The 57,528-nt window shown below is 73.1% G+C and carries 48 protein-coding genes (2 of these 48 running past the window's edge); 28 read left to right on the top strand and 20 right to left on the bottom strand.

The window, feature by feature from the left end; genetic code table 11:
• The 3 genes from ABD284_RS17030 to ABD284_RS17020 all read left to right on the top strand — a co-directional run.
• A protein-coding gene (locus ABD284_RS17030) for an iron-containing alcohol dehydrogenase family protein (protein ID WP_344144635.1) crosses the window boundary here: on the top strand, positions 1 to 821 show its 3' portion. The gene continues 229 nt to the left of window position 1, outside the view; 821 of the gene's 1,050 nt are visible here — the last part of the coding sequence; its start codon lies off the left edge, out of view; its stop codon occupies positions 819 to 821.
• A complete protein-coding gene (locus ABD284_RS17025) occupies positions 799 to 1,569 on the top strand; it encodes a CDP-alcohol phosphatidyltransferase family protein (protein ID WP_344144525.1) in 771 nt (256 codons plus the stop codon). The genes ABD284_RS17030 and ABD284_RS17025 overlap by 23 nt, the downstream gene beginning before the upstream one ends.
• A gap of 467 nt (positions 1,570 to 2,036) precedes the next feature.
• A complete protein-coding gene (locus ABD284_RS17020) occupies positions 2,037 to 2,867 on the top strand; it encodes a glycosyltransferase family 2 protein (protein ID WP_344144634.1) in 831 nt (276 codons plus the stop codon).
• A gap of 79 nt (positions 2,868 to 2,946) precedes the next feature.
• Here ABD284_RS17020 and ABD284_RS17015 read toward each other — a convergent pair whose 3' ends face one another.
• The 3 genes from ABD284_RS17015 to ABD284_RS17005 form a co-directional block, all read right to left on the bottom strand.
• Positions 2,947 to 4,176, bottom strand: a complete 1,230-nt coding sequence (locus ABD284_RS17015) for a glycosyltransferase family 4 protein (protein WP_344144523.1) — start codon at positions 4,174 to 4,176, stop codon at positions 2,947 to 2,949.
• 220 nt (positions 4,177 to 4,396) lie between these two features.
• Positions 4,397 to 5,722, bottom strand: a complete 1,326-nt coding sequence (locus ABD284_RS17010) for a nucleotide sugar dehydrogenase (protein WP_344144521.1) — start codon at positions 5,720 to 5,722, stop codon at positions 4,397 to 4,399.
• Between the two features lie 477 nt (positions 5,723 to 6,199).
• Positions 6,200 to 7,903, bottom strand: coding sequence for a glycosyltransferase family 4 protein (locus ABD284_RS17005; protein ID WP_344144519.1), 1,704 nt, complete (start codon positions 7,901 to 7,903; stop codon positions 6,200 to 6,202).
• Between the two features lie 215 nt (positions 7,904 to 8,118).
• Between ABD284_RS17005 and wecB the strand changes: the two genes are divergently transcribed.
• From wecB to ABD284_RS16990, 3 genes are all read left to right on the top strand, one after another.
• Complete coding sequence (wecB, locus tag ABD284_RS17000) at positions 8,119 to 9,222, top strand: non-hydrolyzing UDP-N-acetylglucosamine 2-epimerase (RefSeq protein WP_344144632.1); 1,104 nt, start codon at positions 8,119 to 8,121, stop codon at positions 9,220 to 9,222.
• Positions 9,223 to 9,276: 54 nt separating this feature from the next.
• Positions 9,277 to 11,040 (top strand): hypothetical protein, encoded by a 1,764-nt coding sequence (locus tag ABD284_RS16995; RefSeq protein WP_344144517.1) that lies wholly within the window; start codon positions 9,277 to 9,279, stop codon positions 11,038 to 11,040.
• A 319-nt stretch (positions 11,041 to 11,359) separates the two neighbouring features.
• Complete coding sequence (locus tag ABD284_RS16990) at positions 11,360 to 13,486, top strand: glycosyltransferase (RefSeq protein WP_344144630.1); 2,127 nt, start codon at positions 11,360 to 11,362, stop codon at positions 13,484 to 13,486.
• 154 nt (positions 13,487 to 13,640) lie between these two features.
• On the opposite strand, the gene ABD284_RS16985 is transcribed toward ABD284_RS16990, so the two are convergent.
• Positions 13,641 to 15,086 (bottom strand): LCP family protein, encoded by a 1,446-nt coding sequence (locus ABD284_RS16985; protein ID WP_344144515.1) that lies wholly within the window; start codon positions 15,084 to 15,086, stop codon positions 13,641 to 13,643.
• Between the two features lie 24 nt (positions 15,087 to 15,110).
• Positions 15,111 to 15,959: a TIGR03089 family protein gene (locus ABD284_RS16980; RefSeq protein WP_344144514.1), complete on the bottom strand. Its 849-nt coding sequence runs from the start codon at positions 15,957 to 15,959 to the stop codon at positions 15,111 to 15,113.
• Positions 15,960 to 16,184: 225 nt separating this feature from the next.
• Here ABD284_RS16980 and ABD284_RS16975 point away from each other — a divergent pair, with 225 nt between their 5' ends.
• The 4 genes from ABD284_RS16975 to ABD284_RS16960 all read left to right on the top strand — a co-directional run bounded on the left by ABD284_RS16975 (position 16,185) and on the right by ABD284_RS16960 (position 21,613).
• Positions 16,185 to 18,230 carry a hypothetical protein gene (locus ABD284_RS16975; protein WP_344144513.1) on the top strand — a complete coding sequence of 682 codons (2,046 nt, stop codon included), beginning with the start codon at positions 16,185 to 16,187 and terminating at the stop codon, positions 18,228 to 18,230.
• Between the two features lie 115 nt (positions 18,231 to 18,345).
• Positions 18,346 to 19,269: a glycosyltransferase family 2 protein gene (locus tag ABD284_RS16970; RefSeq protein ID WP_344144511.1), complete on the top strand. Its 924-nt coding sequence runs from the start codon at positions 18,346 to 18,348 to the stop codon at positions 19,267 to 19,269.
• A gap of 7 nt (positions 19,270 to 19,276) precedes the next feature.
• Positions 19,277 to 20,368 carry a glycosyltransferase family 4 protein gene (locus ABD284_RS16965; RefSeq protein WP_344144509.1) on the top strand — a complete coding sequence of 364 codons (1,092 nt, stop codon included), beginning with the start codon at positions 19,277 to 19,279 and terminating at the stop codon, positions 20,366 to 20,368.
• A gap of 99 nt (positions 20,369 to 20,467) precedes the next feature.
• Positions 20,468 to 21,613, top strand: a complete 1,146-nt coding sequence (locus tag ABD284_RS16960; RefSeq protein ID WP_344144507.1) for a cystathionine gamma-synthase — start codon at positions 20,468 to 20,470, stop codon at positions 21,611 to 21,613.
• A 90-nt stretch (positions 21,614 to 21,703) separates the two neighbouring features.
• Here the strand turns inward: ABD284_RS16960 and ABD284_RS16955 are convergent, their stop codons facing one another.
• Together ABD284_RS16955 and ABD284_RS16950 are read right to left on the bottom strand one after the other, a co-directional pair.
• Positions 21,704 to 22,144: a DUF6292 family protein gene (locus ABD284_RS16955; protein ID WP_344144505.1), complete on the bottom strand. Its 441-nt coding sequence runs from the start codon at positions 22,142 to 22,144 to the stop codon at positions 21,704 to 21,706.
• A 344-nt stretch (positions 22,145 to 22,488) separates the two neighbouring features.
• A complete protein-coding gene (locus tag ABD284_RS16950) occupies positions 22,489 to 22,785 on the bottom strand; it encodes a hypothetical protein (RefSeq protein ID WP_344144503.1) in 297 nt (98 codons plus the stop codon).
• Positions 22,786 to 23,026: 241 nt separating this feature from the next.
• On the opposite strand from ABD284_RS16950, the gene ABD284_RS16945 reads away from it, so the two are divergent.
• Both ABD284_RS16945 and ABD284_RS16940 read left to right on the top strand, forming a co-directional pair.
• Complete coding sequence (locus ABD284_RS16945) at positions 23,027 to 23,824, top strand: GntR family transcriptional regulator (protein WP_344144501.1); 798 nt, start codon at positions 23,027 to 23,029, stop codon at positions 23,822 to 23,824.
• A gap of 276 nt (positions 23,825 to 24,100) precedes the next feature.
• Positions 24,101 to 24,658, top strand: a complete 558-nt coding sequence (locus ABD284_RS16940; RefSeq protein WP_344144499.1) for a UTRA domain-containing protein — start codon at positions 24,101 to 24,103, stop codon at positions 24,656 to 24,658.
• A gap of 59 nt (positions 24,659 to 24,717) precedes the next feature.
• Here the strand turns inward: ABD284_RS16940 and ABD284_RS16935 are convergent, their stop codons facing one another.
• Positions 24,718 to 26,673, bottom strand: a complete 1,956-nt coding sequence (locus ABD284_RS16935) for a vWA domain-containing protein (RefSeq protein WP_344144497.1) — start codon at positions 26,671 to 26,673, stop codon at positions 24,718 to 24,720.
• Between the two features lie 34 nt (positions 26,674 to 26,707).
• Positions 26,708 to 28,147: a sigma 54-interacting transcriptional regulator gene (locus tag ABD284_RS16930; protein WP_386698980.1), complete on the bottom strand. Its 1,440-nt coding sequence runs from the start codon at positions 28,145 to 28,147 to the stop codon at positions 26,708 to 26,710.
• 216 nt (positions 28,148 to 28,363) lie between these two features.
• Between ABD284_RS16930 and ABD284_RS16925 the strand changes: the two genes are divergently transcribed.
• Positions 28,364 to 29,524: an FIST signal transduction protein gene (locus ABD284_RS16925; RefSeq protein ID WP_344144495.1), complete on the top strand. Its 1,161-nt coding sequence runs from the start codon at positions 28,364 to 28,366 to the stop codon at positions 29,522 to 29,524.
• 321 nt (positions 29,525 to 29,845) lie between these two features.
• On the opposite strand, the gene ABD284_RS16920 is transcribed toward ABD284_RS16925, so the two are convergent.
• The 3 genes from ABD284_RS16920 to ABD284_RS16910 all read right to left on the bottom strand — a co-directional run bounded on the left by ABD284_RS16920 (position 29,846) and on the right by ABD284_RS16910 (position 31,720).
• Positions 29,846 to 30,394, bottom strand: a complete 549-nt coding sequence (locus ABD284_RS16920; RefSeq protein WP_344144493.1) for an RDD family protein — start codon at positions 30,392 to 30,394, stop codon at positions 29,846 to 29,848.
• A 221-nt stretch (positions 30,395 to 30,615) separates the two neighbouring features.
• A complete protein-coding gene (gene greA, locus ABD284_RS16915) occupies positions 30,616 to 31,122 on the bottom strand; it encodes a transcription elongation factor GreA (RefSeq protein ID WP_344144491.1) in 507 nt (168 codons plus the stop codon).
• Positions 31,123 to 31,300: 178 nt separating this feature from the next.
• Positions 31,301 to 31,720 carry a DUF4307 domain-containing protein gene (locus tag ABD284_RS16910; RefSeq protein WP_344144489.1) on the bottom strand — a complete coding sequence of 140 codons (420 nt, stop codon included), beginning with the start codon at positions 31,718 to 31,720 and terminating at the stop codon, positions 31,301 to 31,303.
• 177 nt (positions 31,721 to 31,897) lie between these two features.
• On the opposite strand from ABD284_RS16910, the gene mca reads away from it, so the two are divergent.
• From mca to ABD284_RS16895, 3 genes are all read left to right on the top strand, one after another.
• Complete coding sequence (mca, locus tag ABD284_RS16905; protein ID WP_344144487.1) at positions 31,898 to 32,776, top strand: mycothiol conjugate amidase Mca; 879 nt, start codon at positions 31,898 to 31,900, stop codon at positions 32,774 to 32,776.
• 5 nt (positions 32,777 to 32,781) lie between these two features.
• Complete coding sequence (locus ABD284_RS16900; RefSeq protein WP_344144486.1) at positions 32,782 to 33,048, top strand: hypothetical protein; 267 nt, start codon at positions 32,782 to 32,784, stop codon at positions 33,046 to 33,048.
• Between the two features lie 186 nt (positions 33,049 to 33,234).
• Positions 33,235 to 35,229, top strand: a complete 1,995-nt coding sequence (locus tag ABD284_RS16895; RefSeq protein WP_344144484.1) for a thioredoxin domain-containing protein — start codon at positions 33,235 to 33,237, stop codon at positions 35,227 to 35,229.
• Positions 35,230 to 35,361: 132 nt separating this feature from the next.
• Here ABD284_RS16895 and ABD284_RS16890 read toward each other — a convergent pair whose 3' ends face one another.
• Entirely contained in the window at positions 35,362 to 36,735 is a 1,374-nt protein-coding gene (locus ABD284_RS16890) for a serine/threonine-protein kinase (protein ID WP_344144482.1), read from the bottom strand.
• Between the two features lie 181 nt (positions 36,736 to 36,916).
• Between ABD284_RS16890 and ABD284_RS16885 the strand changes: the two genes are divergently transcribed.
• The 6 genes from ABD284_RS16885 to ABD284_RS16860 all read left to right on the top strand — a co-directional run bounded on the left by ABD284_RS16885 (position 36,917) and on the right by ABD284_RS16860 (position 43,319).
• The gene (locus tag ABD284_RS16885) at positions 36,917 to 37,504 is read left to right on the top strand and encodes an RNA polymerase sigma factor (protein ID WP_344144480.1); all 588 of its coding nucleotides are present in this window, start codon (positions 36,917 to 36,919) and stop codon (positions 37,502 to 37,504) included.
• Between the two features lie 128 nt (positions 37,505 to 37,632).
• The gene (locus ABD284_RS16880) at positions 37,633 to 38,394 is read left to right on the top strand and encodes an isoprenyl transferase (protein ID WP_344144478.1); all 762 of its coding nucleotides are present in this window, start codon (positions 37,633 to 37,635) and stop codon (positions 38,392 to 38,394) included.
• Positions 38,395 to 38,769: 375 nt separating this feature from the next.
• Positions 38,770 to 40,038, top strand: a complete 1,269-nt coding sequence (phoH2, locus tag ABD284_RS16875; protein ID WP_344144626.1) for an RNA 5'-3' helicase PhoH2 — start codon at positions 38,770 to 38,772, stop codon at positions 40,036 to 40,038.
• 232 nt (positions 40,039 to 40,270) lie between these two features.
• Positions 40,271 to 41,839, top strand: a complete 1,569-nt coding sequence (locus ABD284_RS16870) for an alkaline phosphatase D family protein (protein WP_344144476.1) — start codon at positions 40,271 to 40,273, stop codon at positions 41,837 to 41,839.
• Between the two features lie 160 nt (positions 41,840 to 41,999).
• On the top strand, positions 42,000 to 42,215 hold the full coding sequence (locus tag ABD284_RS16865) for a hypothetical protein (RefSeq protein WP_344144474.1): 216 nt from the start codon (positions 42,000 to 42,002) through the stop codon (positions 42,213 to 42,215).
• Positions 42,216 to 42,662: 447 nt separating this feature from the next.
• On the top strand, positions 42,663 to 43,319 hold the full coding sequence (locus tag ABD284_RS16860; protein WP_344144624.1) for an aggregation-promoting factor C-terminal-like domain-containing protein: 657 nt from the start codon (positions 42,663 to 42,665) through the stop codon (positions 43,317 to 43,319).
• A gap of 178 nt (positions 43,320 to 43,497) precedes the next feature.
• Here ABD284_RS16860 and ABD284_RS16855 read toward each other — a convergent pair whose 3' ends face one another.
• A complete protein-coding gene (locus ABD284_RS16855) occupies positions 43,498 to 44,886 on the bottom strand; it encodes a class II fumarate hydratase (RefSeq protein WP_344144472.1) in 1,389 nt (462 codons plus the stop codon).
• 198 nt (positions 44,887 to 45,084) lie between these two features.
• Between ABD284_RS16855 and ABD284_RS16850 the strand changes: the two genes are divergently transcribed.
• Together ABD284_RS16850 and ABD284_RS16845 are read left to right on the top strand one after the other, a co-directional pair.
• On the top strand, positions 45,085 to 46,152 hold the full coding sequence (locus ABD284_RS16850) for an ABC transporter ATP-binding protein (RefSeq protein WP_344144470.1): 1,068 nt from the start codon (positions 45,085 to 45,087) through the stop codon (positions 46,150 to 46,152).
• Positions 46,149 to 46,973: an ABC transporter permease gene (locus ABD284_RS16845; RefSeq protein WP_344144468.1), complete on the top strand. Its 825-nt coding sequence runs from the start codon at positions 46,149 to 46,151 to the stop codon at positions 46,971 to 46,973. Before ABD284_RS16850 ends, ABD284_RS16845 begins: the two co-directional genes overlap by 4 nt.
• A 319-nt stretch (positions 46,974 to 47,292) precedes the next feature.
• Here the strand turns inward: ABD284_RS16845 and ABD284_RS16840 are convergent, their stop codons facing one another.
• The gene (locus ABD284_RS16840) at positions 47,293 to 48,786 is read right to left on the bottom strand and encodes a hypothetical protein (protein ID WP_344144465.1); all 1,494 of its coding nucleotides are present in this window, start codon (positions 48,784 to 48,786) and stop codon (positions 47,293 to 47,295) included.
• Positions 48,787 to 48,992: 206 nt separating this feature from the next.
• Positions 48,993 to 50,024 (bottom strand): class II fructose-bisphosphatase, encoded by a 1,032-nt coding sequence (gene glpX / locus ABD284_RS16835; RefSeq protein ID WP_344144463.1) that lies wholly within the window; start codon positions 50,022 to 50,024, stop codon positions 48,993 to 48,995.
• A 137-nt stretch (positions 50,025 to 50,161) separates the two neighbouring features.
• Between glpX and ABD284_RS16830 the strand changes: the two genes are divergently transcribed.
• A complete protein-coding gene (locus ABD284_RS16830; protein WP_386698985.1) occupies positions 50,162 to 50,788 on the top strand; it encodes a TetR/AcrR family transcriptional regulator in 627 nt (208 codons plus the stop codon).
• A gap of 70 nt (positions 50,789 to 50,858) precedes the next feature.
• Here ABD284_RS16830 and ABD284_RS16825 read toward each other — a convergent pair whose 3' ends face one another.
• Positions 50,859 to 51,827 (bottom strand): 4-hydroxy-3-methylbut-2-enyl diphosphate reductase, encoded by a 969-nt coding sequence (locus ABD284_RS16825; RefSeq protein WP_344144461.1) that lies wholly within the window; start codon positions 51,825 to 51,827, stop codon positions 50,859 to 50,861.
• Between the two features lie 397 nt (positions 51,828 to 52,224).
• On the opposite strand from ABD284_RS16825, the gene ABD284_RS16820 reads away from it, so the two are divergent.
• The 3 genes from ABD284_RS16820 (at position 52,225) to ABD284_RS16810 (ending at position 55,075) form a co-directional block, all read left to right on the top strand.
• A complete protein-coding gene (locus tag ABD284_RS16820; protein WP_344144459.1) occupies positions 52,225 to 52,827 on the top strand; it encodes a DUF8129 domain-containing protein in 603 nt (200 codons plus the stop codon).
• Positions 52,828 to 53,406: 579 nt separating this feature from the next.
• Positions 53,407 to 54,660, top strand: a complete 1,254-nt coding sequence (xseA, locus tag ABD284_RS16815; protein ID WP_344144457.1) for an exodeoxyribonuclease VII large subunit — start codon at positions 53,407 to 53,409, stop codon at positions 54,658 to 54,660.
• A 199-nt stretch (positions 54,661 to 54,859) separates the two neighbouring features.
• A complete protein-coding gene (locus tag ABD284_RS16810) occupies positions 54,860 to 55,075 on the top strand; it encodes an exodeoxyribonuclease VII small subunit (RefSeq protein WP_344144620.1) in 216 nt (71 codons plus the stop codon).
• Positions 55,076 to 55,238: 163 nt separating this feature from the next.
• Here ABD284_RS16810 and ABD284_RS16805 read toward each other — a convergent pair whose 3' ends face one another.
• The 3 genes from ABD284_RS16805 to ABD284_RS16795 all read right to left on the bottom strand — a co-directional run.
• Positions 55,239 to 55,838 carry a DUF6542 domain-containing protein gene (locus ABD284_RS16805; protein WP_344144455.1) on the bottom strand — a complete coding sequence of 200 codons (600 nt, stop codon included), beginning with the start codon at positions 55,836 to 55,838 and terminating at the stop codon, positions 55,239 to 55,241.
• Positions 55,839 to 55,843: 5 nt separating this feature from the next.
• The gene (locus ABD284_RS16800) at positions 55,844 to 57,280 is read right to left on the bottom strand and encodes a DNA recombination protein RmuC (RefSeq protein ID WP_344144453.1); all 1,437 of its coding nucleotides are present in this window, start codon (positions 57,278 to 57,280) and stop codon (positions 55,844 to 55,846) included.
• Between the two features lie 149 nt (positions 57,281 to 57,429).
• Positions 57,430 to 57,528: the 3' end of an FkbM family methyltransferase gene (locus ABD284_RS16795; protein WP_344144451.1), read on the bottom strand. 846 nt of this gene lie beyond the right edge of the window; only the last 99 of its 945 coding nucleotides appear in the window; its start codon lies off the right edge, out of view; the stop codon is at positions 57,430 to 57,432.

Raw genomic sequence — 57,528 nt, 5'->3', positions numbered from 1 at the left:
GCGCCTACGAGGCGGTCGCCGGCATCGGCGGCGGCAAGACGATCGACGTCACCAAGTTCGCCGCCTCCATGGCCGGCATCCCCATGGTCGCCGTGGCCACCAACCTCTCCCACGACGGCATCGCCTCGCCGGTCAGCTCCCTGGAGCACGAGAGCGGCAAGGGCTCCTACGGCGTCACGATGCCCGTCGCGGTCGTGGTCGACGTCGACTACGTGCGGGCCGCACCGCAGCGCCTGGTGCGCTCGGGGATCGGCGACGTCGTCAGCAACCTGTCGGCGATCGCGGACTGGGAGCTGGCGGGCCGCGAGCAGGGCGAGCCCGTCGACGGCATGGCCGTGACGTTCGCCCGCACCGCCGCTGAGGCCATCGTCAACCGGCGCGACACCGTCGACTCGCAGGACTTTCTGACCGCCCTGGCCGAGGCGCTGGTGCTCTCCGGCATGGCGATGTCGGTCGCGGGCTCCAGCCGCCCCGCCAGCGGCGCCTGCCACGAGGTGCTGCACGCGATCGACCAGCTCTACCCGGGCACGAGCAACCACGGCGAGCTGGCCGGCATCGGCGCCCTCTACGCCTACTTCCTGCGCAGCCGGTACCAGGGGTTCGGCGAGGAGCGGATGAAGGACATCCGGGCCTGCCTCGACCGCCACGGCCTGCCCGCCCTGCCCGGCGACGTCGGCCTGGACGAGGAGCAGTTCGCGCGCGCGGTGGCCCACGCCCCCGCCACCCGGCCGGGGCGGTACACGGTCCTGGAGCACCTGGCCCTTTCGGACGACGACATCAGGCGGAGCGTGGCGGAATATGTCAAAGCCATCGATCGATGAGGTGCGTTCGGGCGGCCAGCCTGAGGGGATCAAGGAGCGGCTGAACGAGGAGCACTGGGCGGGCCGCCTCTACATGCGCGACCTGTCGCCCTACTTCAGCGTCGTCTTCATCCGCCTGGGCGTTCCCCCCAACCCCATCACCTACCTGATGATGGCCACCGGGGTGCTCGGCGGCGCCGTCCTCGCGCTGGGCGGGTTCTGGTCGGCGGTGGCGGCGGTCGTGCTGATCCAGCTCTACCTGCTGCTGGACTGCTCCGACGGCGAGGTCGCGCGCTACACCGGCCGCACCAGCGTCGCGGGGATCTTCCTGGACCGCATCGGCCACTACCTCGCCGAGGTCGCCCTGCTCATCGGCCTCGGGGTCCGCGCCCAGGGCGGGCTCGACGCCGGCGGCTGGGTGATCGGCGGCATGGCCGCGGCCCTCGGCGCCGCCCTGATCAAGGCCGAGACCGACAACGTGGTCGTGGCCCGGGCGAAGGCCGGGCTGCCGGAGAAGGTCTCCGACGCGGCGCTCCAGCCCCGTTCGCCGCGACTGGGCATGGCCCGCAAGGCGGCGGCCGCGCTGCGGTTCCACCGGGTCATCCAGGCCGTCGAGCTCTCGCTGCTGGCACTGGGAACCGCCGTGATCGACCTGGTGCGCGGCGACCTGATGGCCACCCGGGTGCTGGTGGTCGTCTGCGTCGCGGTGGCCGCGCTGCAGACGCTGCTGCACATGGTCAGCGTGCTGGCGTCGCGCCGGTTGGAGTAGACCCACCCGCCGCCGCCTCCGCCGCCCGGTGGGGGACGCCGACTCGCGCGGAGTCCCCCACCGGCGCCCGCGGGGGGCGCGGGCCTCCGCGCCTCCCCGGTCACAGTCGGCGACGCGCGGGGCGACACGCCCGATCCGCCGCCCGATTCCGCACCGCACGACCGCGTGCCGCGCGTCAGCTACGGGCGTGTCGTCGGCGCTCCCCCCTTATCCTCTTGTTAGCCGTTTCATGCGACGGTCATTCACTGTCAACCACGAGTCCAGGTTCACGAACGGTTCCCATGACCAGTCCAGGTCTGCCGAGCGGCCCCGACCCAGCCGCCGCTCCCGAGTCCGCAGAGCCGTCCGCTCCCGCGCCGCAGCACGTCGCCGACGGCGAGGCCGCGCTGTCCCGTACCGTTGACGGATCGGATCCGGCCGGGCGCGGAGGGGAGCAGCGGTTGAAGATCTCCTGCGTCATCCTGACGATGGGGACCCGGCCGGCCGAGCTCCGCCGCGCGGTCACCAGCGTGCTGGAGCAGGAGGGCGCGGAGCTGGAGCTGATCGTGGTCAGCAACGGCGCCGAGCTGCCCCCGCTGCCCGAGGACGTCAAGACCGTCCGGCTGTCCGAGAACATCGGCATCCCCGAGGGCCGCAACCACGGGGTCAAGGCCGCAGACGGCGACATCGTGCTCTTCCTCGACGACGACGGCTGGTACCGCTCGCGCGACCTCGCGCGCCATGTCAGCGGCCGCTTCGCGGCCGATCCCGGCCTGGGCATCGTCACCTTCCGCATCGTCGACCCGGACGGCGGGCCCGACCAGCGCCGCTACGTGCCGCGCCTGCGCGCCGGCGACCCCCTGCGCTCCAGCCGCGTCACCACGTTCCTGGGCGGGGCCGCGGCCGTCCGGCGCGCCGCCTTCGACGCGGCCGGCGGGCTGCCGGGCGGGTTCTTCTACGCACACGAGGAGAGCGACCTGGCCTGGCGCGTCCTGGACGCCGGCTACCACATCGAGTACGACGCCGAGGCGGTCATGTACCACCCCTCGACCCACCCCAGCCGGCACGAGGACTTCTACCGGCTCAACGCGCGCAACCGGGTCTGGCTGGTGCGGCGGAACCTGCCCTGGCCGCTGGCGCTGTCGCACCTGGGCGTGTGGATCGGCATCACGGTGCTGCGGGTGCGGTCGCTGTCGGCGCTGCGGGCGTGGTTCCGCGGGTTCGGCGAGGGCTGGCGCGGCGACTGCGGCCGGCGCAGGCCGATGCGCTGGTCGACCGCCTGGCGCATGACCCTGGCCGGGCGCCCGCCGGTCATCTGAGGTCCGCCGGGCCGACCGGCGAGCCGATCGGCGGCGGACCTCCGCCCGGCTGAGGGCCCTCAGCGGCGCTCGGGCGGTGTCACAGCGGCATCCGCCTGGCGGGCCGGAACTCCGCGGGCTCCGGTTCGGGGCCGGACTCCGGCGCGGGCGGTGCCGCGGGCGCGGCCTCCGGCGCATCCGCGCGTCCGGGCGCGGTGCGCGCCTGCCGCGGAAGCCGGGGCGGTGCACCGGCCCATTCCTCCAGCTGCCGCACGAACGGCTCGGCCTGCTGCGGCCAGTGGAACCAGGAGCGGGCGACGGCGTGCCCGGTGGCCGCCAGACGCTCGCGCAGCGCCTGGTCGGAGCGCAGCGCCAGCACCGCGTCGACCGCCGCGGACGGGTCGCCGTACGGCACGACCGCGCCGCACTCGCCCTCGGGCCGGCCGGTGACCAGCGAGACCGCCGCAGGGTTGGGCGTGCTGACGACCGGCAGGCCGTGTGCCATGTACTCGACCACCTTGGTCGGCAGCGAGCTGCGGTAGTTCGGGGTGTCCTGCAGCAGGCAGACGCCGGCCAGCGCGCCGGAGACCATTCGCAGGGCCTGGTCGTTGGGCACGAAGCCGTACCACTCCACGGCCTCCTCGCGCTGGGCCTCGCGCAGCAGCGGCCGGATGCCCGGATCGGCGGCGCCGATGATCTCGACCCGCACGCCGTGCGGGCGCAGCATCCGGCCCATCTCGATGAGCTCGTGGGCGCCGCGCGCGGCGGAGAGGTGACCGAGGTAGACGACCCGGTCGGTGCCGGGTCTGCGCTCGGGCCGCTCGGGGACGTAGGTGGTGTTGGGCACGACCGGGTGCGCCAGGGCGAAGCGCTCGCGGTAGCCCTCCTCGGCCAGCAGCAGGTGCATCCGCTGCTCGGCGCGGCGCTCGAAGCCCCGCACGACCGGCCCCAGCGGGCGCCGCAGCGGCCGGGGCATCCACGGCTTGGTCAGCAGTGCCGCCGCCGCGTCCTCGTGGACGTCCCACACGGTGGCGGGGCGCGTGCGCGGCAGGGCGAGGAGCAGCTCAGGATCGTGGAAGAGCAGGACGTCGGCCTGGGGAGCGTGATGGGCCAGGGCGGCGCGGGCCGCCCGCAGCGACGCCAGGCGGCGCCTCCCGGTCGCGCGCGGCACGTCGACCGGTGTCAGCTCCCGCCACGGTGTGACGCCGCGGTCGGCGAAGGGCGCCATGTAGGTGACCCGGTGCCCGGCATCGAGCAATGCGCGGATCTGGCGGTGCAGGATGCGCGCGTCCTCGGGATGGTGCACCACGGTGGCCACGAGTGCGTGCATATGCGAATTCACCACTTCCGAACGCCGGTTTCCGGGCGCTTCCCCTGTTGGAGCTCTGCCGCTCCGTATCCGACATTAGGGAGACGGGGAAACAGCAGGTGAAAACCGGGGTTACGCCGGGAGGTTGAGTGGATGAAGCCCTGACCGCGGCACTCCCGCCCGCCACCGCACTCGGCGGGTGCGGGGCGGGCGCCGCGGCGGACCGAAGGCGGGCGCGTCTTTATAGGACCACCGCGCCTTCGCGCTCGATGGGCGCGGTGGTGTGGCCGTCCTCGTGCACCGTGCCGGCGGGCAGCCGCCGCAGCACGCCGCGGGTGTCCAGGAGCAGCCGTGCGTGCTCGGTGAGCAGTTTGGGCGTGTAGGCGCTGTGGTCGGTGAGCAGGATCGTCAGGTCGGCCTCGGCCATGGCCTGCTCCAGGTCGGTCGCGCGCGGGAGCGCGTGCCCGTTCAGGCTCCACTCCTCGACGTGCGGGTCGTGGTAGGTGAGCGTGGCGCCCTTCTCGGCGAGCTTGCGCGCGACCGGGCGGGCCGGCGACTCGCGCTGGTCGGCGATGTCGGGCTTGTAGGTGACGCCCAGGAGCAGCACCCGCGAGCGCGACAGTGCCAGACCGGAGTCGTTGAGCAGCTCCAGGGAGCGCTGCAGCACGTAGCTGGGCATGCGGGCGTTGATCTCCTGGGCGAGCTCGACGAACCGGAACGGATAGCCCAGGGTCTTGACCTTGTAGGAGAGGTAGTTCGGGTCGATCGGGATGCAGTGCCCGCCTACGCCGGGGCCGGGGTAGAACGCCTGGAACCCGAACGGCTTGGTCGCGGCGCAGGAGATGGAGTCCCACAGGTCCACGCCCAGCTCCTGGCAGAAGATCGCCATCTCGTTGACCAGGGCGATGTTGACGTGGCGGTAGGTGTTCTCCAGCAGCTTGGCCATCTCGGCCTCGCGGGTGCCGCGCGCCTGGACCACGGTGTCGACGAAGCGGCGGTACAGCGCGGCCGCGGTCTCGCCGCAGCGCTCGGTCATGCCCCCGACGACCTTGGGCGTGTTGGCCACGCCGTAGGTGGCGTTGCCGGGGTCGATGCGCTCGGGCGAGAACGCCAGGTGGAAGTCGGAACCGGCCACCAGGCCGGACTCCTCCAGCAGCGGCCGGAGGACCTCCTCGGTCGTGCCCGGGTAGGTCGTGGACTCCAGGACCACCAGGGTTCCGGGCGCGAGGTGCGCCGCTATGGCGCGTCCGGCGGCGGCGACGGCGCCGAGGTCGGGGCCGCCCTCCTCGGACAGCGGCGTGGGAACGCAGATGACGACGTTGCGGGTGCCGGCGATCACCGATGCGTCGGTGGTGGCGGTGAACCCGCCCTCGACCATCTCGGCGATGTCGGCCGAGTCGAGGTCGTCGACGTGCGAGCGGCCGGCGTTGAGGTCGGCGGCCACCGCGGAGCTGACTTCGAGCCCGGTGACGGTGAGCCCGGCCCGCGTGGCCTGGTGGGCCAGCGGCAGGCCGACGTAGCCCAAGCCGATGACGACCAGATCCGATGTTGGGGTTGCGACGTCCACGGGGGTCACCCTCGCCTTCGTTCTTTTATCGGGGAATCCCGAGGTGCCCTGCACGGCCATTCCGGTGACGAGGACGCGCGAGTACGGCTGCGCGTTGGCTCGATTGGCGAGATGGCCTATATCGGTCAGTCTCCGCCGACTTCCCCTGCGGCTTCCCGAATTGGTGTAAGGCGCGCATCGGTCGTCCGGTTCCGTGCCTGTTCAGCTACACATCCGCACTGACGCACGCCTCTCCTGGGACCGACTCTAGGGCAGGGCCGCGGGAGCGCTCGGTCGAAACTCTTACATGTTCGGAGGATTTAACCCCCAGGCCACCCAGGATTTCTGGGTTTGCCGATGTTTCGGCGAAATGCCGGTGAACTGGGAAAACGCCGTTTCCACAGGGTTCTGCGACGTCCGCGGGTAAGGGCTGGGCGCGGCGCGCGTGGAGCGCGGGTGCCCCGGGCGGCCGCGGGCAGCCGCGGGGCCGGTGCCGGCTCAGGCCCGCAGCGACGCGTAGGCCTCGATGTAGCGGTGCGCCGCGGCCTCCCAGGTGCGGTCGCGGCCCACCCGCTCGCGCGCGGCGCGGCCGTAGTCGGCGCGCGTGCCGGGGTCGGCCGCCAGCTTCTCCAGGCAGTCGGCGAGCTCGCCGGGGTCCTGGGGCCGGACCAGCTCGCCGGTGGCGCCCGGATCGACGATCTCGCGCAGCGCCTCCAGGTCGGAGGCCACCACCGGCAGACCGCCGGCCATCGCCTCGACCGGTTTCAGCGGCGTCACCATGCGGCTGACGCGCTCGTCGCGCCGCGGCACCGCGAACACGTCCAGAGCGGCGTGGTGGCGGCGCACCTCGTCGGCCGGGACCCGGCCGGGGAAGTGGGCCGCCGCGCCCAGCCCCGCCGCCGCGGCGCGTTCACGCAGGGCGCCCAGCTCCGGGCCGTCGCCCACGATCAGCGCGTGTGCGGCCACACCGCGGCGGCGCAGCTCGGCCACGGCGTCGATCAGGGTGTCGAGGCCCTCGTAGCCGTAGCAGCTGGTCGTGGTGCCGACCACGAACCCGTCCTCGCCCGCGCCCAGCTCGCGGCGCAGGCCGGCGCCGTCGGGCAGCGGCTCCAGGAACGCTTCGTCGACGGCGTTGGGCACCACGATCACCTTCGCGGGATCGACGCCGCGCCCGGTGATCTCGGCCCGCATGGTCTCGCCCAGCGTCACGACCAGGTCGGCCTCCTGCATGCAGGCGGTCTCTCGGGCCCGCTCGGCGGTGTAGAACGCGTCCTCGGTGCTGCGCGAGGGGTCGCGCGAGAGCCAGGACTCCTCCAGGAACCCGCGCACCTCGTAGACCACCGGCAGCGAGAGGCGCCGGCCCAGCTCCAGGGCGAGCCGGGCGTTGCCGTGGTTGCTGGCCGCGTGCAGCACGCCCGGTCGCAGCCTCCGCGCCAGGGGCAGCGCCAGCCGCAGCCCCGCACGCAGCTCGGCGGACGGGTCGGCGGGCGCCAGCCACGGCAGCAGCCGGTGGTAGCGCACGCCGTCGACCTCCACCAGCCGGCGCGTGTCGGCGATGCCCTTGGTCAGCGGGTAGCCCGCCCGGGTGGCCACGTGCGGTTCGAGCCCGGCGGCGAGCTGGCCCCGGGCGATGCGGTGGGTCCGCTGGGTGTATCCGGCGTTCGTGTGCGGCAGGGCGTTGGTGACCAGGTGCAGGACCCGCCGGGAATCGCCGGATTCCTGATCGTTCATCGTGTCGTGGTGTGGCGTTCTCCGCTTCGGCGCTACGGTGAGGTCGTGCCACCGGCCCGAGGGCTCTGCACGGACGGCGCGGCCCGTCGTCAGCGCCAGCCGGTGCGCCAGCCCGGCGCGGATCCGGTCCTCGGGAAGCATCGCGATGAGCTCCTCGGCGACTCCGGGCTGCTCGACCGCCAACGCGAACGCGGTGAGACGGGCGAGGCGACGGTTGGAGGCTCCATGGGCGGCGCTGCGGAGGGCGTCGATCGACTCCGCCCGGTTGCCCGCGTCCCACAAGGCGTAGGCGCGGGGGAGGGCCCCGGCTCGGCCCAGGGCGGCGCGCGCCGGCGTCCGTGCGCGTTCGGGCAGCAGCCGCAGCCCGAGCAGCGGCAGCCGAGCGGGTTCGGTCCTCAGGTGTCGCCAGGTCAGGCTCGCGGTAAAGGTGGCCGCTTTCACGAAATTGCGCACGGTGGGGTATCCAACCATGTCGAAGTGATCCTCCGGTGACACCTGAGCGTCCAACTGTCGCGAACCGGGGGATCGGAAACGAAGGGAACACGATGTCGTCAGCACCGGCCGCCCGTTCCAGCAGCGACCGAGCCGACGGAGCCGGCGCCGATGGCGAGGCGGCTCCCGGGCGCACGGCCGAGTCTGCGCTCGCACCGCCGTCCTACGACGGTGGACCCGGCGCCGGCGAGATCGTGCACATCGTCGGCGCACGGCCGAACTTCGTCAAGGCGGCTCCGGTCGTGTCGGCTCTGGCGGCGCGGGGCCTGCGCCAGTCGGTGGTGCACACCGGCCAGCACTACGACGACCGCATGTCGGCGGTCTTCTTCCGCGAGCTCGGACTGCCCCGCCCCGACGTCGACCTCGGCGTGGGCTCGGGCTCGCACGCCCAGCAGACCGCGGCGCTGATGACCGGCCTGGAGGAAGAGTTCACCTCCCGTTCACCGGGTCTGGTCGTCGTCTACGGCGACGTCAACTCCACGCTGGCCGCCGGCCTCGTCGCCGCCAAGCTGCACATCCCCGTCGCCCACGTCGAGGCAGGGCTGCGCTCCTTCGACTGGTCGATGCCCGAGGAGGTCAACCGCCGGGTCACCGACCAGCTGGCCGACCTGTGCTTCGCCACCAGCCCCGAGGCGGTCGGCCACCTCGCCGCCGAGGGCGTGGCCGTCGACCGGATCCACCTGGTCGGCAACCCGATGATCGACACGCTGCTGGGCAGCCTCGACCGGTTCGACACCGCGGCCCTGCGTGAGCGCCTGGACCTGCCCGAGTCCTATGTCGCCGCCACCCTCCACCGCCCCGCCAACGTCGACGACCCCGACGTCGTCGCGCGCCTGGTGGCCCGCCTGCACGAGGTCGCCGACCAGATCGACGTGGTCATGCCCGTGCACCCGCGCGGGCGCGCGGCCCTGACCGCCGCCGGCCTGGACGGCCACCCCCGCATGCACCTGCTGGAGCCGCTGGGCTACGTCGACTTCGTCACCCTGGTTCGCGCCTCCACCGCGGTGGTCACCGATTCCGGCGGCGTCCAGGAGGAGACCACGATCCTGCGCGTGCCGTGCCTGACCCTGCGGCCCAACACCGAGCGGCCGATCACCATCACCCACGGCAGCAACCGCCTGGTCACCGATTCCGAGCTTCCCGGCCTGGTCTCCAAGATCCTGGCCGGCGAGGGGCTCGGCACGGCGGCGGGCGCCGACGTGCCGCCGCTGTGGGACGGCCGCGCCGGCGAGCGCATCGCGGCGGTCCTGGCCGACTGGACCGCCGCCCCCGCGGCGAGTGCGAACCGCGGTGCCTGAGGCCGTGCTCGATGCCCGACCGGATCCGCAACCTCCCAAGGCAGGAAGTGTCCCGTGAAACGGCGTGAACTGAGCCACACCGAACAGCTGCGCCAGGCCCTCTCCGAGCGGGAGGCCCAGCTCCAGGAGGCCAAGGCGCGGCTGGCGGCGCTGGAAGGCTCCACCTCGCTGCAGGTGGGCCGCGCCCTGACCGCGGCGGCCAAGCGGCCCGCGCGCGGCCTGGTCCGGCTGCCGCGCGACCTCTTCCGGCTCTGGCGCAAGGCGGGCCGCACCGGCCCGGCCACCGGACGCGGCCGCAAGGCCCAGCCGGTGCGCTCCTTCGACGCCGAGCGCGAAGAGGCCCGGCTGCTCTCCGGCGGCGTGGGTGTGCGCGACAGCCGGCTGGTGGTCGCGGGCGTCCTCTCGCCCGAGGTCCGCGCGGCGCTGGAGCCCTACGTCCTGGTCGTGCCGCTGCGGCCGCAGGACGCCCAGGCGGCGTTCGAGTCCGTCGACGTCGACGTCGTGTGCGTATCGGCCTCGGCCACCGCGCCCGGCTCGCTGTGGGCCCACGCGGGCGACCCCGCCGTCAGCGACCGCACGCGGGTGCTGAACTGGGTGGTCGAGTCCGCCGAGGCCCGCGGTGTGCCCACCGTGCTCGTCGCCGACGCCCCCGCCCCGCCCGGCCTGGCGGCGCTGGAGTTCGACCACGTGCACCGCGGCGACACCGGCGTCCCCCTGCACCGGTTCAACCCCGTCGCCGCCGAACCCGAGCGCGCCCCCGACCCCGCCTACGTGCCCTCGCCCGCACCGGCGGGCGCCGTGGCCGACCGGCTCGTCGCGCGGCTCGCCGAGGACGGCCTGCGCCGGCTGTCCGGAGGCTGGCAGGAGCTGCCCGACGGGCTGCGCGCGTCCTCCGGCGTGGTCGTCGACGACTCCTCGCTGGCCGACCGGGCCCTGGTGTGCGGCACCCGCGCCCTGCTCCTGGGCGGCGTCCAGCACGGCGCCGAGGACGGCGGGCGCGACTCCGCGGTCCGCAAGATCGCCGCCGACGCCGCGGCCCTGCGCTCCACCGCCGCGGCCGACGAGCTCCACCGGCTGCGCCAAGCCGGTCCCCTCACCTCCGACGAGCTGCGCCTGGTGCTGCGCTCGGTGTTCCTCACCGACGCCACGCCGGTGCGCCTCGCCGAGATCTTCGGCCGCCTGGGCTTCGCCCCCGGATCGGGCAGCCCCTCGCTGCCGCTACGCGGCCGGCAGGCCGCCCTGCTGGCCATGCCCGGCGACGACGCCGACAGCCTGGCGCTGGCCGGCGACGTGCTGAGCCAGTCCCAGGCCCCCGCCGAGGTCGTCGTGCCCGCGAGCGCGACGAACCTGGCCGGTATCGAGCGGATGCGCTCGCACGGCGTCCCGCTGCGCGAGGCCGAGGGCGCGGTCCCCGACGGCGCACCCCGGCCCGAGGACTGGGCGCGCCTGGCCCGTGCCGCGTCGGTGCCGTGGGCGGTCCTGTGGACCGCGCCGCGCGGCGAGCACTACCTCGCCGACCTCCTGTGCGCGGCCGAGTGCTCCGGCGCCGACGCCGTGGGGCCCGCGGTGCCGTCCTGGCGGACGGCGCAGCAGCCGGACGGGGACTCGGCGGACGCGGTCGGCCACGCGGCGGCCGAGCAGGAGTATGTTTTCGTGAGCGCGATCGTGCCCGAGCTCGCTCGCCGGGAGCTCGTCGGCCGCGCGCTTCAGCCGGGCGTGTGGAACAGGCACGGCGCGCGGCTGCTCGCCCTCGCGCCGCTGCGCGGCACCGAGGCGGGCGCTGCCGACCGCGCCCGCAGCACGCCCAGCGCCGGCTGATGCCGGCCCACCATCCGTCCCCCAAGCACACCGCCGTCAGCGCAATCCGAACAGGTCGGCCGCCGACCCGGCTCCGGGTGGGCCGAGCAGGCCGGGACGGCGCCCGCACGGGCGCGGCCCGGAGTATCGGAACGAAGGGAAGCACGTGACCAACCATCCTCGCGAACGCGAGCGAGCGAGCGGAGTCGGCGACGCTCAGGGGCCCCGGGCCGACCGCACCGGCGGCGCGGCGAGCGAGCGGCCGAGGAAGCTGCGCGCGCTCGTCTACGGCGACGTCGACCTGAACATCATCGACGGTTCGGCGATCTGGGCGCAGTCGATGACCCAGGGCCTGGCCGCGGCCGGGTGCGAGGCCACGCTGCTGCTCAAGGCGCCGGTGACCACCGACCGCCTGGTGGCCCCGCTGTCCGGGGTCGCCGGGGTGACCGTGCGCCGCACCCACGAGGAAGGCCTGGCGCCCGAGGCGGGGCAGCGCGGCCTGACACCCGAGCAGGCCGTCGAGCTGATGATGCGGCTGGACTCCGAGGACCGCTTCGACCTCGTCGTGGTGCGCGGCCGCCGGCTGGCGATCGCCGCGTCGCAGAGCGAGCAGCTCGCCGGCCGGCTGTGGACCTACCTGACCGACGTCCCCCAGACCGTCGCGGAGATGAACGCCACCGCGGTCTCGGAGATCTCCGACATCGCCGTCGCGTCGCGGTTCCTGCTCTGCCAGACCGAGGAGCTGCGCGGATTCCTGGAGTCAGCGGTGCCCGCCGCCTGCGGCAAGAGCGTGCTCTTCCCGCCCGTGGTGGTCACCCCCGACGACGCGGTGAGCGACGGTGCCCCGCACGAGCCGCTCAAGCTCGTCTACACCGGCAAGTTCGCGCCGCGCTGGAACACGCTGGAGATGGCGCAGCTCCCGGCGGCCCTGGCCGAACGCGGCGTGCCCGCCGAGCTGCACATGATCGGCGACAAGGTGCACCGCGACTCCGCGGAGTGGGCGCGCGACATGAGCAGGGCGCTGGAGGGCACCGAGGGCCTGGTCTGGCACGGCGGCAAGCCCCGCGCCGACGCGCTGCGGCTGTCGGCGCAGTGCGACGTCGGCCTGTCCTGGCGTGATCCCGGGATGGACGCGAGCCTGGAGCTGTCCACCAAGGTGTTGGAACTGGGGGCGCTGGGACTGCCGGTCGTGGTCAACCGCACCCCCATGCACGAGCGGCTGCTGGGCGCCGACTATCCGCTCTACGCGGGCGAGACCACCGACTCGGTGGCTGACACGCTGACCCTGGCCGCCGACCCCGACATCTACCGCGAGGCCGCCGAGCGCTGCCGCGCGGCCGCCGCCGACTTCACCCTGGAGCGCGCCGCCGAGCGGCTGAGCGGCTACCTGGAGCTCGCCTGCCCCTCGGCGCCCTCCGGCACGGACCCGGAGCGGCCGCTCAAGGTGGTCATCGCCGGCCACGACCTGAAGTTCTTCACCCGGCTGGCCGAATACCTGACGTCGCTTCCCGGTCTGGACGTCCGAATCGACGAGTGGGAGTCGCTGCGCAACCACGACCAGTACCGCAGCCGGGAGCTGGCGGCCTGGGCCGACGTGGTCATCTGCGAGTGGTGCGGCCCCAACGCGCTGTTCTACGCCGAGCACAAGCGCACCGACCAGCGGCTCGTGGTGCGCCTCCACCGCTTCGAGCTCTACGCGGAGTGGCCGCGCAAGCTCGACATCGACAAGATCGACGCGGTGGTGTGCGTCAGCCCGTACTACGCCGCGCTGACCCGCGAGCTCGCCGGCTGGCCCGCCGACAAGGTGGTCGTCCTGCCCAACTGGGTCGACGTGGACCAGCTCGACCGGCCCAAGCTGCCCGGCGCCGAGTTCACGCTGGGCATGGTCGGCATCGCGCCCAGCCGCAAGCGGCTCGACCGCGGTGTGGAGGTGCTGGGCGAGCTGCGCCGGCGCGACCCCCGCTTCACGCTCGCGGTCAAGACCAAGCAGCCGTGGGACTACTGGTGGGTGTGGAACCGGCCGGAGGAGCGCGAGTACTACGAGCGCACCTACCGCACCGTCCAGCGCGACCCGCTGCTGGCCGAGGGCGTGGTGTTCGACCCGTTCGGTCCCGATGTGGCCACCTGGCTGCGCCGCGTCGGGTTCATGCTCTCCACCAGCGACGACGAGAGCTTCCACCTCGCGCCTGCCGAGTGTGCCGCCTCCGGCGGCATCCCCGCGGTGCTGACCTGGCCGGGCGCCGACACCATCTACTCCGGGCGCTGGCTGCACGACAGCCCCAAGGAGATGGCGGAGGCCATCCACGCCGTCGTCTCCGAGGGCCGCTTCGACGCCGCGCGCAGCGCCGCCAAGGCCGAGATCACCGAGAACTACGCGCTGCGGCGGGTATGCGAGATGTGGACCGACCTGATCGTCCACGGCAAGGTGCCCGCCAGCCGCGACGCCGCGGGAGCCGTCACAGCCTGAGCGCGCCTCGCCCGGCCCGGCGGGACGGACGCCGGGCCGGGCGGGTGCGCGCGGCAGGAAGCGGAAACGGCGGCGGGGCCGGAACCGAGGAACACTCCTCGAATCCGGCCCCGCCGCCGTTCTCACGCCCGGGCGCGCCCGGGCGCCGCCGCGCCTAGCCGCACTTCTGCTCGGCCTCGGCGGCTGTGGTGCCGTCGACCCCGCCGGCCCCGGACGAGGAGCTGCCCGCGTTGCTGGTGAAGCCGTCCCAGTCCTGGGCGAGCACGAGCTGCACCGTCTCGCCGAGGTTGGGGCTCTCCGCGATGGTGGCGTTGACCGCCTCGTCCGCGATGGCCTGGGCGTGCGCCTTCTGGCCGGGCCCGTAGTAGATCGTGGTCTGGGCGGGGATCTCCAGCGGGTTGCCGGTGTTGGCCACCTGGAAGCCCTCGGTGGTCAGCCACTGGCCCACCTGGTCGGCCAGGCCCGGCGTGCCCTCGCCGTTGAGCACCTCCACCGAGACCTCGGAGGGCTCGACCTTCTCCTTCTTCTCGCCTCCGCCGCCGCTTCCGCCGCCGTCGCCCTTGCCGCTTCCGCCGTCGTCGCCGGTGATGCTCTCGTCCTTGGCGATGGTCTCGAAGAGCTGGGAGGCCTGGGGCTCAGTGAGGGCCAGGCGGTTGGGGTCGTCGGGAGCCTGGCCGTTCGGGGCGGTCACGAAGTTGATGTTGCCGAGGTCGACCTCGCGCATCGCCACGGCGAGGTCGCTCATGACCTCCAGGGTGAACTCGTCGTCGGTGGTCATGGTCTCGGTCACCGAGCCGAGGAACGAGGTCAGGTTGCTCGGGCTGCTCAGGACCTTGCCGCTCATCACCTGGTTGAGCATCGCGCCGAGGAACTCCTGCTGGCGCTTGATGCGGCTGAGGTCGGTGCCGTCGCCCTGGCCGTAGCGCGAGCGCATGTAGCCCAGGGCCTCCTCGCCTTCGAGCACCTGCTCGCCCGCCTCCAGGTGGAGCTTGGCCTTCTCGTCGTCGATCGGCTCGGGGATGCACATCCGCACCCCGCCGAGGGAGTCGACGATGCCCTTGAAGCCGGTGAAGTCGACGCTCACGAAGTGGTCGATGTGGATGCCGGTGATGTGCTCCACGGCCTTCCACTGGCACTGGATGCCGCCGAGGGACATCGGCGTGTTGATCATGGCGCGCTGGGCCGCCATGCCGGGCTTGTCGCCGTTGGCCTCGCACGCGGGCAGGTCGACCAGCAGGTCCCGCGGCAGGTTGACCAGGGTCGCACGCCCCTTGTTGGGGGAGATGTGGGCGATGATCAGCGAGTCGGGCCGCGCGCCCTCGGCCTCGCCGTACTTCGCGTTCTCGCCCGTGCGGATGTCCGACCCGATCACCATGATGTTCAGCGCACCCTCGACCCGGCTGGGCCGGTTGCCGAACGCGTCGGTGTTGATGCTCTGCTGGTCGATATTGCCGTAGATGTCGTAATAGGCGGCGTAGGCGGTGAGGCTGGTCCCGATCACCGCAGCGGTCGTCAGGACCGCGAGCCAGCCGCCGATGGACAGGCTCTTCCGTGCCGCGCGCCCCTTCGCGGAGCCTCGGGACGAGCGTTTTCCGGGCATTATCGCACCAAATGTGGGGAGGGGTCAGGTCAGCGGTTTGAAGGATCCGGCGAGAGTGGGGGTGCCGGGCCGAGCGCCGGCTGTCGCCGTGACACGTTCCATGTCCAACCGCGGTTGCAGATTAGCCGAATCGTCGGCGGGGAGCACTACGAGCGGTACCGCACCCGCGAGCGGGGCGAGGAGTAGCGGCAGCCGCGATCCCAGCGCAGTGAGGGGGTCTCCGGCGGCGGTGATGACGGCCACGCGGTCGGTGGAGGCCAGCCCCCACTCGGCCAGCCGCAGCCGTGCGGACTCGGCCAGCTCGGCCCCCGAGGAGGCTCCGGCGGCGATCTCGGCGCCCAGCAGGTCCGTGCCGCCGGCGGCGTCGCCGGGCACCTCGAACGCCGGTGCTGCGGGGTCGACCGCGGCGGCCGCGAACCGGTCGCCGTAGCCGCGCACCTCGACACCGTAGTCCGCGGCGGCCGGCGGGCACTCGGCGAGCGGAGCGCCGAGAGGATGCAGCGACGTGCCCACCACCTCCCGCGCTCCCGTGTCGAGCGCGGCCGGCAGCCGGTCGGGATCGGCCACCGCGATGTCGCAGTCGGGCACCGCGCCCGGCGCCCCCGCCACGGCCGTCGTGCCGGTCGAGAAGCAGGCCAGCAGCCACACCAGGCTCTGCCAGTGCAGCGGAAGCGCCAGCCCGACCCGGTCGCCCGGCTCGGCGCCGAGTCCGTCGACGAGCATGTTCGCGGTCTTGGCCACCCAGTTGTCGAACGTGGCGTAGGACAGCTCCACCCGGCCGCCGGTCGCCTCGTCGTAGACGGTGGCGAAGGGGCGGGCGGGGTCCGCAGCGGCAGCGGCCCGCCACAGGTCCAGCGGGGTTTCCGAGCCCACGGGGCCGTCCTCGTCTCTCGGGTGCGGTGGTCTCGCCGGAGGGCGAGGCGCCGGGCCCGGCCGCCCGCGGGAGGCCCGCGTGCGCGTCCGGCGCCGGAGCACATGCTACTCACGGGAAACCCCCGTCGCACCGACTCCGCGCGCCGGACGAGGTCAGCCGGGGCCGGGCAGGACGGCGGTCGGTCCGTGGCGCGACCCGTTTGCCGAAGCTGAGAAGGTGCCTTCATGGGATCGACCTCCGCGCGCGTGTTCGCCCGCGTTACAGCGGCACCGGCCGTCGTCCTTGCGGCGTGGCTCCTCGTCGCGTTCCCGCTGCTCGTGGCCGGGGTGCTCTCTCCGGTCACCGGTGCGCTGCTGGGCATCCCGGCGGTGGCGGCGGGCCTGCTGGGGGCGTTCCGGCTCGTGCCCGCGCTGCCCGCGGGCGCCGGGCGGGGGCCGGGTCTGCCGTGGTGGCCGTTCGTGCTGACGGCGGCGATCGCGGCCGCCTTCGCCGCGGTGCAGCTGGGCTACCACTCCGAGATCCTGGTCATCCGGCGCGATCCCGCCTCCTACGCGCAGTTCACCCACTGGATCGCCGAGCACGGTTCGCTGCCGATCCCGCAGCGGCGGGACCTCATCGCCGGAGGCGACAACGCGCTGGTCTACGGCAGCCTGGCCTACTACGAGGTCGGCGACGTCGTGTGGCCGCAGTTCCTCGCGGGCGCGCCGCTGGTCTACACGGTGGGTCACTGGCTGGGCGGAATCCCCGGCATGCTGCTGGTCCCGCCGGTGGTCGGCGGGCTGGGCGTGCTGACCTTCGGCGGGCTCGCCGCGCGGCTCGTCGGTCCCCGCTGGGCGCCCGCCGCAGCGCTGGTGCTGGCGGTGTGCCAGACCCAGCAGTGGGTCAGCCGGTCCACCTACAGCGAGCCGGTCGCCCAGGTGCTGCTGCTGGGCGCACTCGTGCTGGCCTACGACGCGCTGACACGCCCAGTCGAGCCGCGCGGCTGGACCCGCTGGCACACCCTGGCCGCGGTCGCCGGGCTGGTGTTCGGGCTGGGCCTGGTCGTGCGCATCACCGCGCTGCGCGACCTGCTGCCGCTGGTGGCCTTCGCCGGCCTGCTGCTGGTCGCCCGGCGCGGCCAGGCCCTGCCGCTGCTGGGCGGGCTGGTGGTAGGCGCCGGCTACGGCGCCGTGGCCGGATACGGGCTCTCCCGCCCCTACCTGGAGCACCTGTCGGCCTCACTCGTCCCGCTGCTGTGGATCAGCGGCGCCGTGGTGGTCTCGGTCGCGGCCGCGGTTGCCCTGCTGTGGCGGCGGGGGCTCCCGCGCGGCGACCGGCCGCGGTGGCTGCCCTCCGCGGCCGCCCTGTCCGTGGTCGCGGTGATGGCGGCCCTGGCGCTGCGCCCGCTGGTCTACACCGACCTCGGGCACGGCGACGAGGCCACCGCCGCCTACATCGGCCGGGTCCAGGAGATCGAGGGCCTGCCCTTCGCCCCCGATCGCACCTACTACGAGATGAGCCTGTACTGGGTGGGCTGGTACGTGGGGCTGAGCACGGTGCTGCTGGCCGCCTTCGGCGCGGCGCTGGTCGTGCGGCGGATCCTGCAGCACCGGGCTCCGCAGTGGGTGCTGCCGGCGATGGTGCTGTCGTGGACCGTCGTCACCACACTGCTGCGCCCGGCCATCACCCCCGACCACCCCTGGGCGAGCAGGCGGCTGATCGTGCTGGTGCTGCCGGCGTTCGTCCTCTTCGCCGTGTGGTTCGTCGCCTGGCTGGCACACCGGCTCTTCACCGAGCCCGGCGCGGACCGGCCGTGGGTGCGCCGCTCTGCGGCCGCGGCGGCGGCAGCGGCCGGCGTCGCCGTGATGCTGGTGCCCACGGCGCTCACCGCCGCGGGGGTCATGACCTACCGCTCCGACGTGGGCAGCGTCGCGGCCGTGCGCAAACTGTGCCGGGCCATACCCGCCGATGCCAGCGTGGTCATGGTCGACGGCGTCTACGGGGGCTACATGCAGCTCGTACGCGGCATGTGCGGGGTGCCCACGGCGGGGCTGTCCTCGGCCGACCCCCAGCGCGACGTCGCGCGTATCATCGCCGGGATCGAGGAGCGCGGCCGCACACCCGTACTCGCGGCGTCGAAGCCGCGCGCCATCCTGCCCTACGTGGAGCCGGGCACACCCGTGCGCCACCCGTTCGACGTCCACGCGGAGCAGGATCCCAGCACCCTGATGGAACCGCCCGCGGGTGCGTGGGTCTTCGACGGCGACGTGTGGATCGCCGTCGTGCGCTGACCGGCCGCCCCGGTCGCGGAGCTATCCTGATTCCCACCGTGAGCGAGATGTCGTTGAACAAAGAATCCGGCGGGCCCGAGTCGGTGCCTCCTACGTCATTCCCACCGTGAGCGAGATGTCGTTGAACGAAGAACCCGGCGGGCCCGAGTCGGCGCCCGACGTCACGATCGTGCTGCCCTGCTTCAACGAGCAGGATCACGTCGTCAAGGAGGTCGAGCGCGTCTGCGCCGCGATGGACGCCTCCCACCACTCCTATGAGCTGCTGGCGGTCGACGACGCCTCCACCGACAACACGCTGGCCCTGCTGCGCGAGGCCGAGCCGCTGTTCCCGCGCCTGCGGGTGCTCGCCTTCGGGCACAACGGGGGCGCGGGCACCGTGCGGCGCATCGGCACCCGGCGCGCCCGCGGGCGGATCGTCGTGTGGACCGACGCCGACATGACCTACCCGAACGAGCGCATTCCCGAGCTCGTGGACCTGCTCGCCGCCAACCCCGACATCGACCAGGTGGTCGGCGCGCGCACGCAGGAGTCGGGCACGCACCGCCTCCTGCGGGTCCCCATGAAGTGGCTGATCCGCAAGCTCGCCGAGCGGCTGACCAACACCCGCATCCCCGACCTCAACTCCGGCCTGCGCGCGTTCCGCCGCGAGGTCTCGCTGCCCTACCTGCGCCTGCTGCCACCGGGGTTCTCCTGCGTGACGACGATCACACTGGCGTTCCTGTCCAACCAGCACCTCGTGCACTACATCCCGATCGACTACGCCAAACGCTCGGGCACCTCCAAGTTCCACTTCGTCCGCGACGCCTACCGCTACCTGCTGCAGGTGCTGCGGATGGTCATGTACTTCAACCCGCTCAAGGTGCTGATGCCGCTGGCGCTGTGGCTGCTGGGCATCGGCGCCGCGAAGTTCGTCTTCGACCAGGTCCGCGCGCCGCTCTACATCCCCAACAACACGATCATGCTGCTGACCAGCGGCCTGATCGTGGCGACCATGGCGCTGCTGGCCGATCTGATCGTGCGCTCGCGCGGCGGGGACTGAGCCGGCCGTGCGGATCAGCCTGGTCGGACCCACCCACCCCTACAAGGGCGGCGGCGCGCGGCACACCACCGAGCTGGCGCACCGGCTGGCCGCGCGCGGGCACGAGGTGGTCGTCGAGTCCTGGCGGGCCCAGTACCCGGCGCTGCTCTACCCCGGCCGCCAGACCGTCTCGGCGCCCGAGGGCGAACCGTTCGGCGCCACGCGGCGCGAGCTCGCCTGGAACCGGCCGCTGGGCTGGTGGCGGGCCGGCCGCAGAATGGGCGCCGAATCCGACCTGGTCGTGGTCACCGTGCTGATCCCCGCGCAGGCCGTGCCGTACCTGGGGATCCTCGCCGGGATCGGCACCGGGGCGCGGACCCTGGCGCTGTGCCACAACGTGCTGCCGCACGAGCGCCGGAGGGGCGACACGGCCCTGATGCGCGCACTGCTGCGGCGTGTCGGCACGGTCCTGGCGCACTCGCCCGAGCAGGCCCGCCTGGCCCGCGGGCTCGCCGCTCCGGCCGCCGACGTCCGCTGGGCGCCGCTGCCGCCGCACCTGCCCGGAACGCGGGGCGACCGCCCGGCCGCCGCGAAGAGCGGGCTGCGGCGCACCCTGCTGTTCTTCGGCATCGTGCGGCCCTACAAGGGTGTCGACCTGCTGCTGCGCGCCTTCGCCCGCGGCGCGCCCGCCGACGTCGGCCTCACGGTCGCCGGCGAGTTCTGGGGCGGGTCCCGGCGACTGCGGGACCTCGCGGCCGAGCTGGGCGTCGCCGACCGCGTCGACTTCCGCGAGGGCTACGTTCCGGCCGACGAGCTGCCCGGGCTGTTCGCCGGCGCCGACGCGCTCGTGCTGCCCTACCGCGCGGCCACGGCCACCCAGAACGTCTACCTGGCCCACGAGCACGGCCTGCCGGTGATCGCCACCCGCGCCGGCGCGCTGCCGGACCGGGTGGCCGACGGGATCGACGGGCTGCTGTGCGAGCCCGACGACGCCGAGGACCTGGCCGGTGCGCTGCGCCGGTTCTACACCCCCGGCACCGCCCAGAGCCTGCGCGCCGCCGTGCGCCCGGCCGAGGCCGGACCGCACTGGGACGTCTACGTCGAGGAACTGCTGGCCTGAGGACCGGGGCCCGCCGCCCGGGAGCGGCGGACCCCGCACCGCGACCGGCGGCGTGCGGGAGGCTGCAGTCCCACCGGCGGCTCATCTAGTGTGTGGGCCATGACGTTCGACGGGTTCGAGACACTGGCCATCCACGCAGGCCAGGAGGCCGACACCGAGACCGGCGCGGTCGTGGTCCCCATCTACCAGACGAGCACCTACGCCCAGGACGGCGTCGGCGGGCTCCGCGGCGGCTACGAGTACTCGCGCACCGCCAACCCCACGCGCGGCGCGCTGGAGGAGTGCCTGGCGGCGCTGGAGTCGGGCATCCGCGGACTGGCGTTCGCCTCGGGGATGGCGGCGGAGGACACGCTGCTGCGCACCGTGGCCAAGCCGGGCGACCACGTGATCATCCCCTCCGACGCCTACGGCGGCACGTTCCGGCTGTTCTCCAAGGTGCTGGAGCGCTGGGGCGTGGAGTGGGAGGCCGTGCCCCAGTCCGACACCGAGGCGGTGCGGCGCGCGGTACGGCCCGAGACCGTGGCGATCTGGGCGGAGACCCCCACCAACCCGCTGCTGACCATCAGCGACATCGAGGCGCTCGCCGGAGTGGCCCACGACAGCGGTGCGCTGCTCGTCGTGGACAACACCTTCGCCTCGCCCTACCTCCAGCGGCCGCTGGCGCTGGGCGCCGACGTGGTCGTGCACTCCACCACCAAGTACCTCGGGGGACACTCCGACGTGGTCGGCGGCGCGCTCGTGGTCTCCGACCCCGAGCTGGGCGACCGGCTGGCCTTCCACCAGAACACGATGGGCGCGGTCGCCGGCCCCTTCGACGCGTGGCTGACGCTGCGCGGTGCCAAGACGCTGGGCGTGCGGATGGACCGGCACTGCGCCAACGCCGAGCGCGTCGTCGAGTCGCTGCGCGCCCACCCGGCGGTGAGCGAGGTCTACTACCCGGGCCTGCCCGATCACCCCGGGCACAAGACCGCCGAGCGGCAGATGCGCGCCTTCGGCGGGATGGTCTCCTTCCGCGTGCGCGGCGGCGAGGAGGCGGCGCTGAAGGTCTGCGAGCGCGCGCGGGTGTTCACGCTGGGGGAGTCCCTGGGCGGCGTGGAGTCGCTGATCGAGCACCCGGGCCGGATGACCCACGCCTCCGCGGCGGGCTCGCCCCTGGAGGTCCCCGCCGACCTGGTGCGCCTGTCGGTCGGCATCGAGTCGGCCGACGACCTGGTGGCCGACCTGGCCGGCGCGCTGGAGAGCTGAGGACCGTCGAGCGGTCCTCGGCCGCCGCGGGCGCGCGGGCGGTGGCGCGCACCGGCCCGCCCGCGCCCCCGCGGCGGAGCGCCGCGGTGGCTAAACCGCGCCGACGGCGGAGTAGGCGGCCAGCCGGGCGTCCAAGCCGTCGCCGTAGTCGCGGAAGGACCGGAACCGCGGGCGCTCGCAGCCGCCGCCCCCGCGTCCGGCCAGCACGTCGCGCACCGCGGCGGCGACCTCGCCGGGTTCGGGCAGCAGGCCGCAGGGCAGGTACCGCGTGTCCTCCAGCGGGGCCCAGCCCTCGTCGTCCATGGGGCCGTAGCGCCAGCCGCTCTCCTCGTCCCAGACGAAGCGCAGCCGGCCGCCGTCGCGCCCGCAGACGATCACGGTGGCGTCCCGCGGGTCCATCGGGTCGTTCCAATGGTCGAGCACGGCGACGCCTCCTGCCGCCAGCCGCAGGGCGACGGCGTCGACATAGGGCTCGGGAAGCCTGACCCACTGGGGGGAGTACGGGGTTGGGAGAGGGCCGTTGTCGATCACGGCGCGGTCCTGCCTATCTAGGTGAATTTCTGCGGAACGAACGGATGTCCGGATACCGGTGCGCAGGCCCCGGCGGATCCGGGTTGCTCCCGCACCGCTCGCGGTGCGCGGCGCGGTCGCGCGATCGGGTTTCGCTGGTGGAAAGCTACGGGTTCGGCGGGGTCCGCGAGTGGATTGCCGCCGGGCGTGTCGCGCCCGCCGGGGCCTCGGCCGGACCGGTGCGGTGCGGCGCCGGGTGCGGCGCCGTGCACCGGCCGAAAACACGCGACCGCGCGCCCGGGTTGGCCGGGCACGCGATCCGCCCGCCTTCACGGCGGAGTTCGCTCTTCGGATGTTACGGGGGGTCAGACCAGGGCGCTCTCCCGGCCGAAGGCGGAGCCGTCCTCTTTTCCATCTCCGCCTTCAGCCTCGCTCCCGGTCTCGTCGTCCGGGACTGAACCGTCGCGCACGAACCGCAGACCCGAGAAGGTGCGGCCGGCGCCCGAGAAGGTCCGGTCGCCGCCGCGGCCGTTGCGCAGAGCGCGGTAGTGACCGCGATCGCTTCGCTTGATCCCGATGGTCGCGGCGACCAGCATTCCGAGCAGGACGCTGAAGAACACGACCAGGATCACCACGATGGTCCCGATTACCAGGGGCATCATGTTTCCCCTCCTCTCGTCGCGCGCGGGCGCCCGTCCAGCGTCCGCGCTCCGGGCGGGTGGCCCGGGAGAGGAATGAACCCAATCCAGCGGACTGACCGATCAATATGGTTCAGACGTCTTTGTCTCCTGTTCAGCTTCATTAGATTCATTCCTACAACTACAACCATGCGCCGACATGGATGATGAGTCAAGGCTTCTGGGTAGAATCATTGGCACCAATTGGTGAACCTCGGGAGAGGCGATGGAGCCCCGGCATATCGAGATCGCTCAAGACCTCATGGAGGAGATCGACCAGGGACGCTATGCTCCGGGCGACTCCATTCCCACCGAGGACCAGCTCATCGACACCTACCGCACGTCGCGCAACACGGTGCGGCGGGCGCTGCAGGAGCTGTCCAACCGCGGGCGCATCAACACCAAGCAGGGCAGCGGAAGCACGGTGCGGGAGTACCGCCCCACCATCCACCTCGCCTCGCCGTTCGAGGGCCAGTCCGACGACGAGCGCTACGACAACTACGTCGAGCGCGTTCGCCGCGAGCAGGGCGTCGAGCCGCGCGAGGAGCTGATGGTCGGTCGCGAGGCGGCCACCGGCGTCCTCGCCCGCCTGCTCCACCTCGACCCCTCGGAGCAGCGGGGCTTCGTCGTCATCCGCCGTTGCGACCGCTTCGTCGGCCCGCGGCTGTGGGAGCGCCAGGAGTCCTACTACCCCGACCACATCGCCGAGGGCACCGACCTGGACCGCCCTGCCAACATCCCCGAGGGCACCAAGAAGCTGCTGGCCGAGCTCGGGTATCCGCAGACCGGCTCCTGGGACGTCGTCGGCGCCAAGATGCCCTCGCTCAAGGAGTCCTCCCGGTTCGCGCTGGGGCCCGGCGTCCCGCTGCTGGTCCACGAGCGGGTCGCCTACTCCGACACCACGCCGATCCGGTTCACCCGCACGTTCCTGCCGGCCGACCGGCACCAGCTGCTCTACGCCGAGGGCGCGATCGCGCCCGAGCTGCTGCAGATGGCCACCGATGTGAACGTCTACGACCGCTGACCCCGCCCGCCGCCGTCCCGACCGACGTGTAAACGCTTCCCGACCTCCTGCATTTCGACGCTTTCCCATTTCAGAAGGGGTGAGGCGCAACAACCGACCGCTAATCGCACAACAGGCGGTGAGTCGACCCGCACAGCGGTGGCCGCATCCGGCCCCGGCACGCCGAGCGCCGCAGGCGGCGCCGGTAAGGGAACAGTGCGGGCAAAGGCCGGTCATGCTTTGACGTAAAAGGGTATAGCTCTAGGCGATTGCTGCCCATTTGCGAGAGGTGTACCGGTGAACGAGGAATCCCCCAGCTTCCACTATCCGGCCAGCCGGGAGCGGGTACGCGACGCTGCCGGCGACCACGACGCCTTCGACCAGTTCGTCGTGGACTCGGGCCGGCGGCCGAGCAAGGAACTCCAGGTCGAGCGCACGGACCAGGCTCCGCCGTCCGTCGCTTCCCGGTTGGGGACGTCCGCCGCACTCGTCAGGCGCGCCGTACGGGCCGTCGACGGGCGCACCGTCGCACTGGAGACCTCCTACTACCCCCTCGACCTGGCGGCTGGAACCGAGTTGGAGGGCCCCGAGGACATCGCCGCGGGCACGATATCCGTGCTGGCCGCCAGCGGCCACGCGCAGACCGGGTACCGCGACGAGGTCGCCGCGCACGCCGCCTCCGCCGGCGAGGCGGCGGAGCTGGGCGTGGCGTCGGACACCCCGTCCCTGCGCACGTTGCGCACCGTGTGGTCCGACGAGCGGGTGCTGCGGGTGACCGAGACGGTGACTCCGATGGGCGCCGACATGGTGCTGTGCTTCGAGACCGGCGCGCCCGCACCCGCCGCCGGAAGCTGAGCGGCGCGCGCCGGGCGGCACCGCCCGCCGCGGCCGCTCCGCACTCCCGCGCCGATTCGTCAGCCCGCGCGGCGCCGGCGCGAGAGGAAGTCGCGGACGACGTAGCCGCCCAGCCGGTCGGCGTCCGGCCGGACGACGCGGCCGCCGTTGCGGCGGGCGACCTCGTCCACGAAGCGCTCCAGCCGCGGATCGTCGGCCAGTAGGAACACGTTCAGGCTCGCGCCCCGGCGGGTCATGCGGTCGACCTCGGCCAGAGTGGCCGCCGTGGTCTCCGATGAGGGCGGCCAGGCGAACGCCGCCGAACCGTCGCGCTGCAGGTGCGCGGTGGGCTCGCCGTCGGTCACCACGAGCACGATCGGCTCGAAGTCGGAGTGCCGGTCGAGGTGCCGTCCGGCGAGCAGCAGGGCGTGCTGGAGGTTGGTGCCCTGGACGGGCTCCCAGGACAGCTCGGCCAGCCCGTTGGGCGGCAGTTCGCGCGCGTAGTCGCTGAACCCGATCACCTGCACGGCGTCCTGCGGGAACCGCGTGGTCACCAGCGAGTGCAGCGCCATGGCGGTCTGCTTCGCGCCGCCCCACAGGTCGCGCAGCGCCATCGAATAGGACAGGTCGACCAGCAGGCACACCGCGGCGGCGTCGCGGCGCTCGGTCTCGGCGACCTCGAAGTCGTCGGGATGCATCCGCACCGCGCCGCCGGGGCGGGAGCCGCCGCGGGCGATCGCGTTGCGCAGGGTGCGCACGACGTCCAGCGGCTCGTCGTCGCCGAACTCCCACGGGCGCGTGGCGCCGGTGGCCTCGCCGGAGTGCCCGGCGGCGTCGTCGGCGTGCCCGCCGGGGCGTGACGCGTCGGAGTCGGCGAACACCTCGCGCAGCGCGGTCTCTCCGAGGCGGCGCACCGCCTTGGGCGTCAGGCGCAGCCGGTTGCGCGATCCCTCGACATAGCCCTGTTCGCGCAGCTCGCGCTCCACCGCCCGCAGCCGGTCCAGGTCGTCGACCGCCCGGCGGCCCAGCGCGCGCCGCACCGCCTCCTCGTCGACGTCGTCCAGCCCGGCGCCGGCATAGCCCTGGTTCAGTGCGGTGTCCAGCTCGGCGAGATCGGCGAGCTCCTGCACGGCGGTGGTGGCGTCGCCCATCCCGAGGCCCTCCTCGCCCTCCATCCGCTCGCCGCCGCTCCAGTCGAGGTCGGGGCGGCGGGCGCGCAGCGCACCCGAAAGACGCTCCAAGGCCTGGCTCATGCCCGACTGCGCTTCGGCGTCCTCCATCAGGCCCTGCAGCTCGGCGCGCTGCTCGGGTGTCAGCGAGGCCATCATGCGCTGGGCGGCCGCGGCGCGCCGCGCCAGGGAGTCGACGAGCTCCTCCAGGTTCCGCGGCGTGGGCTCCTCGGGGAACATGTCGCCGTAGGAGTCCATGAACCGGTCGAAGTCGGCCTGAGTGTGCTCGCCGCGGTCGTCGGCCTCCAGCATGTCGTTGAGCGCGTCGACCATCTCGCGCACCCGCTGCATGTCCTCGGGCCCGCTGTCGGCCAGCGCGTCCTTCATCCCCTGGAAGCGGGTGTCGAGCACCTCGCGGCGCAGCAGGTCGCGCAGCTCGTCGAAGCTCTGCCGGGCGGCCTGCGAGCGCCACCGGTAGTCCGACAGCCGCCGCACCGCCGCCGAGGTGTCCTGGGGCAGCGAGTCCAGCTCGGCCTCACGCAGCCGGGCGTCGTCGGAGGGGTCGGGGAACAGCTCGGCGCGCTCCTGGCCGAGCGCGCGGTCCAGCAGCGCGCGCGCCTCCTCCAGGGTGCCGTCGAGCCTGCCGCGCGAGCGGACCTGCTCGCGGCGGCGGCGCACGTCGCGCAGCATGTCGTCCAGCCCGCGGACATCCTGGGTGCCCCGCCGCAGCAGGTCGCGCAGCGCCCGCATCGGGTCGGCGCCGCCCATGATGTCGCGGCCCATCTCGTCGACCGCGGCCCGCACGTCGTAGGGCGGGGCGAGGGGGTCGGGTCCGTCGTCGTATTCGCCGTAGCGGAAGCGGTTCACCTGGGGTCTCCCCTCCGGCCACAGGTCGGGCGGTTCAGGTCCGGTAGACGGTGCGGTCGCGCACCGTGTCCTTGGACAGCCGCCGGTTCAGGTACAGCCCTTCCAGCGCGAACTCCACCGCGGCGGCCGCGAACCCCGGTGTCTCGCCGGTGTCCTCGTCGGGGGAGAGGCGGGCGATGAGGTCGGCCAGGCCGGGCAGCGGGCCCACGCCGCGCAGCAGTTCGCTCCCGCTGACCAGCTCGCCGGACTCGACGGTGCCGCCGTCGGCGAAAAGGTCGGTCAGCGCGGCCAGGTCGGCCCCGCCCAGCGTGCGGCGGAACGACTCGGCGGTGGCGCGCCGCAGCAGGTGGGCCAGCACCTCGCTCTCGCGCCCCTCCTCGCCGACCTCGAACTCGACCTTGCCCTGCAGCGTCTCGACGATCGGCGGGAGGTCGCAGACCCGCGCCACCGGGTGGTCCTCGCCGGTGAGGGCGCCGCGGCGGCGCGCGGAGGCGGCCACGGTCTCGATGCCGGCGATGGCGAACCGCGCCGAGACGCCGGAGCGGTCGTCCACGGACGAGGAGTCGCGGACCAGGCGGGTGAAACGGGAGACGATCTCGACCAGGTGGTCGGGCACCACGACGCCCGGCGCGAGGTCGGCCTCCTGGTGCACCAGGGCGGTCTCCTCCTCCAGGTCGAGCGGGTAGTGGGTGCGCACCTCGGCGCCGAAGCGGTCCTTGAGCGGGGTGATGATGCGGCCCCGGTTGGTGTAGTCCTCCGGGTTGGCGCTGGCCACCAGCAGCACGTCCAGCGGCAGGCGGAGCGCGTATCCGCGGATCTGGATGTCGCGCTCCTCCAGCACGTTCAGCAGCGCCACCTGGATGCGCGCGGCGAGGTCCGGCAGCTCGTTCAGGCTGAACACGCCGCGGTTGGAGCGCGGGACGAGCCCGAAGTGCACGGTCTCGGGGTCGCCGAGGCTGCGGCCCTCGGCCAGCTTGATCGGGTCGATGTCGCCGATCAGATCGCCCACGGCGGTGTCGGGCGTGGCGAGCTTCTCGCCGTAGCGCCCTTCGCGGTGCCACCACGCCACGGGCAGGTCCTCGCCGGCCTCGGCGGCCAGCCCGCGGCAGCGCGAGCAGACCGGGGCGTAGGGGTGGTCGTTCACGGGGCAGCCCTCGACGACGGGCGTCCACTCGTCCAGCAGCGTCGATATGGTGCGGATCAGCCGGGTCTTGCCCTGGCCGCGCTCGCCGAGCAGGACGAGGTCGTGGCCGGCAAGCAGGGCGCGCTCCACCCGGGGGAGCACGGTCTCGTCGAACCCGACGATTCCCGGGAAGCGCTCCTCGCCCGCACGCATGCGCGCGATCAGGTTGTCGCGCACCTCGTGCTTGACCGGGCGGTGCACGTGCCCGGCGGCGCGCAGGGCGCCGAGGGTGGTGGGCTCGCGTGTGGGCAGGTGGTCGGGGGCGGTGTGGCCGTTGGTCGAGGCAGACACGGGGTCGAGTCTATGCACCGGCGCCGATTCCGCCAGCGCGCGTGCGGCATCGCGGTGCCGCGGGATTCCGCGGTCGCGGGCTGGTGGACACCGGCGAATGTCGAGGAAAGTCGGGCAAAGCCGTCGGATACGCCCGGCGCCGGAAGGGTTTGACCGCGTGTGGCTGGGAGTATGGTCCGATTGGAGGAGTCGGGTCGATGAGCGAGGTGGCGGTCGATGACCAGGTTCGGTGACGCGTTGGCGACGGGCGCCGACCTTGTGAGCGCCGCCGAGCGGGCGGTGCTCGAGGCGACGCGCGCTCTCGACGCCCCGGCCGACCTGATCTGCTTCTTCGTCAGCGGCGCCGACCCGGACGAGGTGACACTGGCGGGCAGGCGCGTGATGGCGCTCGCCGGTGATGCGGTCACCCTCGGATGCAGCGCCACGGGCGTGGTCGGCGGCGGACGCGGTGTCGAGGAGCAGGGCGCGGTCAGCGTATGGGCGGCCCACCTGCCCGCTGTGACGCTGAGCCCCTTCCGGCTCGACGTGATCCCCGAGGGCGACCACCTGGCCGTGGTGGGCATGCACGAGCCCGACTCCGACGACCGCGCCGCGCTGCTGCTGGTCAACCCCTACGAGTTTCCGGCGCAGTCGTTCGTGGAGCGCTCCACCGACGCCCTGGGCGGGCTGCCGCTCGTCGGCGGGCTCGCCGACGGCATGCGCGGCCAGGAGTCGGTGCGGCTCTTCGCCGGCGGCGAGGTCGTCGAGGCGGGCGCGGTCGGCCTGATGCTGGGCGGCGCCGGTGTCGCGGGCACCATGGTCAGCCAGGGGTGCCGCCCGATCGGCCGGGCGATGGCCGTTACCAAGTCCGAGGGCAACGTCATCCTGGAGCTGGCCGGCGACTCCGCCTACGAGCGCCTGGAGGGCCTGGTCAACTCGCTGCCGCCGGAGGAGCAGGAGCTGGCCGCCAACGGCCTGCACATCGGCATCGCCATGGACGAGTACGCCGACACCCACGAGCACGGCGACTTCCTGGTGCGCTCGGTCGTGGGCGCCGATCCGGAGTCGGGTTCGCTGACCATCGGCGACATGATCGAGGTCGGCCAGACCGTGCGCTTCCAGGTCCGCGACTACGACAGCGCGGCCTCCGACCTGGTCGAGCGCCTGCAGGCGTTCAACGACGAGCTCGGCGGCCGCGCCTCCGCGGCGCTGTTGTTCTCCTGCAACAGCCGCGGCTCGTCGATGTTTCCCACCTCCGACCACGACGTGCGGCTGGTGCAGCAGAACCTCGGGATCGAGAGCGTGGGCGGCTTCTTCGCGGCGGGCGAGATCGGCCCGGTCGCGGGGCGCAACCACGTGCACAGCCTCACGGCCTGCGTGCTGGCGTTCGAGGGCTGACCCCGGCCGCCGTCCGCCGCTGACCGCCGCCCGCGGGCGCCCGCGCAGAGCTCGCCGAACGCGACCGGGCCCGTCCGTGCGGGGCCGGGCAGCTCCTTGTCCGAGCGCGGGCCGGCGGCGGCCGGTGCGGCGGTCGACGTCGCGTGCCGGGCGAAGGGGACCGAGGCCACCGGACCGCAGGGCGTCAGCGACACGTGGTTTTGCATCGGCGAGGGCGACCACGTCCCGGCGGGCCACGTGCGCGGCGGCGCCACGGCCCCGACCCGCCCGCATGAGGGCGGACGAGCCCGCCGCCCGCCCCGGCTGGGCGGGGCGCGGCGGTCAGCCGCGCACCACCACCGTCCCGGCGGCGCGGTCGTGCAGGCTCTGCCCGGTGTCGGCGTCGGCGAGCGCCGACATGCAGTCGATCAGCGTGAACAGCTGACCCAGGCACGGGAGGGCCTGCGGCAGGCCGAAGATCGCGGCGCGGCCGGCGGACTGGCCTTGGCGCAGCGGTCCGCCGTCGCGGCGGACGACGCGGATGCCCAGCGCCGCCTTGCCCAGCGTACGCCCGCGCGCGGCGTTGCACAGCCAGTCGTGCAGGAACATCACCGGACCGGTGCCGAAGAAGAACAGCAGGGCCCATGCGTCGAAGTACCGGTCGGCCAGTTCTCCGCCGCGCAACGAGGCCTCGGCGAGGAACGAGACCAGGATGAAGAACAGGATCACCGCCATGCTGATGACCGTGTAGTCGACCATGCGGGCGGAGAGCCGCCGGCCGAACGAGGCCGTGGGGCGGCCGCGGTGCGGCGACATGCCGTAGTAGGGCGCCGGCCCGGGCCCGGGTGCGCCGGGCGGTGGAGCGCCGTGCCAGTACGGGGAAGGGGTCACGCGGAATATGGTGCCATCGCTCGCGCGGCCCGGCCACCGGACGCCGGACGGGTCGGCCTCCGGCGTCCCAGTTCAGCGGAGAGCAGTCGGCGCGCCGCGAATCCAGCCGCGGTATCGGACGGAATCAATCGGTCCGCACCGCATGTCGGAAAACGCCCCCAACGCGGAAGGGGCGGCCCTCGGGCCGCCCCTTCCGCGCGTTCCGCCTGCTGATCGCGCCGTTAGGACGACTCCGCGCCGTAAGGGACGGCGTCGATGATCTCCACGGAGGCACTTCGTCCGTTCGGCAGGGTGTAGCTGACCGTCTCGCCGATCTTCTTGCCGTTGATGGCGCTGCCCAGCGGCGACTTCGGGGAGTAGACGTCGATCGGCGCGCCGCTTTCCTCCCGGGAGGCGAGGAGGAAGGTGACCTCTTCGTCATCGCCTTCGAACTTGATGGTGACGGTCATACCGGGGCCGACCGTGCCCGCCTTCTGCGGTGCCCCTCCCACCCGCGCATTGCGCAGGATGTTCTGGATCTGGGCGATGCGGGCCTCGATCTTGCCCTGCTCCTCCTTGGCGGCGTGGTAGCCGCCGTTCTCGCGGAGGTCACCCTCTTCGCGGGCGGCTTCGATCTTGTCGGCGATCTCGATGCGACCAGTGCCCGTCAGGTGCTCCAGCTCCGCGTTGAGCCGGTCATACGCCTCCTGAGTCAGCCAGGTGACGTTGTCATCGCGGGTCTCGGTCACGGGAACTCCCTTGGTGCTAACTAGTGACTGCGGCCGTAGCGGCCGTAGCTGAACTTACGAGATTATCACCGCGCCATTCGGACGACAGGGCGATAAACGCTGGTCCGCGCGGTGCGAGTGGAGGACGGGACGCGGTCGGGACGCGGCCGTGTCCCGACGCCGAGTAGCAGGGGCGGAACTACCTTGTGGAACTCTGTTCCCTGCAGGAGCCCACTTCTACCGCCGAAGCCTCACGAATCGTGTCAACGGTCGCGGTGACGTCGCGGATTCCCGACTCGACGTCGACGCTCTTCTGGCCGACCACGACGTGCTGCGCGTCGCGCGCGGTGATCACGCATTCGGCGGGGGCGTCGCTGTTCACCTGGAAGCTCACGCTCGCCTCGTCCGCCGACTCGACCTCCCAGGCCACCACCTGGACCGATACTCCGCTACCGGAGCCGCCGTAGCTCATCAGCGCGTATCCCCACCCGATCGTGAAGACCGCGGCGGCCAGCACCCCGACCACGAAGAAGACGGGGGTCTCGCCCAGGCGGCGCCGCGTCCAGGACGCGGCGGACTCGGTGGCGCCGGTCGTGGCGCCGGCGGGGCGGTCGGGCATCGGGAATCTCCGAACGTGGGGTCTACGTTGTCTAAGATAGCCCCGTTCCGGGTCGCCCCTGTTCCACCCCTGCCCCGCATGTCCGCGAGGCCGGCGGCGCGGGTCGAACCCGCGGGGCGGAGGCCTTTTTCCCGCCCGTCCATTCGTCTCACGCGACTACCCAAGGGGACCGTTCCGTTGTCCGAGCGTTTGCGGCTGATGGCCGTTCATGCCCATCCCGATGACGAGTCCAGCAAAGGCGCGGCCACCATGGTCCGCTATGGGCACGAGGGCGCCGATGTGCTCGTCGTCACCATGACCGGCGGTGAGGCCGGATCCATCCTGAATCCGGCGATGGACCGTCCCGAGATCCGCGCCGACATCGCCGAGGTCCGGCGCAAGGAGATGGCCGCGGCCCGCGAGATCCTCGGCGTCCACCAGGAGTTCGCCGGGTTCGTCGACTCCGGCCTGCCCGAAGGCGACCCCCTGCCCCCGCTGCCCGAGGGGTGCTTCGCCCTCCAGCCGCTGGATGTCGCAGCCGAGCCGCTGGTCCGCTCCATCCGCTCCTTCCGTCCCCACGTCGTGCTGACCTACGACGAGAACGGCGGCTACCCCCACCCCGACCACATCATGACCCACAAGGTCTCGGTCGAGGCGTTCGACGCCGCGGGCGACCCCGAGCGCTACCCCGGCGCCGGCGAGCCCTGGCAGCCGCTCAAGCTCTATTACCACGTCTCCTTCCCCCGGGACCGCTTCGAGCGCGTGTCGGCGCTGCTGCACGAGCGCGGCCTGGAGAACCCCATCGCCGAGTGGATCGAGCGCATGAAGGAGCGCAACTTCCCCGAGTGGGAGATCACCACGCAGGTGCGCTGCGACGAGTTCTTCGAGACCCGCGACCGCGCGCTCATCGCCCACGCCACCCAGATCGACCCGGACGGCTTCTGGTTCGTGGTGCCCATGGACGTGCAGCGTGAGGCCTGGCCGTACGAGGACTACCACCTCGCCCGGTCGCTGGTCGACACCGACGTCCCCGAGGACGACCTCTTCGCGGGCGTCCGCGAGTCGGTGAGAGCATGAGGGGCATGAACGCCCTGGCAGTACTGGCCTCCGACGGGCCCGCCGCCGACACCGTCACGCCCGGCGTACTCGGGTTCATCGCCGTGGCGGCCATCGGCGTCGCCCTGTACTTCCTCATGAAGTCGATGCGCAACCGCCTGGCCGCGATCCAGGTGGAGCGCGACGAGCCGGCCGGCTCCGCCGAGGACTCCGCCGGCACCGCCGAAGCGGCGGAGGCCGAGGCCGACCCCGGCCCCGCCGGCTCGGCGGGCACCCCGTCTCCGTCCTCGTGAGCCCGTCCGCCGCCCGGCCCGGCCGGGCGGCGGACCGCAGCGGCGCGCACGGCCTCCGGGCGGCGCCGCTCCGGCGGCGTGCGGACGCCGCCCCCTCGCCGTGCCGGAGGACGGCCACCGCTCCGCCGTCCGAGTCCGTCCGGTGCGAGGTGGCATCGGCGGCGGCCGCGCGGGCAGAGTGGGGGTATGCCTAACCGTCTCGCCGAAGCGACCAGCCCCTACCTGCTCCAGCACGCCGGCAACCCGGTCGACTGGCACCCCTGGGGTGAGGAGGCGTTCGCCGAGGCCCGGCGCCGCGAGGTGCCGGTACTGCTGTCAGTGGGCTACTCCGCCTGCCACTGGTGCCACGTCATGGCCCACGAGTCCTTCGAGGACCCGACCACCGCGCAGATGATGAACACCGGGTTCGTCAACATCAAGGTCGACCGCGAGGAGCGCCCCGACGTCGACGCCGTCCACATGGAGGCCACCCAGGCCATGACCGGCCAAGGCGGCTGGCCCATGACCGTGTTCCTCACGCCCGACGGCGCCCCCTTCTACTGCGGCACCTACTTCCCCCGCGAGCACTTCCAGCGGCTGCTGATGGGGGTCCAGCGCGCCTGGTCGGAGGAGCGCGAAGGCGTCGTCGAGCAGGGCCGGCGCGTCGTCGAGGCGCTGAGCGGGAGCCGCTCCCTGGGGCGCGGCAACGCACCCGGCCCGGAGGCGCTCGACGAGGCGGTCGAGGTGCTCTCCCGCGAGTACGACGACGCCAACGGCGGCTTCGGCGGTGCGCCCAAGTTCCCGCCGTCCATGCTGCTGTCCTTCCTGCTGGCCCAGCACGCGCGCACCGGCGCGGAGCGCGGCCGCGCGATGGCCGAGCACACCGCCGAGGCGATGGCCCGCGGCGGCGTCTACGACCAGCTCGGCGGCGGGTTCGCCCGCTACTCCGTCGACTCCCGCTGGGTCGTCCCGCACTTCGAGAAGATGCTCTACGACAACGCCCTGCTGGTGCGCGCCTACACCCGGCTGTGGCGCGCCACCGGCGACGCGCTGGCCAAGCGGGTGGCGCTGGAGACCGCCGACTGGATGGTCGCCGACCTGCGCACCGGCGAGGGCGGCTTCGCCTCGGCCCTGGACGCCGACACCGAGGGCGAGGAGGGGCGCTACTACGTGTGGACACCCGGCGAGCTGCGCAGCGCCCTCGGCGAGGACGACGGCGCCTGGGCGGCCGAGCTGTTCGGCGTGACGCCGGAGGGCACCTTCGAGCACGGCTACTCGGTGCTGCGCCTGCCCGAGGACCCCGCCGACTCCGGACGCTACGAGCGGGTGCGCGCCTCGCTGCTCGCCGCGCGCGCGAAGCGGGTCCGGCCCGACCGCGACGACAAGGTGGTGGCCGCCTGGAACGGGTTGGCCGTCGCGGGCCTGGCCGAGGCCGGCGCCCTGTTCGACCGGCCCGACCTCGTCGAGCGCGCCCGCGAGGCCGCCGACCTGCTCACCCGGGTGCACGTCAGCGGCGACCGGCTGGTGCGCACCTCCCGCGACGGCCGGGCGGGGGCGAGCGCGGGCGTGCTGGAGGACTACGCCGACGTCGCCGAAGGGCTGCTGGCGCTGCACGCCGTCACCGGCGAGCCGGAGCGGGTCGAGCTGGCCGGCCGGCTGCTCGGCACGGTCCTGGACCACTTCGGCGACGGCGAGGGCGGCTTCTTCGACACGGCCGACGACAGCGAGGCGCTGTTCAACCGCCCGCAGGACCCCACCGACGCCTCCACGCCCTCCGGCCGGTTCGCCGCCGCGGGAGCACTGCTGTGGTATGCGGGGCTGACGGGGTCGGCGCGCCACCGCCAGGCCGCCGACGAGGCGCTCGCGGTCGCGGTCCCGCTGGCCGCCAAGGCGCCGCGCGCGGCGGGCTGGGGGCTTGCCGTCGCCGAGACGCTGCTGTCGGGTCCGCTGGAGATCGCCGTCGTGGGACCCGAGGACGACCCCGCGACCGCGGAGCTGCACCGCACCGCCCTGCTGGAGGCGCCGTTCGGCACGGCGGTCACCCGCGGCCGGCCCGGTGGCGCGGCCGCGGTCCCGCTGCTGGAGGACCGCGGGCTGGTCGACGGCTCGCCGGCGGCCTACGTCTGCCAGGGCTTCAGCTGCCGCCTTCCGGTGACCTCTCCGGAGGAGTTGAGCGGGCAGATCGCGCAGACGCGCGCCTGAGCCGGCGGTGCGCGCCGCGGCGGAGGCCGGCGGCGGGCGAGCTACCGGAAGCCGGTTGGCGGCGCTGCCGCGGCCGCCGGCTTCCGGCAGTCGGCATCGGCGCGAAGCGGCCGGTCGTTTCGGGCGGCGGGCTCAGCGCGCCAGCCGGGTGGCGGAGACGATGCGGTCGATCACATCCGGCTGGGAGCCGGGCTGGCGGACCTCCAGGTACAGCGTCGCCTCGCGGTGCTTGCTGGCCAGCGACGCGACGGCGACCGCGCCCGGCCGCCCGGGGCAGGACGGCCACTGCCGGATCTGGCCCGACCATTCGGGATCCTCGAACGCGCGCCGCTCCACCGGCCCTCGGCAGGGGGCGCCGCTGAGCACCGAATCGAGGTCGTAGCCCCTACCGGGCAGCAGCGCGGCGAACACCCCGGCCACCGCCGCCCGGGGTTCGTCCCAGGCTTCGAGGTCGGTGGCCACCAGCACGCCCGAGGCGGTGTCGGACTCCACGGCGCTGGGGACGGCACGGCCGTTGTGGAACTGCCGCGCCCAGGCCTGGGGCACCGCCAGGTGCAGTTCGTCGCCCGCGTAGCGCACCTCGGTCAGCACGCCGGTGGTCGACGCGGCGGCGCCGGTCGTGGCGGCCATCAGCACCACGAGGGAGCAGAACGCCGCCGCCGCCCGCCGCCAGAGCGAGCGGTGCCGGACCCACCACGGAAGCTCCGAGCGCAGGTCGGGGGCCATCCGGATGGCGCGGATGCGGTCGGTGAACGCCTTGGCGTCGGACGGGCGCGCGGTGCGGTCCTCGGCCAGCGCGGACATGATCAGGTCGTCGAGGGCCCGCGGCACTCCCGGCCGCAGCCGCCGCGGGGGCACCCGCACCGGCGGCTGCGGCGGCCGGCGGCCGGTGATCAGTTCGTAGGCGACGGCGCCGAGCGAGTAGACGTCGGCACGCACGTCGAGGTCGCCGCCGGGGCCGCGCTGCTCGGGGGACATGTAGCCGGGTGTGCCCGCGGCGGCGGTGAAGCCCGACGCGCCGTCGATCGCCTTGGCGAACCCGAGGTCGGCCACTAGGACCCTTTGGCCCACGGGCGACGACTGCAGGAGTACGTTGGATGGCTTGATGTCGCGGTGGATGGTGCCGTGGCCGTGGAGGACGGTGACGCCTTGGCCGATTTCGGTCAGCAGCCGCAGGGCCTCGTCCAGGGGCAGGGGTCCCTTGGCGGCCAGATCGGCCACGCTGCCCTGGTCGGCGTAGGGCATGACGAAGTACGGCCGCTCGTCGGCGAGCGTGCCGATGTCGTGCACCCTGATCAGCCACGCGGAGTCGGCTTGGCGGAGGATCCGGGCCTCCTCCATGAAGCGGTGGTGCACGTCGAGCTGGTGCGCCCAGTTCTCGGCCAGGACCTTGACGGCCACGGGGGTGTCCAGCCGGTCGTCGTGCGCGAGCCATACTGTCGCGAACGAGCCCGAGCCGAGATGCCGAATAACGCGGTATCGGCCGAAAGTGTCCGGTTGTGCCACAGGGAGTGCCTTACCAGTGCCGCGAGGGCCAAACGTGGAGCGGAGTTCGCGCGCAGGGCGGGTAAGCGGTCGCGGAGCCGCCGGGCGCATGTACGCGTCGAAAGGGGATGTGAACCTCATAGTGGGGGATGGACGTGTAACACGTGTAGAGGGCATTCGTTCTCGCAGGGAGCTGGCAGCCGTGGAAAACAGTGACAAGGGCCCCACCACCCGCCGGTCGGCCGCCCGGGTCGACGACTCCCTTGAGGAGCTTGCGCTTCGGGCGCGCGACGGCGACTCGGCGGCCCTGGACGACCTGCTCCGCAGGATCCAGCCGGAGGTGCTGCGCCGGTGCGCGCGCTTCCTCCCGTACCGCCAGGACGCCGAGGAGGCCTGCCAGGACGCGCTGCTGCGCGTCGCCCGCAACATCGGCGGCTTCAAGGGCGATTCGCTCTTCACCACGTGGCTGTATACGGTGGTTTCGAACTCGGCGCGGCAGACCTACCGGTCGATGAAGCGGCGCTCCGCGGAGATGCCGACTGAGGCCGACCGCATCCCGAACCAGCGCGACCCCCGCACCACGAGCGTGATCGCGGGTTCCCGGATCGACCTGCTGGAGGCCCTCGACCAGCTTGAGCGGGACCGCCCCAACCTGGTCGCCCCTCTGGTGCTGCGCGACCTCTGCCAGATGGACTACAAGGAGATCGCCGACGAACTCGATCTCGCCTTGGGCACGGTGAAGTCCCGCATCCACGAAGGGCGCAAGCACGTCCGAGCGTCGCTGCAGTGACGGAATCCGGCGAATCGCCCTAGGCTGGACATGTTGGCGCGCAAGCTCGAGGTCGCTGCGCCGGAGTGCGGTGACATGGACGGGCGCGCCCGCGCCTGTCCCCCGAACGCGGCGAAAGGGAGCGTCCCATGGGGCTCCGTGACCCCCTGTACTGGCTGTACGAGCGCAGGCTGGAGCGTTCGCTCGGCACCTTCGAGATCCCGCGCCACGTCGGCGTCGTGCTGGACGGCAACCGCCGGTGGGCGCGGATCAGCGGTCTCGACAGCGTGCAGGCGGGCCACCAGGCGGGGGCCGAGAAGATCTTCGAGCTGCTGGGCTGGTGCGACGAGGTCGGCGTGCAGGTCGTCACGCTGTGGCTGCTGTCCACCGACAACCTCACGCGCCCCCGCGAGGAGCTCGAACCCCTGCTGGGGATCATCGAGGACACGGTCTCGCGCCTGCGCCGCGAAGGCTGGAACGTCAACCCCATGGGCGCCCTCGACCTGCTGCCCGACTCCACCGCGCGGGTGATGAAAGAGGCGCACGCGGCCACATCCGGAAACTCCGGCCTGATTGTGAATGTTGCGGTCGGGTATGGAGGAAGGCGTGAGATCGCTGATGCGGTTAGGTCGCTCCTCGTCGCCGAGGCGGCCAAGGGCACCAGTCTCGAAGAGCTCGCCGAGCGACTCGACCTGGAGCACATCGCCGAGCATCTCTACACGCGTGGCCAGCCCGACCCGGACCTTCTCATCCGGACCTCGGGCGAGCAGCGACTCTCCGGATTCATGCTCTGGCAGAGCGCACAGGCGGAGTTCTACTTCTGCGAGGTCTTCTGGCCGGCCTTCCGGAAGGTGGACTTCCTGCGTGCGCTGCGTGCCTATGGCGCACGCAACCGGCGCTTCGGCACCTGAGCCGCCCCCGCGTCGGGCAGGCCGCACCGCCCCGCGCCCGGAACGGAGGAGAACCCGCGTAACGGGGCGTTCACATGCCGTGCGGCCCGGGGGCCTTGCTCTTTGCCCGCAGCCGGGTACCGTCGAATCAAGTGGGCGGTGCGTACCCGCTCACTCGGGAGGCCCCGAGCGTTTGAGGTCCTGGCCAGTGAAGGAACTCATGGTGACGAGGGCCGGTCCCGGCCCTTGCGGGGCTGGTCCCGGTCCTTGGTATCCCGTGAGACCAGGGCGCCCAGTCGCGCCCAAAGGGGAGAACGAGTGGCTAGTTCCTCGACCCACCTCCGTGCCGACGAAACTCCCGACCCAGCCGAGCGAGGAGGCGAGCGGCGCACCTATGTGCTGGACACGAGCGTGCTGCTGGCCGATCCCGCCTCGATCGGCCGGTTCGCCGAGCACGCGGTGGTCCTGCCCATAGTCGTCATAACCGAGCTGGAGAGTAAGCGACACCACCCCGAACTGGGGTATTTCGCCCGTGAGGCCCTTCGCCGGTTGGACGGCCTCCGCCGCGAGAACGGCGGCCTCGACGCCGACGTCCCGGTGAACAACGAGGGCGGGACACTGCGGGTGGAGCTCAACCACAGCGACCCTTCGGTGCTTCCGGCGGGGTTCCGACTCGGTGACAACGACACCCGCATCCTCACTGTCGCCTCCAACCTGCGGGCCGAGGGCGGCGACATCGTCCTGGTCAGCAAGGATCTGCCGATGCGGATCAAGGCGTCCTCCATCGGGCTCGCGGCCGACGAATACCGCGCCGAGCTGCCCATCGAGCACGGGTGGACCGGGATGGCGGAACTGGAGGTCCCCGCGCACGAGGTATCGGCGCTGTTCGAAGGCGACGGCACCGCCGACATCGAGGCGGCACGCGATCTGCCCTGCCACACCGGGCTCGTACTGGTGTCCGAGCGCGGCAAGGCCCTGGGGCGCGTGCTCCCCGACAAGTCGGTCAAGGTCGTCAAGGGCGACCGCGACGTCTTCGGGCTGCACGGGCGCAGCGCCGAGCAGCGCATCGCGCTCGACCTGCTCACCGACCCCGAGGTCGGCATCGTCTCCCTGGGCGGCCGGGCCGGCACCGGCAAGTCCGCACTCGCGCTGTGCGCGGGCCTGGAGGCCGTGCTGGAGCGCGGCCAGCACCGCAAGGTGATGGTCTTCCGGCCGATGTACGCGGTGGGCGGCCAGGACCTGGGCTACCTCCCCGGTACCGAGAACGAGAAGATGTCGCCCTGGTCCCAGGCGGTCCACGACACCCTCTCCGCGGTCACCACGCAGGACGTCGTCGACGAGGTGGTCGACCGCGGAATGCTGGAGGTCCTGCCGCTGACCCACATCCGCGGGCGCTCGCTGCACGACGCGTTCGTCATCGTCGACGAGGCGCAGTCGCTGGAGCGCGGCGTGCTGCTCACGGTGCTGTCGCGGCTGGGCGAGAACTCGCGGGTGGTGCTCACCCACGACATCGCTCAGAGCGACAACCTGCGGGTGGGGCGCTACGACGGCGTGGTCGCCGTGGTCGAGAAACTCAAGGGCCACCCGCTGTTCTCCCACATCACCCTCACGCGCTCCGAGCGGTCCCCGATCGCCGCGCTGGTGACCGAGATGCTGGAGGGCTGAGCCTCCGCCGACCGCGCCGCCTCCGGCACCGGCCCGGGGCGGCGCGGTCGCCTGTCTCCCGGCGGTGACGCCGACGCTCCGCTGCGCAGGGCGCCGGCGGTGCCGCCGCACGGGGGTGCGGAGGAGATTCGCGGCGGATCGGCGGCGTTAATGCGGAGTTCGCCGTCCTCCTGCGCCGGTGCGATAGAACCCAATGGCGACCTTGCCGTCCCACCCCCGCAGGAGGCATGCCATGCCGTCGTCCCCCGATCCCTCCCGAATCCCCTCCGCCCCCGCGCCCGCGCGGCGCCGGGTGCTGGGCTACGGCGCCGTCGGCCTGGGCGCCGCGGCGCTCGGCGGAATACCGGCCGCGGCCCCCGCGCTCGCCCGCGGCCGCAACAGGCCGAAGCTGACCCACGGGCTGCAGTTCGGCGACCCCCGGCACGACGGCGCCGTGGTCTGGACCCGCGCCGACCGGCCCGCGCGCATGGTCGTCGAGGTCTCCGACCGCCCCGACTTCAGGCACTCCAGGACCCTGCGCGGGCCCGTGCTGACCCCCGGCGCGGACGGCACCGGGCGCGTGCGCATCCGCGGCCTGAAGCCCGGCGCCCAGGCGTACGTGCGCGTCCACGCCGAGTCGGGGCGCAACGACAGCGGGGTGCTGGAAGGGTCCTTCCGCACGCCGGGCGGCGGCGAGCCGACCAGGTTCGTGTGGTCGGGCGACGTCGCCGGCCAGGGCTGGGGCGTCAACCCCGACATCGGCGGCATGCCGGCCTTCACCGCCATGGCCGAGCGCCGCCCCGACTTCTTCCTGCACAGCGGCGACGTCTGCTACGCCGACACGCCGCTGCAGGAGCGCGTGGAGCTTCCGGACGGCCGCGTCTGGCGCAACGTGGTCACCGAGGCCAAGTCCAAGGTGGCCGAGTCCCTGGACGAGTTCCGCGGCCAGTACGCCTACAACCTGCTCGACGAGTCGCTGCGCGGTCTGGCCGCCCGTGTCCCGCAGATCGTGCAGTGGGACGACCACGAGGTCGTCAACAACTGGTACCCGGGCGAGATCCTCGACGACGACCGCTACCGGGTGCGCGAGGTGGACACCCTGGCCCGCCGGGCGCACCGGGCGTTCCACGAGTGGCAGCCGATCGTGCCCGCCGAGGCGGTCGACGGCCGGATCTACCGCCGGATCGGCTACGGGCCCGACCTGGACGTCTTCGTCATCGACATGCGCCCCTACCGCGACCCCAACTCCGCCGGCACCGACCGCTTCGAGAGGATCCTCGGCCGGCGCCAGGCCGACTGGCTGGTGGACGGCCTGGCGCGCTCGGAGGCGACGTGGAAGGTCGTCGCCTCCGACATGCCGATCGGCCTGGTCGTGCCCGACGGCGAGGCGATCGAGGGCGTGGCCAACGGCGCCGGCGGCCGCCCGCGGGGACGCGAGTCCGAGCTGGAGCGCGTGCTGCACGGCCTGCACCGCCGCGGCGTGCGCGACGTCGTGTGGCTGACCGCCGACGTGCACTACACGGCGGCGCACCACTACGCGCCGGAGCGCGCCACGGCCCGGGAGTTCTCGCCGTTCTGGGAGTTCGTCTCCGGACCGCTGCACGCCGGCGCGTTCGGGCCCAACGACCTCGATCCCACGTTCGGCCCCGAGGTAGTGTTCCAGCACGCGCCCCCGCAGGCGAACGCATCGCCGATGGAGGGCTTCCAGCACTTCGGCGAGGTCGAGATCGACCCCGGGGGCAAGGACCTCACCGTGACCTTGCGCGACGGCGCGGGCAGCGCGCTGTGGGCCAAGACCCTGACGCCCGAGGGCCGCGGATAGCCGCTCCGGGCGGGCCGGCCGCACGCACACGCGGCCGGCCCGCGCCGGGCCGTGGTCGCGGGCCCGCGCGCGTCGCCGGCTCCGGGGTCCGCCCGGCCCGAGGCGGGGTGGACGGTGTCCCGGGGCTGTGGGAAGCTACAGCCGTTTCGGGAGGGGCCCAATGGACACACCGACACGGGAATGCTGCGCGCTCACCGACTGCCCGTGGTGCGGCCGCACCGACCTCGTGTGCCACTACTGCGACGGCCGCGGCCGGTGGTCGCCCGAGCGTCCCGTGACCGACGGCAACGGGATGATCACCTGGGCGCGGGCGGAGGAGCAGTGCCGTATGTGCGCCGGAACCGGCAAGGAGCACCGGCACCTGCCGCTCGACTGAGACCGGGGCCGCCTCGGCGGGCGTGCGCGCGCCGGGCCGGGCACGGTGGCCGATCGCACTCCGGTTACGTACGGTAGTGGTTTCCTGCGCGCATTCCGTCGCGTGCACGGATCACCGCAGTCGACCGGGATTGACGGAGCAACGCATGCCTTTTTCGGGATTTGCCCGGATAACCGTGTGCAATGTGAACTAGGTCATAGCGCAAACCGTGTTACGCGGTCGTGATCATGCGGCAGGGTGGGTCCCGTTGTGAATTAGGAGCCCTTGGGGCGCGTGTGACGGTTCTTTGACTCCCGGCCTCCACGCGGTCTTCTCCCCGGGCGAGACCGGCCGGCGTTCCGCACGAAGCACGTCTCGCTCTCCCCGTTCCCGAATTCAGCGGAGACCCAGGGCACAAGCTCGTGCGCGCACGCATCGCCGGGTGCGCGACTGGCGAAAGGGCGATTGTTGCTACTCAACCGGATCTCGTTGCGAGTCGCCTCTGCGGTCGGCTCCGCAGCGGTGGTCGCAGGCGCGGCGTTCGCTGTCACAGCGTTCGCCGATCAGGGGGGCGGCCCCCAGGAGAGCGCCTCGGTGGTGGTCCCCAAGGCGACCAGCGACCCGCAGCGGTTCTTCGCGGCGGAGCAGGTCTCCGACCAGGAGCTGAAGCAGCAGCGGGACGAGGTGCGCGACCGCCTCTCCGACGTCACCGGCGCGGTGAACGGCTCGGCGACGACCAAGGAGAAGAAGAAGGAGGAGGAGCCCGAGGAACCGGACGACTCCGGGTCGGGCGGCTCCGGATCCGGCGGCGGATCGGCTCCCACGGGCGACCCCAAGTCCATCGCCCAGTCCATGCTCGGCGACTACGGGTGGAGCGCCGACCAGTTCTCCTGCCTCGAACCCCTGTGGGAAAAGGAGAGCGGCTGGGACCACACCGCGCAGAACCCCAGTTCCGGCGCCTACGGCATCCCGCAGGCCCTGCCGGGAAGCAAGATGGCCTCCGCCGGCGACGACTGGCAGACCAACCCCGCCACCCAGATCGAGTGGGGACTGGGCTACATCGACGACCGCTACGGCTCCCCGTGCGAGGCCTGGAACCACTCCCAGGCCAACGGCTGGTACTAGACCGGCCCGGGCCGGGAGCGGGCCCCTCTGGGCCGCCTCCCGGCCGCACCCGCGGCCCCGGGCATCCTTCTCGCCCGGGGCCGCAGCCGTGTCCGGGGCCGGTCCCCGCTTCGCACCGGGGCCGACACAGCGCCGCCGCGCCCCGGCTGCGGGACGCGGCGGCGCGGGTTCCGCCGACCTACTGCGAGTTGGTCATCCGCAGCACGTCCAGGGCCTCGTCGAGCTGGGCCTCGGTGAGCCTGCCGTCGGCGATGTAGCCGCGCTCCAGCACGACCTCGCGGATGGTCTTGCGCTCGGTCAGGGACTGCTTGGCGACCTTGGCCGCCTCCTCGTAGCCGATGTAGCGGTTGAGCGGTGTCACGACCGAGGGGGAGGACTCGGCGTACTCGCGGCAGCGGTCCTCGTCGGCCTCGATGCCCGCGACGCAGCGGTCGGCGAAGACCCGCGAGACGTTGGCCAGCAGCCGGATCGACTCCAGCACGTTGCGCGCGATCATCGGCAGCTGCACGTTGAGCTCGAAGTTGCCGGCCGACCCGCCGAAGGAGACGGCGGCGTCGTTGCCGACCACCTGGGAGGACACCTGAAGCATGGCTTCGCACAGCACCGGGTTGACCTTGCCCGGCATGATCGAGGAGCCGGGCTGGAGGTCCGGCAGCCGGATCTCGCTGAGGCCGGTGCGCGGCCCCGAGCCCATCCACCGGATGTCGTTGGCGATCTTCACGTAGCCCACCGCGACGGTGCGCAACTGACCCGACAGCTCCACCAGGCCGTCCCGTGCGCCCTGCGCCTCGAAGTGGTCGCGGGCCTCGGTCAGCGGCAGGCCGGTGGCCGAGGCGATCTCGGCGATCACCTTGGCGGCGAAGCCCTCGGGGGTGTTGATGCCGGTGCCCACGGCGGTCCCGCCCAGGGGCAGCTCGGCGACGCGCGGCAGGCTCGCCTCGAGCCGCTCGACGCCGTTGCGCACCTGAGCCGCGTAGCCGGCGAACTCCTGGCCCAGGGTGACCGGCGTGGCGTCCATCAGGTGGGTGCGCCCGCTCTTGACGACGGTGGAGAACTCCTCCGCCTTGGCGCTGAACGCGTCCTCCAGGTGCCGCAAGGCGGGGATGAGGTCGTTCACCACGGCCGAGACGGCGGCGATGTGGATCGACGACGGGTAGACGTCGTTGGAGGACTGCGAGGCGTTGACGTGGTCGTTGGGATGGACGGCGGCGCCCGAGCGCTCGCTCGCCAGCGTTGCGACCACCTCGTTGGTGTTCATGTTGCTCGACGTGCCCGAGCCCGTCTGGAACACGTCGATGGGGAACTCCGCGTTCCACTTGCCCTCGGCGACCTCCAGCGCGGCCTCGCGGATCGCCTTGCCGAACTCCTCGGGGATCACCCCCAGCTCCGTGTTCACCTTCGCCGCCGCGGCCTTGATGTGGCCGAGGGCGGCGACGTTGGCGTGCTCGAGACCCTGCCCGGAGATCGGGAAGTTCTCCACCGCGCGCTGCGTCTGCGCACGCCACTTGGCCTCGGCGGGGACCCTGACCTCGCCCATCGAGTCGTGCTCGATGCGGAAATCGCCCATCGTTGAATCACACCTCATGACACGTCCGGGAAACCTGCTCCCAAGAGTGCCAGATTCGCTCCCGGGTCCGGTCGGCAACCCCGCACCGCCTGCGGCTTCGCACCGCCCGGCCGCGGCGGGGGGCGCGGCCGGGCGCCCGCCGTCCCCGGCCGGGAAAAGGAGTGGATATCCCGCGCGCGGCGCTTCTACGGTTATCCCATGTCGCTACCGGGACACCGCTCGTCTCTGGGCCCTGCCGAACCATCCGGACCGGACGGTTCCGAGGGTCCCTCCGACCATTCCCACTCCGCCCGCACCGCCGGTCCGGACCTCGACCGCGCCGCCGGCGCCGCTCCGGCCGGCGGCGGTGATCCGGGTGCCGCTCCCGCCATCCGGCTGCGCGACGTCGTCAAGCGGTTCGGCTCCTTCGCCGCGGTCGACGGGCTGAACCTCGACGTTCCCGCCGGAACCGTATTCGGGCTGCTCGGCCCCAACGGCGCGGGCAAGTCCACCACCATGAAGATGCTCACCGCGCAGAGCCGCGCCGACTCCGGCGAGATCACCGTCCTGGACCATCCGATACCGCGCGCCTCGAAGCTCGCGCGAGCCGAAATGGGCGTCGTACCCCAGCACGACAACCTCGACGAAGAGCTGACCGTCCGCGAGAACCTGGAGGTCTTCACACACCTGTACCGGGTGCCGCGGGCGAGCCGGGCCGAGGCCGTCGACCGCGCCCTGCACCTGGCCCACCTCGCGGACCGCCCGGACCTGCGCGCCGACAAGCTCTCCGGCGGAATGCGCCGCCGCCTGCTGATCGTCCGCGGGCTGGTGCACCGCCCGCGCCTGGTGCTGCTGGACGAGCCCACCGTCGGGCTCGACCCCCAGGTGCGCCAGGAGCTGTGGGGGCTGATCACGGCGCTGCGCGCCGAGGGCGTAACGGTGCTGATGTCCACCCACTACATCGAGGAGGCCGAGCGCCTCGCCGACGTCGTGGCGCTCATGGCCAAGGGCCGGGTGGTCGCCCGCGGCGTCCCCGCCGACCTCATCGCCCGCTACGCGGGCTCGACCGTCGAGGAGTTCCCCCTGGAGCCGGGGGCGCGGGCCGACGAGATCGAAGGGCGCATCGCCGCCGCGGGCCTGGCCACCCGGCGCACCGGCGCCACCCTGTCCGTGCTGTGCGCCGACGAGATCCCCGATTCGCTGCGCGACTCGCTGGGCCGCGGCAGCGCCCGCGCGGGAAACCTCGAGGACGTGTTCGTCACCCTGACCGGGGAGCGTGTGGAATGAGTGTGGACACCAGGACCGCGAGAGGGGCCGCGGCCCCCGCCGCGCAGGCGCCGCCGGGGCGGTTCGAGCTCGCGCCGATCGCGGGCGTGCTGGCCCGCGAGTGGGCGCTGTACCGGCGCAGCTGGAAGCCCACCACCTTCGCCGCCGTCGTCGAGCCGATCCTCATGCTGCTGGCGTTCGGCGTCGGCCTGGGCTCACTGGTGGGCGCGATCCGCGGATACGACTACATCCACTTCCTGGGCACCGGGATCGTCGCCACCTCGGTGCTGTTCACCTCGATGTTCCCGGGGCTGATCGACACCTATGTGCGCCGGGTCTTCCAGCACACCTACGACGGCATGCTGGCCGCGCCCGTCGACGTGCGCGAGCTCGTCACCGGCGAGGCCAGCTGGATCGCCTGCAAGTCGGGCATCTACGGCTGCGCCCCGCTGCTGGTGGCGATCGGGTTCGGGCTGCCCGCGTCGTGGGCGATGCTGCTGGTGCCGGTCATCACGTTCGTCACCGGGTTCGGGTTCGCGCTGACCGGGATCTGGATGTCGGCGGCGGTGCCCTCCATCAAGACGATGGACTACATCATCTCCGGGGTCATCACGCCGCTGTTCCTCATCGCCGGCACGTTCTTCCCCATCGAGACGCTGCCCTCGTGGGCGCAGGTCGCCGCTAAGATCAACCCGTTGTACCACTGCGTGGAACTGGTGCGCGGCACCGCGTTCGGCACCGACGTCGGCACCGCCGCGGGCCACTTCGCCGCGCTGGCCGCATTCGTCGTGGTCGTGTGGTGCCTGGCGGTGTTCCAGATGCGCCGCAAGCTGATCGACTGAGGAGCACCGCGCCGCGCCGTCGCCGGTGGGTTCCCGGCCGCGGTCTGGGGTCAGGGACGCACAGGAACCCACCGGAGGACGGGCTCCGGCGCAGGGCGTATTGACGGGCCGCTGTCCTCCTGCGCGGCGCCCCGGCACCGCTCTCGCCGCGTTCTCCTCCGTCGGCAGGGGAGACCCGCCCCGACTTTCTCCCCGGCCGTGCGAGAGCGGCACCGGTCCCTTGCGCAGCGCCCCGCGCCGGAAGAGCGGCGCTTCGCGCCTCGGGCGCGGGGCGCACGCGAGTGCGCCGCCCGCTGCGGACGGACCCGGCGAACACGCCCTAACCGCCGCCGTTGGGTGCCCAGCGGGCCCGCATCGACATGGTCTCGGCGTCGAAGGTCACCGACGCCCCGACCGCGCCCCACTGCTCGGGCGCGCTCTCCTCGGCGCTCTCGGCGACCGGCCGCAGGTCCAGGTACATGCCCATGTGGGCGGACTCGGTGCCGGCCATCGTCTGCTTGAACACGGCGTCGTCGCCCAGCCGCCCTGTGCCGGTCGTGCCCGAGGTAGCGACGGTCACCGACCCCTCGCTGGTGACGCCGGGAGGCGTGGTGTAGGAGTTCTCCCACATGGTGTCGATCGCGTTCTGCACCGCCTGGGAGTCGGCGCCCTCGGCGCGGTACTGCAGCGACGGCGGCCCGGTGGCGCCGCCGAAGAACTCGTCGACCGACCCGCCGAGGTCGGTGATGCCCAGTGCGGTGCGCTCGCCCAGCAGGCTGGTGAGCCCGTCCGGCATGGTCAGGCCGAGCTCCGACATCAGGTCCTCGAGGTCGGAGAGCTCTTCGGGGTTCTGCTCGTAGGCCTGGCCCATCATGTCGGCGGCACCGCTGCCGCCGACGGCGAAGACGGTGTCGTCGGGCAGGTCGCCCATCAGCTGCAGGCCGGGGTCGGGCAGGTCGTAGTCGGCCGTGGAGACGCCGTCGACGGTCAGCCCGAAGGTGTCGCCGCGCACCTCCATGTACTCCGGCTCGATGCGCAGGCCGACCGCCATGCGCCCGCTCACGTCCTCGTACTGGCCCAGCGACTCCATCGGGTCCGGCTGCTGCACACCGCCGTACTCGTCGAGGCCGTAGCCGCCCGTGCCCGAACCGGAGTCCTCGGCGGCGGTCGAGGCCAGCTGCCCCAGGTCCATCCACGCCGAGGCGACGTTCTCCGTGCCGATCGCCTCCATGTCCTGGTTGTAGGTGTCCAGGTCCTCCAGGCTCCCCTCCGACTCGACCTGGGACTCGAGGTCGCTCAGGGCGGCGGAGTTGGGCGCGAGGATCGCGAAGTCGTCGCGCACGTCGAAGGCCGTGTCCTCGTCTGTGGCGCTGCGGATCTCGTCGAGGGCGGCCTCGGCGGCCTCCTCGTCCTCGGCCTCGATGGCGATCGCCATGGTGGTGCCGCCGCTCTCGGTGGCGGCCTCCTCGCTGTCGGGAACCCACATCGCGAACCCGAAGTGCCGACCCAGCCAGGGCTCGAAGTCCTCCTCGTAGGACATGCCGTCCAGGCCCGCCTCGTCGATGTAGGAGTCGACGAGCTCCTTGGCGGGATCGGCGTCGGGGTCGATCTCGTCGCGCATGGAGTCGGGCAGCCGGTTCACGAACTGCGTGTAGCCGGCCAGTTGGCCTCCGCTGGGCCGGAGGTCCAGCTTGGCGAAGGCGATCGAGGACCCGGGCAGCACCGACTCGGGCTGGGCGCCGACGAAGACGTTCTGGGCGACCGACGTGGCCGCCCACACGGTGCCGGCCATCATGACGACGCCCAGCCCCGCCGCCACCGGAACCATCCACATGCGGTTCGACCGCCGCGGCGCACCGGGCGCCGGCGTATAACCCGTCCCGGCCGGGGGAGGCGGGTACTGGCCGCCGGGCGGGCCCGGGGCTCCCCACGGCGGCTGGTTGGGGGGATCAGGGTAGGACATCGAACCTCCGCAGCGACGCACTTATCCGATACGAAGGTACCAATGCGCAATCGCCGCATTGCGGCCGATCGGGGAGGTCACGGCGGGGTTGCGGCCGATGCGAAGTCCACTCCGCTGGCTGCGGCGAGCTTGGCCAGCCGGTGCTCGCTGCGCACCTGGCGGACCGTGCCGGTGCGACCCCGCATGACCAGGGAGTCCGTCATCGCGCCCCCGGCCTCGTAGCGCACGCCGCCCACCAGTTCGCCGTCGGTGATGCCGGTCGCGGCGAAGAACACGTCCTCGGACGCGACCAGGTCGTCGGTGGTCAGCACCTGCTCCGGATCGTGGCCGGCGTCGCGGGCCCGGCCGCGCTCGGCGTCGTCGGTTGGCCACAACCGGCCTTGGATGACGCCGCCCAGGCACTTCATGGCGCAGGCCGCGATGATCCCCTCGGGCGTACCGCCGATCCCCAGCAGCAAGTCCACGCCGGTGTTGGCGCGTGCCGCCATGATGGCGCCCGCCACGTCGCCGTCGGTGATGAACTTGATCCGCGCGCCGGCCTCGCGGACCTCCCGCACGATCTCCTGGTGGCGCGGGCGGTCCAGGATCACCACGGTCACGTCCTGGGCGGTCACGCCCTTGGCGCGGGCCACCGCCCGTACGTTGTCGCCGATGGGCGCGGTGATGTCGACGGCGGCCGCCGCCTCCGGGCCGGTGGCCAGCTTCTCCATGTAGAACACCGCGGAGGGGTCGAACATCGAGTGCCGCGGCGCCACGGCCAGCACCGAGATGGCGTTGGGCATGCCCATCGCGGTCAGCCGGGTGCCGTCGATGGGGTCGACCGCCACGTCGCAGTCGGGGCCGCCGCCGTCGCCGACGGACTCGCCGTTGAAGAGCATTGGGGCGTTGTCCTTCTCGCCCTCGCCGATCACCACCGTGCCGTGCATCGACACCGTGCTGATCATGTGCCGCATACCGCGCACCGCGACGCCGTCGGCGCCGTTCTTGTCGCCCCGGCCCACCCAGCGGGCGGCGGCGAGCGCGGCGGACTCGGTGACCCGGACCAGCTCCAGCGCCAGGTTGCGGTCGGGTGCCCCGGGCGACTCCGGCGGGGTGGTGGGAACGCTCATCTGTCAACCCTTCCAAGCCGGCTGCGCGCGCCACCTGGGCGCGGTCGGTGGTTTTGGGCCAAGCGTAATCACCTGACGTAATGTCGACCTAGGCGGGCCGACGGCACGCCGCCACGGAAGGGAACGGTAAGCCGACGTTGACTGTGGACAGAGCGAACCACAAGCCCGCCCGGACGTCGCACCGCGGAGCGGCCACGCGCAGCGCCCTGCTCGACGCGGCCGCACACGTGTTCCGGACGGTCGGCTTCGCCCGCGCCGGTGTCAGCGAGGTCGTGGAGCACGCCGGGGCCAGCGTGGGCAGCCTCTACCACCATTTCACCGGCAAGGCCGACCTGTACATGGCGCTGTACGAGGACTACCAGCAGCGCCAGCAGGAGCGCACCCACCAGGCGGTCTCGCGGGCACGCGCCCAGGGCGAGAGCGACCCCACCCGGCTGATGTACATCGCGGCGCGCGCGTACCTGGACGGTGCCATCGAGGAGCGCGCCACCACGCTGCTGTTCTTCTCCGGCGACGGCCCGCCCGGGTTCGAGTCGCAGCTGCGCGAGCGCCTGCGCGAGTGGACCGACCGCAACGTGGCGCTGTTCCGCAAGGCTGACGAACCGGTCGACGAAGCCCTGCTCATGGTCGTCAGCGGCGCGATGCTGGTCGCCGTCACCGAGGTGGTGCGCCGCGGCGACGCCGACGCGCGGCGCCTCGCCGACGACATCACCTCGCTGCTGTCACGGCTGGAGCCGCGGGAGCGGCGCGAGCACGCGGGCTGAGCGGCCGCGCCGCGCGCCAGCGGCCGCCGCCGGGACGGGGGCCCGGGGCGGCGGCCGGAAGCGGTTACGATCAGCCCGCGGACTCGGCGCGCAGGTCGCGGCGGAGCTCCTTGGGCAGGGAGAACGTGAGGCTCTCCTGCGCGGTCTCGACCTCGTGCACGTTCTCGTAGCCGGAGCGCGCCAGCCGGTCCAGCAGGTCCTGGACGAGGATGTCGGGAACCGAGGCGCCGCTGGTGACGCCCACGGTTTGCACGCCCTCCAGCCAGTCCTCGTCCATCAGTGAGGCGTTGTCGATCAGGTGGGCGCTGGTGGCGCCGGCCTCAAGGGCCACCTCGACGAGCCGGACCGAGTTGGAGGAGTTCTCCGAGCCGACCACGACGACCAGGTCGCACTCGGCCGCCATCTCCTTCACGGCGTCCTGCCGGTTGGAGGTGGCGTAGCAGATGTCGTCGCTCGGCGGGTCGAGCAGGTTCGGGAACCGCGAGCGCAGCGCGTCGACGGTGGCGTTGGTCTCGTCCACGGACAGCGTGGTCTGCGACAGCCACGAGACGTTGTCGGGGTTGCGCACCTCGACCTTGTCGACCTCCTCGGGGCCGTCGACGATCTGGATGTGCTCGGGCGCCTCGCCGCTGGTGCCTTCGACCTCCTCGTGGCCGGTGTGGCCGATGAGGATGATGTCGCGGTCGTCGGAGGCGAAGCGCTTGGCCTCCTTGTGGACCTTGGTCACCAGGGGGCAGGTGGCGTCGATGGTCTTCAGCTGCCGCCGGTGGGCCTCGTCGTGCACCATCGGCGAGACGCCGTGGGCGGAGAACACCACGATGGCGCCCTCGGGGACCTCGCCGGTCTCCTCGACGAATACGGCGCCGCGCTTCTCCAGCGTGCTGACCACATGGGTGTTGTGCACGATCTGCTTGCGCACGTAGACGGGCGCCCCGTACTGCTCCAGGGCCTTCTCGACCGTGACGACGGCGCGGTCCACGCCGGCGCAGTAGCCGCGGGGCTTGGCGAGCAGGACACGGCGGCTGTTCGTCGCAGTCATGCACCCCATCCTAAGGGCCGTTGGGCGCCGCGGTCCCTGCGGCGGGGGAGCGGCGTCCGTCACCCGGATCCGTGCGGTCCCAACGCGTCCATGCCGGCGGGAGGGGCGTCCGGTGCGCGGGGCGGAGCCGGACGGCGCCCGCCGCGGGAGGTGACCCCGCGATAACGGTCGGCGCTCGTTTCCGTCGCGACGAGGCGAAAGCATTCACTTTCGAGGCACTTCCGGCGACGCTTACTCCCCTATTCTTGACTCACCTGTGAAACGAAGGCCGCCGCGGCGGCGTCAGACCGCTCGGAACGGGGCGGGCGAGAGCGCGCTCCGTGTACCGTCCGAGCCGTGTACGCGGGGCCGCGCGCAGCCCCGTCCCTTGACGAGAGCATCAGGAGCGCCCAGTCCCATGTCGAATCCGTCCATCGCCAGCAAGCTGATGTCCATGGTCAAGGGCATCTTCGGACAGAAGGAACAGGCCGCCGCGCCGAGTCCGGCGTCCACGTCCGCGGAGCAGAAGGCGGAGGCGGGTGCGGCTGAGAGCACCGCCGCCTCGGGCAACGCCACCAAGACCGCGGCGCCGGCCGGGGAGAAGGCCGGCAAGGCCGACGAGAAGGGCGCCGGGGAGTCGGCGCCCGCGTCCGCCGAGGAGGCGGAGGAGGACAAGGCCGCCGGAGCCGAGAGCGGGGCGGAGGAGTCCGCCGACCTGGTCGCCCCCGGCGAGCAGGCCGCCGTCGCCGAGGAGATCGCCGCCGCCGAGGCCACCACGCAGGAGTCCGACGACTCCGTCCTGGAGGACGTCCGGCGCCAGGCCGCCCCCTCGCCCGAGGAGCTTCCGGTGCCCGGCTACGACGACCTCACCCTCCCCTCCATCCGTGCCCGCTTGCGCAAGCTCACCATCGACCAGGTGCGCGAGCTGCGCGCGTACGAGGTCGCCCACGGCGAGCGCGCCGAGTTCATCAAGATGTACGACAACCGCATCGCCAAGCTGCAGAGCGAGAGCCAGGAGTAGGGAGCCCCCGGCGGCTCCCCTCTCCCTGCTGCTCCCTCCGGCTTTCCAAGATCATGCGAGCACGGCGGCCGCCGCCACCGCGGCCGGGGCTTCGGCATGCCCACGTTCGGGCGCGGGTTCCGCGGAGTGCCCGGTGCCGACCGCGGGTGCACTCGGGCGCACCATGGGCGCGCACCGGCGGAGCGCCGCACAGCGGCCCGCCGATCAGCACCGGAGCACGGCGCCCGCGAACACCGCCCGCGTCGGCTGGACCCGGGGAGCGGATCCGCAGGAGGAAGCCGGGGACCGCGACGAGCCGCACACCGCCGACTTCGGACCGGCAGGGTGCGCCTGCGGCGGGGCATGCTCGGCGAGGGTCATGCGGGAGCGAGCGGCCGCCGGGCCGGTTCTCCCGGTGCCGGGACAGGGCGGTGGGACCGCGGACGCCACCGTCGACCGGCGGCGCCTTGGCCGCGGCCCGACTTCCGCACGGCACTCCGGTGCCGTCCCGGAGGACCGCTGCCCGCCCTTCGGCGCTTCGCGGGGCCGCCACGGCGTGCGGGGAGGGTTCTGTCGGTGTCCTGATCTAGGCTCGCAGCCATGGGTATGGAGAGCTCGCCCGAGTCCCCGCAGCCCGTCCGCGTCGTGATGCAGGCGGTCGGCGGGTGGATCGGGCGGCTGGGCAAGATCTGGGTCGAGGGCCAGGTCGCCGAGATGAGCCGGCGGGGCGGCACCGTGTTCATGACCCTGCGCGACCCGGTGGCCAACGTTTCGGCGCGCGTGGTGTGCCCGGTGCGGGTGCTGGAGGCGGTCGCGCCCGTGCCTGAGGCCGGCGCCCGGCTGGTCGTGCACGCCAAACCCGACTTCTACGTCGCCCGCGGCACGTTCTCGCTGCTCGCCCTGGAGGTCCGCCACGTCGGGCTCGGCGAGCTGCTGGCCCGCCTGGAGCGGCTGCGCGCCACGCTCGCGGCCGAAGGGCTCTTCGCCGACAACCGCAAGCGGTCGCTGCCGTTCCTGCCGGGCACCGTCGGACTGGTGTGCGGACGCGAGTCGGCGGCCGAGCGCGACGTGCTGGAGAACGGCCGCCGCCGCTGGCCCGCGGTCCGCTTCGAGGTGCGCGAGGTCGCGGTGCAGGGCGACCGCGCGGTCGGCGAGGTCCTGAACGCGCTCAAGGAGCTCGACGCGCATCCCGAGGTCGACGTGATCGTGATCGCGCGCGGCGGCGGGTCGCTGGAGGACCTGCTGCCCTTCTCCGACGAGGCCCTGGTGCGCGCCGTCGCCGCCACCCGCACGCCGGTGGTCAGCGCCATCGGGCACGAGCAGGACAGCCCGCTGCTCGACCTGGTCGCCGACGTCCGCGCCTCCACGCCCACCGACGCCGCCAAGAGGACCGTTCCCGACGTCGGCGAGCAGCTCCAGCTCGTCGCCCAGCTGCGCGACCGCGGCAGGCGCGTCCTGATCGGCGGCATCGAGCGCGAGCGCTCGTGGCTGGCCGGGATGCGCTCGCGGCCCGTGCTCGCCAGCCCCGTGCGCGAGATGGACCGGCTCACCGAGCAGGTCACCGGCCTGCGCGACCGCGCGCGGCGGTGCATGACCTCGGCGCTGGACCGCGCCGGCGACGGCCTCGCCCACACCCGCGCCCGGCTGCACGCGCTCTCGCCCGCCACCACACTGGCGCGCGGCTACGCGATCGTGCAGCGGGACGACGGCGCCGTCGTCCGCTCCGCCGCCGACGTCGGGCACGGCGACCCGCTGCGGGTGCGGTTCACCGAGGACAGCATCACGGTGACGGTCGACGGCACCGATCCCGATCCCGACCACGACATCGGTACCGACAGCGGCACCGACGGCTGACCGGGCGCGCCGTGCGGCGCGACCGACGACACCAGCGTGACGCGCGAAGAGCAGGAGGGGCTGCGCAGTGGCCGCCAAGGACAGCAGCAAGAACGGCAACCCGAAAAGCGGGGGCACGGCGAACGGGGGCGCCGAGAACGGCGGAGCGCCGGCGGCCGCGGACGCCGCCGCGGGCACCGGGACCGGCGCCGAACCCGAGCTGAGCTATGAGGAGGCCCGCGACGAGCTCGACTCCGTCGTCCGCCGGCTCGAAGCCGGCGGCCTGAGCCTGAAGGACTCGCTGGCGCTGTGGGAGCGCGGCGAGCACCTCGCCGCCACCTGCGAGCAGTGGCTCGAAGGGGCGCGCGCCAAGCTCGCCGTCGCGATGGAGGAGCGCGGCCAGGGCGGCGGCTCCGACGCCGAAACCCCGTTCTGACCGGGTCGCATCCCGGGTCCCACCGGTGTCGGCGGCGGGGCGTGGCGCGGCGGCAGGCGTCGGCGGCCGCGCCCGGCGCGGCGCGGGTGCGGTGGGACCGGCCGATACGCGGGCGCCCGCGTATCCCGGCGCGGGCCGCCGACGGGCGAGGGGCCCGCTCGCGTCACCCGTTCCGCCTGGGCTTCTCCTGCGGCGGGTTCCGGGGGCGGCGGCCGTTGAGCTCGTCGCTGAACGCGCGGACGTTGGCGGGCAGCCCGCGGAAGACCGCGATCACCAGCACCAGGGCCGTGCCCAGGAACAGCGACGGCGCGACGTCGGCGAGCCGGGTGGCCATGCCGACGGCCACCGCGCGGGTGTAGTCCGCCTCGCCCGCCGCCAGCGCCATCTCGGCGCCGAGCGCGGCGAGGAAGTAGGCCAGCGGTGGGCTCACGGTGAGCGAGAGCAGGTCGCCGGGGCGCACCAGCAGGGCGGCCCCCACGCAGGCCGCGGTGAACGCCACTCCGCTGACCAGCGCCGAGCTGAACACGTGGCCGACGAGGGTGAAGACCAGGCTGACGGCGGAGATCAGCAGGACGCCGCCGCGCCCCGTCAGGCGTATGCCGGCCAGGCCTGCCGGACCGCTCGCCGCCCCACTGCCCCCGGGCGCCTCGGGCTCGGCGCGGGGGGTGGGGCGGTGCGGCGGCCGCTGCACGGAGACCGGCGCTTCGTTCACGCGCTGGGGTTTGCGCGTCACCATTCCGGCACGCTCCCTCGTGTGGCTCACGGTAATCAGTATGTCACTCTCGGTGATATATTGGTCTCCTCGGTCCGCGCCGTGTCCCCTGCCGGCTGTCCGAACCGGTCCGGGGCGTCCGGATCGGAGCCGTAGGAGCGGTCGCTCCCGCCTGTGTACGGCTCCGCCGCGGAGCCGAACGCGGAGCCGTATATCTCGACGCGGGGATCGGCGGCCCCGGTTCCGGACTCGGTGTCCTCGCCGCGCTCCGCGGACTCCCCCGCCAGCTCCGCCGAGGCGAGCGGCCGGGCCTGCTCCTGGACGCCTTCGGGGCGGCCGAGGTCGCCCTCGACCAGTCCCAGCTCCTCGAACCGGCGCGCTGTCACCATCACCCGGCTCTCCAGCGAGCCGACCGTCTGGTTGTAGGCGGCCACGGTCCGCGAGAGCGCCTTGCCCAGGCCCTCGACGTGCCCGCCCAGGGTCGACAGCCGCGAGTACAGCTGCTTGCCGAGGTCGAAGACCGCGCGCGCGTTCTCGCTGAGCGCCTCCTGCTGCCAGGCGTACTGCGCGGTGCGCAGAAGCGAGATGAGCGTGGTGGGCGTGGCGATGTGCACCCGGCGGCCCATGGCGTACTCCAGGAGCTGCGGGTCGTGCTCCAGCGCCGGTGCCAGGAACGCCTCGCCCGGTACGAACAGCACCACGAACTCCGGCGCCGGGGTGAAGGCCGCCCAGTAGGACTTGGCGGAGAGCTGGTCGACATGCGCGCGCAGGTGCTTGCTGTGCGCGCGCAGGCGCTCGGCGCGCGTGTCGCCGTCGTCGGTCTCGACCGCCTCCAGGTAGGCGGCCAGCGACACCTTGGAGTCCACGACGATGTTCTTCCCGCCCGCGAGCCGGACCACCATGTCCGGCCGGAGCCGGCCGTTGTCGGTGCTCGCGCCCGCCTGCTCCTCGAAGTCGCAATAGGCGTCCATCCCCGCCAGCTCGGCCACCCGGCGCAGCTGGAGCTCGCCCCACCGGCCGCGCGCCTCGGGCCGCCGCAGCGCGGTCACCAGCGCCTGGGTCTGGTCGCGCAGCCGCTCGGAGCCCTGGCGCACCTGGTCGACCTGCTGCGCCAGCTCGGCGTGGGCCGAGCGGCGCCCGGCGTCGACCTCGCGGAGCTGGTTCTCCACGCGGGCGAGCGTGTCCTTCAGTGGGGAGACGAGCTGCTCGACGGCGGCGCGGCGCTGCTCCATATCCTTGCCGGTCTCGGCGCCGACGGCCCGCAGCCGCCCTTCGGCCATCTCCATGAAGCGCCGGTTGGTCTCGTCCAGGGCCTCCGCCGACAGCGACCGGAAGCGCTCGCCGAGGCGGTCCTCGATGTAGGCGGCGCGCTCCTCGGACGCGCGGGCGTGCGCGCGCGCCTCGGCGACCCGGCTGCGCGCCAGCATCCAGCCCAGCGCGGCGCCGATCGCGAGTCCCACCAGAAGCACCAGGATCAAGTCAAGGCCGTCCATAGCCGCCCATGGTCTCAACCCGTGCACCCGCGGCACCGTCCGCCACGCGCGGGCGATGGTCCGGAATAGGCGGTGTGCGGCCCCTGCGGGCCGTCGCGCCGCGGCCGGGCGAGGTCCGGGCACCGGCCGCCCGTGTGAAGGGCTCGGGATCAGCCCTGCGTAGCGGGCCTGCCCAGTGCGCGGTACCAGCCGCGGGCGGCGCGCCAGACCCGCTCCGGCACCGGCTCGGGTGCGAACAGCCACATCCG

Source organism: Streptomonospora arabica (assembly GCF_039531585.1).
GTDB lineage: Bacteria > Actinomycetota > Actinomycetes > Streptosporangiales > Streptosporangiaceae > Streptomonospora > Streptomonospora halophila.
Note: the sequence above shows the minus strand (reverse complement) of the source record. Positions and strands in the feature narration are given on the sequence as shown.

Coding starts and splice junctions, on each gene's coding strand:
- ABD284_RS17025 (WP_344144525.1), top strand. CDS start 799: ATGTCAAAGCCATCGATCGATGAGGTGCGTTCGGGCGGCCAGCCTGAG.
- ABD284_RS17020 (WP_344144634.1), top strand. CDS start 2,037: ATGGGGACCCGGCCGGCCGAGCTCCGCCGCGCGGTCACCAGCGTGCTG.
- ABD284_RS17015 (WP_344144523.1), bottom strand. CDS start 4,176: ATGCACGCACTCGTGGCCACCGTGGTGCACCATCCCGAGGACGCGCGC.
- ABD284_RS17005 (WP_344144519.1), bottom strand. CDS start 7,903: ATGGTTGGATACCCCACCGTGCGCAATTTCGTGAAAGCGGCCACCTTT.
- ABD284_RS16990 (WP_344144630.1), top strand. CDS start 11,360: ATGACCCAGGGCCTGGCCGCGGCCGGGTGCGAGGCCACGCTGCTGCTC.
- ABD284_RS16985 (WP_344144515.1), bottom strand. CDS start 15,086: ATGCCCGGAAAACGCTCGTCCCGAGGCTCCGCGAAGGGGCGCGCGGCA.
- ABD284_RS16975 (WP_344144513.1), top strand. CDS start 16,185: ATGGGATCGACCTCCGCGCGCGTGTTCGCCCGCGTTACAGCGGCACCG.
- ABD284_RS16970 (WP_344144511.1), top strand. CDS start 18,346: ATGTCGTTGAACGAAGAACCCGGCGGGCCCGAGTCGGCGCCCGACGTC.
- ABD284_RS16960 (WP_344144507.1), top strand. CDS start 20,468: ATGACGTTCGACGGGTTCGAGACACTGGCCATCCACGCAGGCCAGGAG.
- ABD284_RS16950 (WP_344144503.1), bottom strand. CDS start 22,785: ATGATGCCCCTGGTAATCGGGACCATCGTGGTGATCCTGGTCGTGTTC.
- ABD284_RS16945 (WP_344144501.1), top strand. CDS start 23,027: ATGGAGCCCCGGCATATCGAGATCGCTCAAGACCTCATGGAGGAGATC.
- ABD284_RS16925 (WP_344144495.1), top strand. CDS start 28,364: ATGACCAGGTTCGGTGACGCGTTGGCGACGGGCGCCGACCTTGTGAGC.
- ABD284_RS16910 (WP_344144489.1), bottom strand. CDS start 31,720: ATGCCCGACCGCCCCGCCGGCGCCACGACCGGCGCCACCGAGTCCGCC.
- ABD284_RS16900 (WP_344144486.1), top strand. CDS start 32,782: ATGAACGCCCTGGCAGTACTGGCCTCCGACGGGCCCGCCGCCGACACC.
- ABD284_RS16895 (WP_344144484.1), top strand. CDS start 33,235: ATGCCTAACCGTCTCGCCGAAGCGACCAGCCCCTACCTGCTCCAGCAC.
- ABD284_RS16880 (WP_344144478.1), top strand. CDS start 37,633: ATGGGGCTCCGTGACCCCCTGTACTGGCTGTACGAGCGCAGGCTGGAG.
- ABD284_RS16870 (WP_344144476.1), top strand. CDS start 40,271: ATGCCGTCGTCCCCCGATCCCTCCCGAATCCCCTCCGCCCCCGCGCCC.
- ABD284_RS16865 (WP_344144474.1), top strand. CDS start 42,000: ATGGACACACCGACACGGGAATGCTGCGCGCTCACCGACTGCCCGTGG.
- ABD284_RS16855 (WP_344144472.1), bottom strand. CDS start 44,886: ATGGGCGATTTCCGCATCGAGCACGACTCGATGGGCGAGGTCAGGGTC.
- ABD284_RS16850 (WP_344144470.1), top strand. CDS start 45,085: ATGTCGCTACCGGGACACCGCTCGTCTCTGGGCCCTGCCGAACCATCC.
- ABD284_RS16845 (WP_344144468.1), top strand. CDS start 46,149: ATGAGTGTGGACACCAGGACCGCGAGAGGGGCCGCGGCCCCCGCCGCG.
- ABD284_RS16840 (WP_344144465.1), bottom strand. CDS start 48,786: ATGTGGATGGTTCCGGTGGCGGCGGGGCTGGGCGTCGTCATGATGGCC.
- glpX (WP_344144463.1), bottom strand. CDS start 50,024: ATGAGCGTTCCCACCACCCCGCCGGAGTCGCCCGGGGCACCCGACCGC.
- ABD284_RS16825 (WP_344144461.1), bottom strand. CDS start 51,827: ATGACTGCGACGAACAGCCGCCGTGTCCTGCTCGCCAAGCCCCGCGGC.
- ABD284_RS16820 (WP_344144459.1), top strand. CDS start 52,225: ATGTCGAATCCGTCCATCGCCAGCAAGCTGATGTCCATGGTCAAGGGC.
- xseA (WP_344144457.1), top strand. CDS start 53,407: ATGGGTATGGAGAGCTCGCCCGAGTCCCCGCAGCCCGTCCGCGTCGTG.
- ABD284_RS16800 (WP_344144453.1), bottom strand. CDS start 57,280: ATGGACGGCCTTGACTTGATCCTGGTGCTTCTGGTGGGACTCGCGATC.